Below are 48,325 nucleotides of genomic sequence, written 5' to 3' on the forward strand. Positions count from 1 at the left end.
AGGAATCATCCTTTTTACATAGATTATACCCTAGATTTTAGACAGGTTCTAAGAAGACTTATAATATTGGGTGTTATTTTGCAAATTTCGATGTTAGGTTGGATTAAGTTAATTCGTGAATGGTGAGATAGTTCCTTTCTGTGCATAGTTTCGTTTGTACTATATTGATCACACTAAAAAATTACAAATATAGAAAGGATGAGATGAATGACGAGATTGAAGCAAGTTTTTGGTATTATTATTAGTTTTTTTGTTTTTTGGTTCAGTATGCTCGGTGTACAAATGTTTGCTGAGTTTTTAGATATTGAGTCATTGAAGTTTGTTGCAGGAAAATCGGAGGCGGCGCGTACTTTTTATTCTCCGTATCCGTTTTTAATTGTTTTCCTTATTACGTTACTTTCCTTATATTTCTTTGTAATAAAGCTTGGTAGATCTAAAAAAGAGAAATTCCCGGCATTAGAGGAGAAGAACGAAGAATTACGATAAAAAATCCCCCGCTTTCAGCGGGGGGTTATGTTTAGGTGATGGAAGTGAACGGGCCCCTTGCGCTTTTAGGGGATATATCCAGTTCCAGTGGCCAGCTTCACCTCCTAGGCCCTTGAGTCTAAGAACCTTCCCCACGAGAAGATAAAAAGCATCTTCTGTGAGGAAGAACCTTAGCCACCGGGCCTGGGCAGTCGGTTCCGCCTTTAAATGGGCCTCACTAATTCAAATTGTTCTCCTAGTTTTGCGTAGTTGTGTCCTGCTAGGCGGCTTATTGGTTTTAGTTCTTCGGCGTGAATTCGACCGTTTTCGTATAAGTGTTCAGCGACGTGAAAGCGAACGACGCGGCCGATTAGTAGGTCACAAGCTGGCGAGTCTTCGGTTCCGCCGAGTGGGATAGCGCGTTCTAATATGCACTCCATTCGAATGTTTGCTTCTTTAACCCCTGGTACTGAAATGACATCACTGTCAATCGGTGTTAGTTTTACTAATTCGATTTCACTTTCATTAGGAGGTAGGTTCGCTGCTGTTTCGTTGATCGCTTCTACGTAAGATTCATCAGAAATATGTACGACAAATTCCCCTTTTTCTATTGCGTTTCTGGAAGTGTCTTTCGGTTTTCCTTCTTTGCGTTGTACTGAAACTGAGATAAGTGGTGGATTGGCAGCGACGATATTGAAATAACTATATGGCGCACCGTTCAATACGCCATCTTTAGTTACAGAAGTAACGAATGCAACAGGACGTGGAATGATACTTCCTGTTAGTAATTTGTAATTATCTTTTTCGGTTTGTTCGTTTGGATTAATGGATAACATGTTGTAATCCCCTTTCTAAATATGAATACTTATTGTTCCTTTACAAGATATCAATGGGAATCTCCTGCTGAAAATAATATTTTTTTGATGATGTAAAAAAAAGAGATTACCTCGATTGTACTGAAGTAATCTCTTTTTTGGTAAATATCTTGAAATAGAGATAAATATTAAAGTAAAACGTAAGCGCCAGGTCCAATTAAAGCTACACCGATAGCGACAGCCATTAACATTAAATTATATTCGAATCCGTTTTGTGTTACCCAGTAACCATTTTTTCCGTGAACTGTGAAAATTGCTACTAACATTGTTCCTACGATAAATAAAGAACCAACTACAGTGAAAATACCTGCTGCGAATAAGAAACCACCTAATAGTTCAGTTGCGCCAGCCATAAATGCCATAAATACACCAGGACGTAAGCCGATTGACTCCATCCAGCCGCCAGTTCCCTTTAAGCCGTAACCGCCGAACCAACCAAATAATTTTTGAGCACCATGACCCATGAATGTAATTCCTATAATAAGACGAATAATAAGAAGACCGATATCCATCATTTTAAAAAACCTCCTAAAAGTTATTAACTTATCTTATGTAAGTAATAATAAAATAGTTACTTACTTTAGTCAAGTGGATTTCAACAAAAATTTGAAAGGAATTTTACAAATTAACAACAAAAAATAAAATGTAGTAAAGACCTCTAGACAAGTAAGTGAAAAAAAGAGAAAATATAAGTAGAAGTTAACTTCTCATTGTTATTCAGACAATCAGAATTGACTGGAATTTTGTGAAGCGCTACAATAAGAGTCTAGTAGTAATGACATGATTTATTTCGAAAGAGTTTTTACAGTATAACATTCGAAGTATGAAGTCTTACGTGTATTTCGATCTTGAATAGAGATTGCCCTATAAACTTTTAGGTAAATTATAAGGAGGACTATCCTATGTTTAAAAAATTATTCGGTTTTGGTTCAAAAACAAATGAAGAAACAATCGTAGCTCCATTAACTGGAGCAGTGAAAAATATTGAAGAAGTACCGGATCCAGTATTCGCTGGTCGTATGATGGGTGACGGTGTTGCGATCGATCCTACTGAAGGTGTAGTTGTATCTCCAGTTGATGGTGAAATCGTACAATTATTCCACACGAAACATGCTATTGGAATTAAAGCGAAAAACGGTACAGAAATTTTAATCCACGTTGGATTAGAAACTGTAAAAATGGAAGGTGAAGGTTTCGAAGCTCACGTTTCTGAAGGACAAGCTGTAAAAGCTGGAGATAAATTAATCTCATTCGACTTAGAATTGATTCGTGAAAAAGCGAAAAGCACAATTACTCCAATCGTTATTACAAACACAGATGCAGCTGAGTCTATTAAGACAACTGTAGGTGTAACAGCTACAAAAGGTTCAACAGAAGTAATGAAAGTTACAATGAAATAATTATTTGATAGAAGGAATCCGTTTCATATGAAATGGATTCCTTATTTTGTTTCGTAGTGTGTTCATTATGTATGGTAAAATACTTTGGGCACTTGGAAATAGGGTTTCATATATGTGGATAAGGCGCATTTTTCTTAGAAAAAATATAAGAGAAATGCGCCTTTCGTATATTCACATTCCTTTTGTTCTATTCTAATGTACGCTATGATAAAGTGAAACTTTAATGAGTGGAGGGTGTTCATCCCCCGCTGATTATTAGCCTTCACCAATCGGGATAAATGTAGGAAACAGAAAAAAAGGGGTGGGTTTAGATGAAACGGGTGTTATTTGTTTGCACTGGAAATACATGCCGTAGTCCGATGGCTGAGGCTTTGCTTCGTCATTATGGAGAAGGTAAATTTGAAGTGCAATCTGCTGGTGTCTTCGCCTATCCTGGAAGCGATGTGTCGATACATGCAAAGGAAGCTTTAGCTGAAAAAGGAATTGTAATCGATCATGCCGCGCAGCAGGTAAACGATACTTTGGTTGATTGGGCGGATATTGTAGTAACAATGACGGAAAACCATAAGCAAATTGTACTTGGGTATTATCCGAGCGTGGAAAAGAAATTGGATACATTATATGGATTAACTGAGGGTGTAAGTAAGGATATTTCAGATCCATTTGGCGGATCGCTTTCTATTTATAAAGAAACGTTAGAAGAGATGGAAAAACTTGTACAAACTTTACTGAAAAAACATTCAGAAGGTTGATGTTTCGTGTATAATACGATATTGGAGATCACTTTGTTCCATTAAGGTAGCGAGTGTGAAATGAAGATAATTGATTGAAACTTCGGAGGGGTAAAAATGAAAGTAGTAGTAGCATCTGATCACGGCGGTATGAATATCCGTAAAGAACTTGTAAGTTTATTAGAAGAGTTAAATATTGAATATATTGATTTAGGTTGTGAATGTGAAGCTGGTTCTGTTGATTACCCTGATTTTGCGTTTCCAGCAGCAGAAATGGTCGCGAATGGTGAAGTGGATCGTGGTATTTTAGTTTGCGGGACAGGCATTGGCATGTCAATCGCAGCAAACAAAGTAAATGGTATTCGTTGTGCATTAGTTCATGATACTTTCAGTGCGAAAGCGACGAGAGAGCATAATGACACTAACATGTTAGCGATGGGCGAGCGTGTAATTGGAGCTGGTCTAGCGCGTGATATCGCGAAAATTTGGCTAACAACTGACTATGAAGGTGGCCGTCACGAAAACCGCGTAGGAAAAATTAAAACGTACGAAACAAAGTAATAGATTCTAACTATAAGTAGTATGAAATATAATTTGGTGAACCAACCTGTGAAAGGAAGAGGCGTAATGACAGAAATCGTAAAGGTAAGAGAACAGCTACAAATGTCGCTTTCTGATTTCCAAGAACAAGCCACGCTGCAAAGTGGTCAAATTTTTGTAGTGGGGTGTAGCACGAGCGAAGTGCTAGGTGAAAGAATTGGAACATCAGGAACGATGGAAGTGGCAGAGGCGATTTTTTCTGAATTAAAACAATTTCAAGAGAGAACAGGTATTGAATTGGCGTTTCAATGTTGTGAGCATTTAAATCGTGCTTTAGTAGTTGAGAGAGATGTAGCGATGAAATATCAATTTGAAATTGTAACAGTTACGCCTGTTAGATCAGCAGGTGGTGCATTAGCGACGTATGCGTATCACAATTTTAAAGATCCGGTAGTAATTGAGTTTATTAAAGCAGATGCAGGAATGGATATCGGCGATACATTTATCGGTATGCATTTAAAGCATGTAGCTGTACCGGTTCGTACAAGTGTGAAGGAAATAGGAAGTGCGCATGTAACGATGGCGAAAACACGTGGGAAACTAATAGGTGGAGCGCGTGCTGTTTATGCGGCAAATGAAGAAGCTATTCCTTGCCGTTAAACATGAAAAATTATAAAGTCTTATAACAGCTGTATATCGAAAGGTAAAAGGTATGTAGTCTGACCTTATAATAGAAGAAAGAAAAGACCAATTTTGGTCTTTTTTTTTCTTTTATGATATAGAAAGTCATGTTAGAATGTAGTTGAAAACATGAAGGTTCGAAAGAATTACAACCTGAATTTTCGTTTTTTCTGAATAAATGAGAAAAAACTATTGGGAATTGATGTAATTCGTTCAGAAAAGGGGGATTTTGGTGAATCATTTAAAACGTCAAGATGAAAAGGTATTTGCTGCAATTGAGGCAGAACTAGGAAGACAGCGTTCAAAGATCGAGTTAATTGCTTCGGAAAACTTCGTAAGTGAAGCAGTAATGGAGGCGCAAGGTTCTGTTCTAACGAATAAGTATGCTGAAGGATATCCTGGAAAACGTTACTATGGTGGTTGTGAACACGTAGACGTAGTAGAAGATATCGCACGTGATCGCGCGAAAGAAATTTTTGGCGCAGAGCATGTAAATGTTCAACCACATTCTGGTGCACAAGCGAACATGGCAGTATACTTTACGATTTTAGAGCAAGGCGATACAGTACTTGGTATGAATTTATCTCATGGTGGTCACTTAACACACGGAAGCCCTGTTAACTTCAGTGGAGTACAATATAATTTCGTAGAATATGGCGTGGATGCTGAATCTCACCGTATTAATTACGATGATGTATTAGCAAAAGCGAAAGAACATAAACCAAAATTAATCGTTGCAGGTGCAAGTGCATATCCTCGTGTTATCGATTTCAAACGATTCCGTGAGATTGCAGATGAAGTGGGTGCATACTTTATGGTTGATATGGCACATATCGCTGGTTTAGTAGCTGCTGGTTTACATCCAAACCCAGTACCACATGCACATTTCGTTACAACGACAACACATAAAACATTACGTGGTCCACGTGGCGGTATGATTTTATGTGAAGAGCAATTTGCAAAACAAATTGATAAATCAATCTTCCCTGGTATTCAAGGTGGCCCACTTATGCACGTAATTGCTGCAAAAGCTGTTGCATTTGGTGAGACACTACAAGATGAGTTTAAAACATATGCACAACATATCATTAATAATGCGAACCGCTTAGCTGAAGGTCTTCAAAAAGAAGGACTTACACTTGTTTCTGGTGGAACAGACAATCATTTAATCTTGATTGATGTTCGTAACTTAGAAATTACAGGTAAAGTAGCAGAGCACGTATTAGATGAAGTTGGTATTACAGTGAACAAAAATACAATTCCATTTGAAACAGCAAGCCCATTTGTAACAAGCGGCGTACGTATCGGTACAGCAGCTGTAACATCTCGTGGTTTCGGTTTAGAAGAAATGGATGAAATTGCGGCACTTATTGCTTATACATTAAAAAATCATGAGAATGAAGTTGCATTAGAAGAAGCAAGTAAGCGTGTAGAAGCGTTAACGAGCAAATTCCCAATGTATACAGATCTATAATAGATTGAAAAAGACTGCTGAAACGTAATTGTTTTGGCAGTCTTTTTTGTGGACATATATTATTTTTAAAGTATGTATACAAATGATGAATAAATTTTGGCGATATAATGAAGGATACAGCTCCCATAATTGGTAAAGATACTAGATAGATTCATCGCAAAATCATGATTTTGCCAAATTTGCCCTTGAATATTAGTAGCGTTTTCTTTACAATCGTAAATAGTGTAAAGAAGCGTGTAAATGCATGAATATCATCTAAAGGAGAGATTCACATGGGAAAACTGTATGTATTTGATCACCCGTTAATTCAACATAAGATTACATATATTCGCGATAAGAATACAGGTACGAAAGATTTTCGTGAATTAGTGGACGAAGTAGCAAGCTTAATGGCTTTCGAGATTACTCGTGACCTTCCACTTGAAGACATTGAAATTGAAACGCCTGTAAGCAAAGCGACAACAAAAGTGATCGCTGGTAAAAAACTTGGTTTAATTCCGATTTTACGTGCAGGTTTAGGAATGGTTGATGGAATTCTGAAATTAATTCCAGCAGCAAAAGTAGGACACGTTGGTTTATACCGTGACCCTGAAACATTGCAACCGGTAGAATACTATGTGAAACTTCCAACGGATGTAGAAGAGCGTGACTTTATCGTACTAGATCCGATGCTAGCAACAGGTGGTTCTGCGGCTGAAGCAATTAATTCTCTGAAAAAGCGCGGTGCAAAGCAAATTAAATTAATGTGTATCGTAGCTGCTCCAGAAGGAGTAAAAGTAGTGCAGGAAGAGCATCCTGATGTTGATATTTATGTAGCGGCATTAGATGAGAAGTTAAATGACCATGGTTATGTAGTTCCAGGTCTTGGTGATGCTGGTGACCGTTTATTCGGAACGAAGTAAGACAACAGACGAGAGGGGGATTCCCCGCTCGTTTTTTTTTCGCCCTCAGCGCACGGGGGAGGGGGAGATAAATATACAGGGTATATACAACATAAGTTATATACACATCACATATAATATAGAAGTCTTACGTCTCGGGGACACTATATTATGGAAGAAAAGCGCTATATCTTAAAAATATAATAGTGACAAACTTGTGAACATTTTCTTCTATTATAAAGAGAAAACTGTTAGAAATTGCATATCTCTAACCAGTATTTAGAAGGGGAACGTTTTCATTTTTGGGAGGAAATGCCTAATACTCAAATTTTTTGATTTTTTACGATTTCTCGTTGACACTGTTAATACCCTATTGTATGCTAACAACGGGGATAGATGGTAGGGCTTTCAGTGACAAAAATGCATCTATTCAGTGACGAAAATGTAAACTTTTTATTTTGTATAGAATTTATGCAGAAAAATGAGTTATTATTAACACATCGTGAATGAGGGTTACATATTGGAGGGATGAATCCTTGCAAAAAAACGATCGCAGCCATATAAAAGCGTATGCTTTAATGTCAGGAATACTTGCTCAGTTAGTTGGTTCTATTCTTATTGGAATCTTTGGTGGGCAATGGATTGATAATAAGGTTGGAACGTTTCCGTTGTTTCTTATTATAGGGTTATTACTCGGGTTAGGAACAGGGGTATACGCAATGATTCGACTCATTCAACATTACTATTCGGGAGAGCAATGATGATAGACGTACATGGACTTGTCCAAAGACAAAAGAAATATATGTACTACTTGCTTGCGCTTCTAGTGCTAGGATGGGGAATTACCTCTTACAAGGATGTATTTCTTGGGCTGATTATCGGAACGATTTTCAGTTTTCTTAGTTTGCGCATCATTGCACGTAGAACAGACAAGCTATTAGATCGCGTAACAAATGGAGAAAACGTGAAGTTTAAGGCGACAGCGGTAAGTACATATTCAAGATTCGCCACGATTGGGTTATTAATTTTATTTGCAGCCAAATATCAAGAGTTAATTGCGATGTGGGGCTTAGGTGTAGGATTGCTGACAGGATACCTTGTCATGATCATAGATTTTCTTTATTTAGAGTATACGAGCAGGGAAGAGAGGTGAATTACTAGTGGAACACGGTAAATTAGTTGAATTTCTAGGTTTAACGTTCGATTTGTCATCAGTTATGATGGTTACTGTAGCAGCAGTTATTGTTTTCTTAATCGCTGTTATCGGAACTCGCAGCTTAGCGCTTTGCCCAACCGGGATGCAAAACTTCATGGAATGGGTGTTTGACTTCGTGAAAGGGATTATCAATAGTACGATGGATTGGAAAACAGGTGGACGTTTCTTAACGCTTGGCGTTACGCTTATCATGTTTATCATCGTATCGAACTTCCTTGGTTTACCATTCATGTATTCAACAGTTGAGGCTGGCGAACATATTGCATGGTGGAGATCACCAACGTCTGATCCAGCAGTTGCATTAACATTAGCCGTGATGGTAGTTACCCTCACCCATTATTATGGAATTAAGATGAAGGGTACGAAAGAATATGTTAAAGGTTATTTCCAACCTATGAAATTCTTATTCCCATTAAAGGTTATTGAGGAGTTTGCTAACACATTAACGTTAGGTCTTCGTTTATTTGGTAACATTTACGCAGGTGAAATCTTATTAGGATTACTTGCTAAGTTAGGCGGGGCATCATTCTTAGGAGCATTAGGTGCACTTGTACCGATGTTAGCATGGATGGGATTCAGCGTATTCGTTGGTTCAATCCAGTCATTTATTTTCGTAATGTTAACGATGGTTTATATGGCTCATAAAGTAAGCCATGACCATTAATATAATTTAAGTAAGAAAAAATTTATTTTTTTATAATACAAAGGAGGACAAATTAAATGAGTTTAGGTGTAATCGCAGCTGCAATTGCAATTGGTTTATCAGCATTAGGTGCAGGTATTGGTAATGGTCTTATCGTATCACGTACAATCGAAGGTGTTGCTCGTCAACCAGAATTAAAAGGCGCACTTCAAACAATTATGTTCATCGGGGTTGCATTAGTTGAGGCACTTCCAATTATCGGTGTAGTTATTGCTTTCATCGTAATGAACAAATAAGGGAGACTCCCCTTACATAGATGGCGAAGAGTGTTTTTCCGAACTTTCTTCGCCATTGCTTTATGAACGAAACGTATGTCTTTTTTTTTCATATGATCAATTTAGATATTTTGAAGGGAGTGAATCCTTGTGCCAACTTTATTATTAGGGGCTTCCATTCCATTTGGAACGATTGCTTATACATTGTTCATTTTCTTACTTCTATTAGTAATGCTACGCAAATTCGCGTGGGGTCCTTTAATGGGAATTATGAAAGAACGTGAAGAGCATGTTACTAATGAAATCGACGCTGCAGAAAGAAGTAATGCTGAAGCGAAGAAATTAGTAGAAGAACAACGTGAAATGTTAAAACAATCGCGTGTTGAAGCACAAGAGTTAATCGAAAGAGCGAAGAAACAAGCTGTAGATCAAAAGGATGTTATTGTTGCTGCTGCGAAAGAAGAAGCAGAATCAATTAAAACATCTGCTGTACAAGAAATTCAACGCGAAAAAGAGCAAGCGATTGCTGCTTTACAAGAACAAGTTGCTTCTTTATCTGTTCATATTGCTTCTAAAGTAATTGAAAAAGAATTAAAAGAAGAAGATCAAGTGAAGTTAATTCGCGATTATATTAAAGAAGTAGGAGAAGCGCGATGAGCAATGGGATTGTAGCAAAACGTTATGCTGTCGCTCTTTTCAAAATTGCAAAAGAAAAACACGTATTAGAAATGTTTGAAGAGGAATTACGCCTTGTACAAAACGTTTTTACAAAGAACGGAGAACTACATAGCTTTTTAACGCAACCGAACATTTCAAAAGAGCAGAAGAAAACGTTTCTTGCAAACGTATTCGCATCTGTTTCTGAATCTATTTTAAATACGTTATATATTTTAATTGATAACAAGCGTATTGATATCCTACCTGAAATTGCAAATGAATATGTTGTTCTTGCTAATGAAGAACGTAACGTAGCGGATGCAACTGTATATTCTATTCGTCTTCTATCGGAAGAAGAAAAACTTAACATTGCAGAAGCATTTGCAAAAAAAACAGGAAAAGATGCAATTCGCGTGAAAAATGTTGTGGATGAAGATTTACTAGGCGGCATTAAAGTACGTATTGGAAATCGCATTTACGACGGAAGCTTACAAGGAAAATTAGCACGTATTCAGCGTGAATTAATGAAGAATAGATAGGGGTGAAGCACATGAGCATCAGAGCTGAAGAAATTAGCGCACTGATAAAGCAACAAATCGAGAACTATCAGTCTGAAATCGAAGTTAGTGATGTTGGTACAGTTATCCAAGTTGGTGACGGTATTGCGCGTGCTCATGGTCTTGATAACGTTATGGCTGGTGAACTTGTAGAGTTCTCTAATGGCGTTATGGGACTAGCACAAAACTTAGAGGAAAACAACGTAGGTATCATTATTTTAGGACCTTACACAGAAATCCGTGAAGGTGACGAAGTTCGTCGTACTGGTCGCATCATGCAAGTACCAGTAGGAAAAGAACTAATCGGTCGTGTTGTAAACCCATTAGGTCAACCAGTTGATGGTTTAGGCCCAATCAATACAACAAACACTCGTCCAATCGAAAGTCCAGCACCAGGTGTAATGGATCGTAAATCTGTTCATGAACCACTTCAAACAGGTATTAAAGCGATCGATGCTCTTGTACCAATTGGCCGTGGTCAACGTGAGTTAATCATCGGTGACCGCCAAACAGGTAAAACAGCAGTTGCACTTGATACGATCATTAACCAAAAAGATGAAGATATGATTTGTATCTATGTAGCTATCGGACAAAAAGAATCAACAGTACGTAACGTAGTAGAAACACTACGTAAGCACGGTGCATTAGATTACACAATCGTTGTAACTGCATCGGCTTCTCAACCAGCTCCATTATTATACCTAGCTCCTTACGCTGGTGTAACAATGGGTGAAGAGTTCATGTACAATGGTAAACACGTATTAGTAGTATATGATGACTTATCAAAACAAGCAGCGGCTTACCGTGAGCTTTCATTACTATTACGTCGTCCTCCAGGTCGTGAAGCATATCCAGGGGATGTATTCTACTTACATTCTCGCTTATTAGAGCGTGCAGCAAAATTAAGTGATGCAAGAGGCGGCGGTTCTTTAACTGCACTACCTTTCATCGAAACACAAGCAGGGGACGTATCAGCTTACATCCCAACAAACGTAATTTCTATTACGGATGGACAAATCTTCTTACAATCTGACCTATTCTTCTCTGGCGTACGTCCAGCAATCGATGCGGGTACTTCTGTATCTCGTGTAGGTGGATCAGCTCAGATTAAAGCGATGAGTAAAGTATCAGGTACACTTCGTCTTGACCTTGCATCTTATCGTGAGTTAGAAGCGTTCGCTCAGTTCGGTTCTGACCTTGATAAAGCAACACAAGCGAAATTAAACCGTGGTGCTCGTACAGTTGAGGTATTAAAACAAGGATTACACAAACCGTTACGTGTAGAGAAACAAGTTATCATTCTTTACGCTTTAACACGTGGATTCCTAGATGATATCCCAGTAGTAGATATCACTCGTTTCGAAGAAGAATTCCATGCTTGGTTAGATTCAAATGCAACTGACTTATTAAGCGAAATTCGCACAACTAAGAAACTTGCGGATGACGACAAATTTGCAGCAGCTATTAATGGATTTAAAAAAGTATTCGTAGCTTCTGAGTAATAAATAAAAGCGGAAGCGGCTCGTTCAGGCTGCTGAAGCTAGATAATATATAAAGGCATCTCAGCTTTTGAGATTGCTGACGGTTATGTAAAGGAAAAGAGTAGGTGCACCTATTCTTTTCCTTCAATCATGAGCAAGAATATCTTGCAACGTAGATTAGGAAGAGGATTCTTACTAATCGTGCCAACTTCCGGAAAAAAGGTGGTGAAAACCTGTGGCATCTTTACGCGATATAAAAGCGAAGATTAACTCGACAAAGAAAACGAGTCAAATTACGAAAGCGATGGAGATGGTATCTGCATCTAAGTTAAACCGTGCAGAACAAAATGCTAAATCTTTCGTTCCGTATATGGAAAAGATTCAAGAAGTAGTAGCGAGCATTGCGCAAGGAAGTAAAGGGATTAATCATCCAATGCTAAATGCGCGTCCTGTAAAGCGTACAGGGTACATCGTTATTACATCTGATCGCGGACTAGCAGGTGGTTATAACAGTAACGTATTACGTACAGTAAGTAACGTAATTCGTGAACGTCATAATATGGATTCAAACCAATATTCAATTATTGTGCTTGGACGACTAGGACGTGATTATTTAAAACGTCGCGGCTTTAACATCATTGATGAAGTAGTTGGATTATCTGACCACCCATCATTTACTGATATTAAAGATATTGCTTCTCGAGCAATTGCGATGTTCGCAGATGGTGCTTATGATGAGCTGTATATTTACTACAATCATTATGTAAGTAAAATTTCACAAGAAGTAACGGAAAATAAAATTTTACCGCTTACGGATGTGGCGTCTGATAAACCGACGACAGCTTATGAATTCGAACCTTCTGAAGAAGAAATTTTAAAAGTATTATTGCCACAATACGCAGAAAGCTTAGTGTACGGTGCATTACTAGACGGTAAAGCAAGTGAGCACGCGGCGCGTATGACAGCAATGAAGAGTGCTACAGACAACGCAATGGAAGTTATCGATTCACTTACACTTTCATTCAACCGTGCGCGTCAAGCAGCGATTACGCAAGAAATTACGGAAATCGTTGGTGGAGTAGCAGCGTTAGAATAGTATTAAAAAGCGTAGGTGGCTTGCTCAGAAGGGGTGAAATGACCGACCCTTCTAGCCACCGGAACTAGATTCAATAAAAAGCGGAAGCGGTTCGTCCAGAACAGGAGAGTCGCGTAAGCTATAAACTAATAAAAATTAAAAGCCGACTTCTCTTAGAAAGCTGGCTAATTAAAAGAAAGCTAGGAGGGAACCCGATGAATAAAGGGCGCGTTACGCAAATCATGGGTCCGGTTGTAGACGTTAAGTTTGATGGCGGAAAGCTACCAGAAATCTACAACGCCCTTACGGTAAAACAAAGCAACGAAAACGGAGCAAGCATTAACTTAACATTTGAAGTTGCACTTCATTTAGGTGATGACACAGTTCGTACAGTTGCAATGTCTTCCACAGATGGACTTGTTCGTGGCACAGAAGTAGAAGATACTGGTAAAGCAATCTCTGTACCAGTTGGTGATGCAACACTTGGTCGTGTATTTAACGTATTAGGTGATGCAATTGACTTAGATGGTGATGTTCCTGCGGATGTACGTCGTGATCCAATTCACCGTCAAGCGCCTGCATTCGAAGAGTTATCTACTAAAGTAGAAATTCTTGAAACTGGTATTAAAGTAGTAGACTTACTTGCTCCTTACATTAAGGGTGGTAAGATCGGTCTATTCGGTGGTGCCGGTGTAGGTAAAACAGTATTAATTCAGGAATTAATTAACAACATCGCACAAGAGCACGGTGGTATCTCTGTATTCGCTGGTGTAGGTGAGCGTACTCGTGAAGGTAACGACTTATACCACGAAATGAGTGATTCCGGCGTAATTAAGAAAACTGCGATGGTATTCGGACAAATGAACGAGCCACCTGGAGCACGTCAACGTGTTGCATTAACAGGTTTAACAATGGCTGAACATTTCCGTGATGAGCAAGGACAAGACGTACTATTGTTCATCGATAACATCTTCCGTTTCACGCAAGCGGGTTCTGAAGTATCTGCCCTTCTTGGTCGTATGCCATCTGCGGTAGGTTACCAGCCAACACTTGCAACAGAAATGGGTCAATTACAAGAGCGTATTACATCTACAAATAAAGGATCTATCACGTCTATCCAAGCGGTATACGTACCAGCCGATGACTATACGGATCCAGCACCAGCTACAACGTTCGCTCACTTAGATGCAACAACAAACTTAGAGCGTCGTTTAACACAAATGGGTATTTACCCAGCCGTAGATCCATTAGCATCTACATCTCGTGCGCTTTCTCCAGAAATCGTAGGAGAAGAGCATTATGGAGTAGCTCGTCAAGTACAGCAAACTTTACAGCGTTATAAAGAGCTTCAAGATATCATCGCTATCTTAGGTATGGATGAGTTATCTGAAGAAGATAAGTTAGTTGTACATCGTGCTCGTCGTATTCAATTCTTCTTATCACAAAACTTCCACGTAGCTGAACAGTTTACAGGTCAAAAAGGTTCTTACGTACCTGTAAAAAATACAGTTAGTGGTTTCAAAGAAATTCTAGAAGGAAAATATGATGACCTTCCAGAAGATGCGTTCCGTCTTGTTGGTAGCATTGAAGAAGTTATTGAAAACGCGAAGAAAATGATGGCGTAAGGCCTTAGGAGGGACGAATTATGAAGACATTTCCAGTCAGTATTGTAACTCCTGATGGACCGGTTTACGAAAAAGAAGTAGAAATGGTAAGCGTAAAAGCAGAGAGTGGGGAAATGGGGATCTTACCAGGTCACATTCCAACTGTTGCACCTTTAAAAATTAGTGCGGTTCGTCTGAAAAATGGTGGGCACACTGATTATGTAGCAGTAAGCGGTGGCTTTATCGAAGTTCGTCCAGATAAAGTAACTGTATTATCATCATCTGCTGAAGAAGCAAACCATATCGATATCCATCGTGCAAATGAATCGAAACGTCGCGCTGAGCAACGTATGCAAGATAAACAAGCGCATGTTGACTTTAGACGTGCAGAAATGGCCTTGCAGCGTGCTGTGAACCGTTTAAACGTTTCTGATATGAAGTAAAAAAATCCGTAAGGGCTCTTGCCTTTACGGATTTTTTGTTATGGATATAAATAATAAGAGGAAAAAAAGCCTCTCTTTAGGTAGGAGAGAGCATCTAGCCGTGCATAGAAGCGGTCAGAGCCTTTTTTTGCCCCATGCCAAGTGAAAATCAAGAAATAAAAAGAACTGCAGGTTCGTTTTTTGTTATGCATAGATGTGTTTTATTTAAATGTCGAAACTGAAACTCAATTTAATAGATAGAATAAACTGACAAAATTGGTATAATTATATTGTTGTTTGTATAAGTAGAAAATATATAACAATTTATATTTCATAAAGGAGATGAACAAATGATCGGTGAAATGAAACGAGAAGCATTGTACTCTTTAAAGGGAAAATGGGGACTAGGTGTTGGATCAACGATTTTACATATTATTTTAAGTTATGTTGTTTCAATGGCTGCAATGCTTATACTTTTAATTCCAGGAATTATTATATTTTTCTTAGTTGTTGGTTTAGCGGGTTCAATTGAAGAGGAAGCGATATCAGTCGGGGCAGGTATTACATTTGGAATTTTTTATTGCATAATGATCATTTTGAGTAATGCATCTTATGGTATTACATCATACGGTTATACGAATGTGTTGCTACAAATTAGTAAACGAGAAGATGCTAGAGTAGATTATTTATTTGAAGGATTTCGTGCCTTTAAAAGAGTGATGAAAACAATGTGGGCTATGCTTGCGATTTTGTTATATACAGGTACGTGGATTCCGATGTTGTTACTAGGTGTATTCGCGTTTTTTGGTGAGGAAGGGAATGTATCGTTAACAATTGCTTTCTTTGTACTATTAGCTATTTCGATTGTTGTAATGATTGTGATGTATTTTTCTTATGCGATGACGTATTATGTTATGGTTGAAAATCCAGATTATAGCGTTTCACAGGCGATGAAAGAAAGTAAGAACTTTATGAAGGGGCATAAACTAGATTTATTTCTTTTATGGCTTAGCTTCATAGGATGGGCTATTTTAGCAATTCTTACTCTTGGAATAGGATTTCTTTGGCTTAGTCCATATGTAGGTACAACGACAGCACATTTTTATCGCTATATTGCAAAAGGTGAATTGCAGTAGGAACATGCTATACTAATAGAATTATTACGTATTGGAGGCTAATTATGATTAGTGATTTAAAAGGAGAAGCACTAGATTCACTAGAAGGAAAATGGGGCTTAGCTGTTGGGGCAACATTACTTATTTCGATTCTTATTTCAGCTTTTAGTTTTAGTGTTGATTTCATTTTCTCGCAGGTTTGGGATTGGAAAGAAGTAGATAACTCACTTTCAGTAGATGTTATTACAATATTGATGGTAGGTCCATTAACGCTAGGTGGTTATTGTTTAGCACTATATATAATTCGTGAAAAAGAAGCGCGTATTGGGCATATATTCAGATGGTTTACGGAAGGAAGTAAGTTTATAAAGTCATTTTTATTATATATAGTAGTAAACATTTATATTTTCTTATGGTGCTTACTATTTATTATTCCGGGCATTATTAAATCATTTTCTTATGCGATGACGTATTTTATTATAAATGATCATCCTGAGTATTCAATAAATCAAGCTATTACAGAAAGTCGTCGTATGATGGCTGGACATAAGATGGAGTATTTCATTTTATGTTTAAGTTTTATTGGTTGGTTTATATTAAGTTGTATTACATTAGGGATTGGATTTTTATGGTTGATTCCATATTTTTATACAACGACAGCAGCTTTTTACGAAGAGATTGCAGAAGAATATTACGAAAAAAGAATTCCGGCACTTTAAAAAACACCCAGTGTGAACTATTGGTTCATACTGGGTGTTTTTTGTAGGAATTTTATAAACTGTTTACTTGTTAGAGGTTTACTGAAATAGTAACCTTGCATGTATTTACAGTTGTTTTTTTGCAGAAACTTAAGCTGTTTTTCTGTTTCAATTCCTTCAGCAACGACAGAGAGATTTAAAGTATTTGCAAGGGAAAGGATAGTGGAAACGATGGCTCTTTCTTCAGGCCGATGATCGGCTAGTTGTGTAAATTCTTTTGGTACTTTTAATGTATCGATAGGGAAAATTGATAAATAAGCAAGAGAAGAGTAGCCGGTACCGAAGTCATCAATGGACGTTTGAATACCATATTCTTTTAATTGCTTTAGTCTCGATAATGTTTCTTTTTCATCAATCATCGCAATTCGTTCTGTTAGTTCAAGTGTTACATCTTTCGGGTCAATTTTAACGTCCTTTAGTATTTGTGAAATATTTTCGATTAATTGATTTTGTTGAAATTCTTTCGCTGATAAATTGACACTCATTTTTAAGTTTGTGTATCCAAAACTTTGCCATATTTTTAGTTGACGACAAGACTCTCGTAGCACCCAATGCCCAAGTGGGATGACCTGCGGAGTCTCTTCCACAATTGGAATGAACTCACATGGTGAAATGTCACCTAATAGTGGATGTTTCCAACGGATTAAAGCTTCGGCACCGATGATTTTATTCGTTGTAATGTCAACTTGTGGTTGATAGACGAGAAAGAATTCTTTATTTACTAAAGCAAGTGGTAAATCTTTTTCAATTCGAGCTTTTCGCTCCATTTTTTTATATAACTCTTTCGTATAAAGTGAGCTACCATTCTTTCCTTTATTTTTGGTTTCGTACATGGCCATATCAGCATGTTGTAAAATAGATAACGGATCTTCGCCTGCTTCTGGGTATATTGCAATCCCGATACTTGGCGAGATTTGTAAATGCTGATTTTCAATTTCGAATGGCTCATTCATAGATAGTACAATCATATCAGCTATTTTTTGTACATCTCTATCTTCTTTATAATCTTCTATAAGAATTGTGAATTCATCCCCAGCTAACCGAGCAAGTTTCATATTTGACGTCGATATTCGTTCTAGTCTTTTTGCTACAGCAATTAAAAGAAGATCTCCTACCCGGTGACCGAGAGTATCGTTAATAACTTTAAAACGGTCTAAATCGAGAAACATAACAGCAAAAGGTCTTTTTGATATTTTTGCTCGTGCAATTGCCTTTTCTAACTGTTGATGAAATGAACGGCGATTCGCAAGTTCTGTTAAAGTATCGTGATATGCTAGGAAATTAATTTGCTCTTGTTGCTGCTTGCTTTCTGTAATATCTTTAATCATTAAATAGGCCCCAGAAATATGTTCCTTTAAAAAGATGGGAACAGCTGTAACATGTAAGTAGTAAATATCTCTATTTTTATGATATGCCCGTATTTCTAAAGAAATAGATTTCCCTTTTTTCACGTGATGAAAGGCATTAATGATTTCTTCCAAATCTTGTTCATACATAAGTGAATAGTATGGTTGGTTTAATAATTCATTCGTTTGATAACCGAGTAAAGTAGTTCCAGCGTTGTTCACATTGAGAAAATTACCGTACAAATCTAATGTGAAAATTGGATCTGGATGATGCTCGTATAAAGATTTAAACATTTGTTGGTTATGATATAACTCATTTTTTTGTTCTACTAAATCTTCTGTACGTAGTTCGATTTGTTTCTCGAGTTCTAAGCTGAATTGCATTTGTGCTAGCAATAATATTTTATTTTGTCTTCGAACTAACGTATGGCGTATGAGAACGAAGGCGAAAGTTACCATAAGTCCAATTACTACGATAGGTGCAAAAACATTTTCGACCAATATAAAAACAATAAGCATCACGACAGAAATATACGGTAATGATAATCGGATTGATTCACCAAATTGAGGCGTTAGTAATATTTGTTCTTGTTTTTCGGGCTCTTTTGTGTGAAGTATACAAGCGATTGCTACCAATAATAAGGTTACTTGATATAATGGAGCAACTGTGAACATAGAGTGCTCAGGCTGGAAGTATTTTATATAAGCATAAATAGAATCCGTAGTAGCATACAAAATTAAAGCACTGCCAAGAAGAGCACCAACTTGCTTTGGTAGTAAGGATAATGGTCTGAATAAAAGGTTGATTCCTATTAAAAGAAAGAGTAGATCAGCCATTGGATACGTGAGTTGAACAAACATGTCGATATATGATGTTGTAAAAATATGAATGGTTCTTTCAATAAGTAAATAGTAGCTTAAAGTAAATTGAGCAGTAACAATAATACAAATATCACATATCGTAAAAAGCTGTTCCAATAAATCTCGGCCATAAATAATTTCATATAGAAAGGCAAATGCAAAGCTAATTAAAAATAATAAGTAAAAAAAGTCTGATGGATCAACGAATGTATAGTAGTCATGCAGAATTAAGCGTTGATAAGCAACTACTATATCGCCGATGAAATAAGAGAAGGATCCGATAGTTAATGTTATCCAAAACAAACGAGATAACCCTTGTTTTATATTTGAAAAATAAAATATATAACTGCAAATTGTAATATCAATTAATATGGTACTTATTCCAGTTAATATTTGAAATGGGAGTGCGTACTCATATAAAACGGACATTGATACGTAATGAATAGCTATATACAACAATGAAATGCTTATAAGAATACTTACATGTGTTTGTTTTTTCATTTATATCACCCACTGTATATACATAAGAACCACCTTTTTGTAGTTTATGTTTTTTATGATTGCTTGAAAACATATAGAATTTCTATATTTATTTTACACATTTATAATGAGTTGTAAAAATAGATTTGCTCAGCAAGTATTAATTGTTGTTTCTGTTCCCAATATATCGACATAGGAATTTGAAGTTTGCTATAATGAATTAAATAGTTGCATTATTTAGAAAAATTTAAAAATAATAAATAATGCAAGTAAGACATATTGTTTACTATGTGAACTTGTTCTTAATTCAGGGGGGAGGGTTTCACAATGGCAAGTGTATATGAAAATAGTTATATGATCGTTTTGATTTTCTTGCTATTAGGTATATTGCTGCCGGTAGTGGCTCTTACATTAGGGAAAATGCTGCGTCCAAACAAACCGAGTGCAGCGAAAGCGACGACGTATGAGAGTGGAATTGAGCCTTTTCATGATGCAAATATTCGGTTTCATGCTCGTTATTACATTTTCGCTTTATTGTTCGTCATCTTTGATGTAGAAACTTTATTTTTATACCCATGGGCTGTTGCATATGACAAGCTTGGTTTATTTGCACTGATTGAAATGCTCATTTTTGTTGTGATGTTGCTAGTTGGATTAGCGTATGCTTGGAAAAAGAAGGTGTTACAATGGTTATAAATTTTGAGGAATTACACCCACAGGAGCGAGCGGAATTAGAAAGGAATATCTTTTTTTCTACATTGGAACAGTTGAAGGGATGGGCGCGGAGCAACTCTTTATGGCCGATGACATTTGGACTGGCATGCTGTGCGATTGAAATGATGGGAGTAGGCTCATCACATTACGATTTAGATCGATTTGGGTCATTTTTTCGGACTTCACCAAGACAATCGGACGTCATGATTGTGTCAGGAACGGTAACGAAGAAAATGGCACCTATTGTTCGGCGCCTATATGATCAAATGCCTGAACCGAAGTGGGTAATTGCGATGGGATCTTGTGCAACGGCCGGTGGTCCGTATGTGAATTCGTATGCTGTTGTGAAAGGTGTAGATCAAATTGTACCAGTTGATGTGTATATTCCTGGATGCCCTCCAAATCCTGCTGCTTTAATTTATGGAATTAATAAATTAAAAGAAAAAATTCGTTACGAGGCGAGGACCGGGAAGCAGGTGACGAATAAATGAGTGATCCAAATAAAGACTTAGAAAGTATGAAAAGAGAAGCAGCCCGTCATGCGAAAGAGGAAGCGCGAAAACGTCTTGCTGCGAAACATGGGGCGGAAATGTCTAAACTTGAAGGAGAACATCGAGAAAAAGAGAAAGCGCTACCAAAAGATAAGGGGATTAATGTAGAAGAAGCGAAGGTGGAGGCCGCAGCAGCTGCAAAAGCAAAAGCAAAAGCAGCGGTATTAGCGAAGCAAAAGCGAGAAGGATCAGAAGAAGTAACGGACGAAGAAAAAGCGAAAGCGAAGGAAAAGGCCGCAGCAGCCGCAAAAGCAAAAGCAGCGGTATTAGCGAAGCAAAAGCGGGAAGGATCAGAAGAAGTAACGGACGAAGAAAAAGCGAAAGCGAAGGCGAAAGCTGCAGCAGCTGCCAAAGCAAAAGCAGCGGCATTAGCGAAGCAAAAGCGAGAAGGATCAGAAGAAGTAACGGACGAAGAAAAAGCGAAAGCGAAGGAAAAGGCCGCAGCAGCCGCAAAAGCAAAAGCAGCGGTATTAGCGAAGCAGAAGCGAGAAGGATCAGAAGAAGTAACGGACGAAGAAAAAGCTAAAGCGAAGGCCGTAGCAGCTGCCAAAGCAAAAGCAGCAGCGTTAGCGAAGCAGAAAGCCTCACAAGGTGAGTTGGATTCTGGAGATGAGAAAGCAAAGGCAATTGCAGCCGCGAAAGCGAAAGCCGCTGCTGCGGCAAGGGCAAAGGGATCTGTAAATAAGATAGAAGACGAACTGCAGCAGGAAGAACCATCAGTTAACCAACCATATTTAAATCGCTATGTGGAGGTTGTTAAGGAGAGGGTAGGAGAATATGCATTAGTAGATTCCTATATTAATAAGCTTTCAAAAGATGTTCCAACGCTTGTGGCGGAGCCTTCGAAATATTATGAAGTGATGGAGTTAATGCGATTGCATGAGGGACTTGCTTTTGATTATATGTCAGAGCTACATGCGACGGATTTTGTGACACATATGGAAGTATACGTTCATTTATTTTCATATGGAAAGAAACAGTCAGTAGCAGTGAAGGTAAAGCTGGATAGGGAAGCGCCGCAAGTACAATCGGTGACGCCGCTTTGGAAAGGGGCAGATTGGCCGGAGCGTGAAGCGTATGATTTGCTCGGTATTGTATTTGAAGGTCATCCTAATTTATCTCGCATTTTAATGCCGGATGATTGGGTGGGGTATCCGCTTAGGAAGGATTATGAACCGTATGATGTGGAGGTGTAGCTTGTGATCCGTACGGAAGAGATGCTCTTAAATGTAGGGCCGCAGCATCCGAGTACACATGGTGTGTTTCGGCTTGTGATTAAGATTGACGGGGAAATTATTAAAGAGGCTACACCGGTTATCGGATATTTGCATCGCGGAACAGAAAAGATCGCTGAGAGCTTGCAATATACACAAATTATCCCGTATACAGATCGAATGGACTATTTATCAGCAATGACGAATAATTACGTCCTTTGCCACGCTGTAGAGACGATGATGGATCTTGAGATTCCAGAGCGTGCTGAATATTTACGGGTGCTTGCGATGGAGCTTGGGAGAGTTGCGAGCCATCTCGTCTGGTGGGGAACGAACCTGCTTGATATAGGAGCGGTTAGTCCATTTTTATATGCCTTTCGTGAACGAGAGATGATTATAAATTTATTAAGTGAATTGTGCGGTGCAAGGCTTACTTTCAACTATATGAGAGTCGGCGGTGTGAAGTGGGATGCGCCAGACGGCTGGATTGAAAAGGTGAAAGAGTTTGTTCCGTATATGAGAGAGCAATTGGCAGGTTACCACGACCTCGTTAGCGGAAATGAAATTTTCTTAAATCGTGTGAGGGGCGTTGGCGTATATAGCGCGGAAGAGGCGATCTCGTATTCTTTAAGCGGCGCAAATTTGCGGTGCACGGGAGTCCGCTTTGATCTTCGCAAAGATGAGCCGTATTCTATTTATGATCGTTTTGACTTTGATGTTCCTGTTGGGATCTCGGGAGATGCTTGGGATCGCTACGTTTGCCGGATGGAGGAAATTGAGGAGTCATTGAAAATTATTGAGCAAGCAGCCGAGCAGTTCCCGAAAGACGGCGCTGTGCTGGCGAAAGTGCCGAAAATTATTAAAGCACCTAAGGGAGAAGCGTTCGTCCGTATAGAGTCACCGCGGGGAGAGATTGGCTGTTATATTGCTAGTGATGGAAAGAAAGAGCCGTACCGCTTGAAATTTCGCAGACCGTCTTTTTATAATTTGCAAATCTTACCGAAGTTATTGAAAGGTGAAAACATCGCCAATTTAATTACGATTTTAGGTGGGGTTGATATTGTACTTGGGGAGGTTGACGGCTAATGATTGAGACGCTCTTACAATCACCTTCAAGCTGGACGAATTTCTTCATTTTTTTCGGATTAGCAGTGCTTCTATTATTTGCAGTCCTTGGCTTCGTTACATACGGTATTTTGGCAGAACGGAAAGTGATGGGATTTATGCAAGGGCGGATTGGACCAAACCAAGTTGGGGGCCGGTTCGGTTTACTCCAAACGGTAGCTGATGTTTTGAAACTATTATTAAAAGAAGATAGCATTCCGAAAGCTGCTGATAAACCGTTGTTTATATTAGCACCTGTTATTGCATTCGCACCAGCATTTATGGTACTTGCGGTTATCCCATTTACTGATAAATTTCAGTTCGCGGATATTGGCGTAGGGTTACTGTATTACATTGCTGTTTCTGGGATTACGACGATCGGCGTCGTAACTGGGGGATGGGCATCAAATAATAAATATTCCCTTTTAGGAGGGATGCGTGCGGCAGCGCAAATGATTTCTTATGAGATTCCACTTGTGATGAGTGTAATTGGCGTCGTTTTGTTAGCTGGTAGTCTTAACTTGAATGAAATTGTAGCGGCGCAGGAAAAGGTATGGTACATTTTCGCACAGCCAATCGGTTTCGTCATTTTCTTAATCGCTGCAGTTGCAGAGTTAAATAGGACACCGTTTGATTTACCCGAAGCGGAGTCAGAACTTGTTTCAGGATACCATACGGAATACTCAGGTTTTCGCTGGGCGTTTTTCATGCTTTCAGAGTATGTGTATTTCTTCGGGATGTCATCTTTAATTACAGTACTCTTTTTAGGAGGCTGGAATCCAGTTATGTTCCTTGGGTTTATTCCAGGAGCCGTATGGTTTGCTTTGAAATTCAGCAGTGTGGTCTTTCTATTGATTTGGTTCCGCGTTACGTTCCCGCGCATAAGAGGTGACCAGTTAATGGAGTTTGGTTGGAAAGTATTATTACCAATCGCACTTGCAAATATTTTCTTAACGGCATTGATTAAGGAGCTATTCTTCTAATCTATAAAGGGGGTGCCAGTAAGAGATGAAAGGACTATTTAAAGGGTTAAAATATACGCTTAGTAATTTGAGTAAGAAAAAGGTGACGTATGATTATCCAAATCAACCGTTGCCATTACCAGACCGATTTCGAGGTATTCAAAAGTTTTATCCAGAGAAATGTATTGTTTGTAATCAGTGTTCCAACATTTGTCCGACAGATTGCATTCAATTAACAGGAAAAAAACATCCTGATCCTACGAAAAAAGGGAAAATTATCGACACGTATGATATTAATTTTGAAATTTGTATTCTTTGCGATTTATGTACAGAAGTTTGCCCGACAGAGGCGATTGTAATGACAAATAACTTTGAACTTGCAGAGTATTCACGTGATGATTTATTTAAAAATTTGCAGTGGCTTGAGGAGAACGACGAGAACATCAGGAAGGAGAATAAAGCATGAACGGCGAGTTTGTAGCTTTCTTTATATTATCCTTGTCTGCGATTATCGGTGGCGTTCTTATGCTGAATTTAACGAAAGTAATGCATATGATGCTGGCCCTTGTGCTTACGTTCCTTAGCATTGCGGGTTTGTACTTTCTCTTATCAGCCGAATTTATCGGAGTGGCACAAATTTTACTTTACTCTGGTGCAATCACTATTATTATGATTTTTGGCATTATGTTAACGAAACATAACGCGGAAAATGAATCGCGCCTTACTCTTCGAAAATGGATTATCTTCTTTGCGGTTGTAGCATTTGGAGCAGTTATGTATTTCGCTGTTAATAGTATCGATTTTTCAAATCAAAGCACACAAGGAAGTTTACCTCTCCATGAAAATAACACACTTCAAATCGGTACACTTCTCTATTCAAAATATATTATTCCATTCGAATTAACCTCAGTTATTTTACTTGTAGCACTTGTAGGAGCGATTATCCTTGCGAAGAAGGATGAGGGAGAGGAGGATTCCCATGAGTAGCGTTCCGGCTTCTGCATATTTAACACTTGCGATTATTTTGTTTTGCATCGGCTTATTTGGAGCTTTAACAAAGCGAAATACAGTAATTGTACTAGTTTGTATCGAATTGATGTTAAACGCCGCCAATTTAAATCTAGTAGCGTTTAGTAAATTAGGCTTGTTTCCGAATTTAACAGGACAAATTTTTTCGCTGTTTACGATGTCTGTAGCGGCAGCGGAGGCAGCGGTAGGTCTTGCAATTTTGATTGCTTTGTACCGTAATCGCCCGACAGTTCATGTAGATGAGATGGATACGCTCAAAGGATAGCATTGTGACCGAAAAGGGGGAAGGAAACAATGATCGATTATGCATGGCTCATACCGCTTTTCCCGCTTGTTTCGTTTTTGTTACTTATTGTGTTCGGGAAGAAAATTAGAGAGGGAAGTAGTGTACTAGGTATTTTCTTTACCTTTCTCTCCTTTATATCCGCGGTAGTGGTACTAATAGAACGATTTTCATCCGAGGCAGTGAAGCATAAGTGGGTATGGCTTAGGGTAGGAGATATAGATATATCATTTGGTTTTGAAGTTACCGCATTAGGGGCTTTAATGTTGTTTATCGTTACACTTGTGAGTTTTCTTGTACATGTGTACTCAAAAGGTTATATGAAAGGTGACACTAGATTACCAACCTTTTATGCATATTTAGGGCTCTTTACTTTTGCGATGCTTGGGCTAGTTATATCGACGAATTTATTACAGCTTTATATATTTTGGGAGTTAGTCGGCCTTGGTTCGTTTTTACTTATCGGTTTTTATTTCTTTAAAGAAGAAGCGAAGGCTGCTGCGAAAAAGGCTTTTATTATGACACGCATTGGGGATGTTGGGCTATTTATTGGGATGATATTAATTTTTTGGCACGCAGGTAGTTTTGAATATGACGCGATTTTTAAAGCGATTCATACGGGTGACCTCTCTCCTTCTATGATTACAATAACGGCGATATTAATTTTTATCGGTGCGATGGGGAAATCGGGTCAGTTCCCGCTTCATACATGGTTGCCAGATGCAATGGAAGGACCGACGCCTGTTTCGGCGCTTATTCACGCGGCAACGATGGTTGCAGCCGGCGTATATTTAGTAGCGACGATGTTCCCGCTATTTTCAGCAAGTGCGGTAGCGATGCAAACTGTGGCAATCGTTGGGGCTTTCACCGCAATCTTTGCGGCCTCTATCGGTCTAGTGCAAACTGATATTAAGAGGGTTCTTGCTTACTCTACAGTTAGTCAGCTCGGTTATATGATGCTTGCGCTAGGCTCGGCTGGTTATGTAGCTGGTATCTTTCACTTAACGACACACGCCTTTTTTAAAGCATTATTGTTCCTGGCAGCAGGAAGTGTAATTCATGCAGTCCATACGCAAAACATTAATAAAATGGGCGGTTTACAGAAAAAGATGAAAGTAACCGGTGCACTATTTTTAATAGGCACACTTGCAATTAGTGGTGTTCCTCTGCTTTCCGGATTTTTTAGTAAAGATGAAATTTTAGCGGCGGCTTGGATGAATGGCAATTACTTTCTATTCGTTTTAGCAGTAATTGCGGCATTTCTAACAGCATTTTATATGTTCCGTCTATATTTTCTTGTCTTTACGGGGGAAACGAAGACGAAGGAAGAGGTGCATGAATCACCTCGCACCATGACGTATCCGATGATTGTCCTTGGTGTTCTTGCGGTAGTGGCAGGTTATATAAATACACCGTGGTTCGGAACGTTTCTTGGGGATTGGCTTACGAAAGATGTGGGCTTCAAAGTGAAAGACGTGCATGGACCAGCTTGGATTATGGTTGTTGCGACGCTCGTTTCATTTGCGGGAATTGCCCTCGCATATTTCATATATGGCAAGAAATCTATCTCTAGAGATTGGGCCGGCGGAGAAGGGACGTCTCTTTATAACCTTTTGAAAGAAAAATATTATGTGGATGAACTATACAATGCGACGGTGCTTCCTATTACGAAAGGAATCGCTCATGTGCTTCGCTTATTTGAAGTATACGTTGTAGAAGGAATCGCGGTTTTAATTGCTGGACTCGTTAAAGGTATGAGTGGCCTAGGATCGCGGCTTCAAAACGGGAATGTACAAGTGTATGGAACTGTAACAGCAGTTTCGCTTGCAGTGCTCCTAATTATTTTGTTATATACGGGAGGGGATTTACGGTGAATGGATTGCTATTAACGTTCTTCATTTTTTCCCCGCTTTTAGGAATTCTCTTGCTTTTATTAACGCCGAAACGAGAATCGCGTACAGTGCAGGCGCTTGGTTTATTCGGAACGGCGCTTCCATTTGGAATTGCTATCGTCCTTGCTTGTACATACGCTTCAGGAAAGAGCTTATCGATATTTGATGAAAAAGTGAAATGGATTAAATTTGGGGATTTCATAGCAGTGGACAAAAGGTGGTTTTCAATTTATTACGAGCTCGGCATTGATGGTTTATCGCTTGTAATGATGGTGCTCACAGCCCTTCTAGCGATGCTTGCAGCTATTGCGGCATTTTCTATTAAAAGAAATTTGAAAGCATTCTACATGCTGTTACTCATGTTAGAAATAGGTATGCTCGGTGTCTTCGCTGCTCAAAATTTAATGTTGTTCTTCATGTTCTTTGAGATTACGTTGCCACCAATGTTTTTATTAATTGGCAAGTGGGGGAAATTGTCGAGTGAAAAGGCTGCATATAGTTATTTAATATATAACGGTATTGGATCAGCTATTTTACTTATCGTTTTCTCGGTTTTATTTGCGAAAACAGGTACAACAAATATTGCGGAGCTTAAAGAAATATTAACGAGTGTAGGTGCTGGGGGAGGAATGGCCGTCTCAAGTAGCGTACAGTTCGGCTTGTTTCTTGCCATAATGATTGCTTTTGCGATTAAACTCCCTGTTTTCCCTTTGCATCGCTGGATGGTCAATGTACACATAGAAGCGCATCCTGCTGTAGTTATGCTTCACGCGGGGGTTTTGCTGAAGATTGGCGCGTACGGTATGGTTCGCTTCGGGAAAGGATTATTCCCAGAATATTTTCGTGATTTTGCAACGCTAATTGCGATTTTAGGGGTAATTAATTTATTGTATGGGGCCTTTCTAGCCCTCATCCAAACGGACTTTAGAAAGGTACTTGCTTACTCTAGTATTTCGCATATGGGCATTGTATTAATGGGGCTTGCGGCGTTAAATGCACCAGGTATACAAGGGGCATTGTTCCAAGTTGTGTCTCACGGTTTAATTGCGGCCTTACTCTTCTTCTTGCTTGGCATTATTGAAGAGCGTTTCGGGACTTCGGATATTACAGCACTTGGTGGACTTGCAAAAAGTGTTCCGGTGCTTAGCGGTTTCTTCCTAGCGGGCGGTATGGCATCGCTTGGGATGCCAGGGATGTCCGGATTTATTAGCGAATTCCTTGCCTTTCTCGGTTTATTCCAAGGGAAACCTGTTATCGCCGCCGTCGGTGTAATTGGAATTATTTTAACCGCTGTATACGTATTAAGAGCGACACTTCAAGTGATATTTGGTAAGAAAGAATGGGAAGCGAAATTTGATATACACGGATGGGAGTACGTTCCTGTTATAGTGCTTATCGTTTGTATTATTGCAATTGGGGTAATGCCAGAACTACTAGGGGATCCACTTCAAACTACATTGAAAACATTGGGGGTGAAGTAGGATGGATATGAACACGTTACTCAGCTTATCATGGCATCTCATGGTACCAGAATTCATTATTCTCGGGGCAGCCATCCTTCTTTCCATATGTGATTTGTTTTTTAAGCTGAACCATAGGTACGTTGCGATTGGTGCAATTGCCGCTGCCTTGTTAGCGATAGTGTCATTAATGACGCTATATAGCGAACCGGCAGGAGATATTTTAAATGGATCGTTTGTACTAGATGGATTTTCAAAAGGATTTAAAACGTTGTTATTAGGCGGAGCAGCTCTCGTTTTATGTATGGCAATAAGCGATGACAAGAAGGAGCCTATTCAAGATAAAGGAGAATATTATTATTTGTTTTTAATGGCGCTTCTTGGAGCGATGTTCATGGCTTCTAGCGTTGATTTCATTACATTGTTCGTTGGTTTAGAGTTGCTTTCGCTTTCTTCCTATATTTTGGTAGGAATCCGAAAAAGAAACCGCGCATCGAATGAGGCTGCAATGAAATATGTCATTAACGGAGGAATTGGAACAGCAATTACACTCTTTGGAATGAGTTATTTATACGGTATTACAGGGTCGACCAACATAGTGGAAATGCAAAAGGTATTTACGCAAGAATTGGCTGGGGGCATTCAGTTATTGTTAGCCCTCGCATTTCTACTTTTGCTCGTTGGACTCTCATTCAAAATTGCAACAGTGCCATTTCATATGTGGGCACCAGATGTGTATGAGGGAGCGGCTACACCTGTCACGGCTTTTCTCGGAACGATTTCTAAAATTGCTGGTTTTCTACTCATTACGCGTTTGTTTCTTATGGTGTTTGCAGGTGTGGCAATCCAAGGAGACGCACAATCTTTGTACGGGCGTATGAGTATATACATTGCGGTACTAGCTAGTATTACGATGATTGTTGGGAACGTAGTAGCATTAAAGCAATACAACGTAAAACGTCTATTTGCCTATTCGGGTATCGCGCATGCTGGGTATTTGCTAGTCCCTCTTGTAGCGCTATCGCAGTTTACGATGGATAGTATGTGGTTTTATATGCTTGCATATATGCTTATGAATATAGGCGCATTTGCAATCATCCACGGATTAATCTTACAAAATGATAAGGAAAATATGACGATTTTTACAGGGTTATATAAGCGATCCCCCTTTACAGCTATAATGATGACGGTCTTTATTTTATCGTTAGCTGGAATACCGGGTACAGCAGGTTTCATCGGAAAAATTAACATTTTTTTAGGGGCACTTCATGTTGAACCTGCTCATTACGTATTAGCTTCTATTATGATGGGGACGACGGTTATTTCATTCATATATTACTTCCAAATATTACAGCAAATGTTTTTCCGCAAGGGAGAGACAGAAGAAAAGCTCCGGTTACCGTTAAATATAAAGATTGTCATGAGTCTTTGCGCAATTTCAATTGTAATACTAGGGATTATGCCGATGATTGGTTACAATTTCTTTTATGAACATTTTCCATTAATGAAGGATTTCTTCTTCTTGGGGAACGTGGTACAATAGTGGAAATAAAAGGTGTAGAGTCCGTACTCTACGCTTTTTATTTTGGAGTAACAGCAAATGAAAACGTCTATAGGTATATGTTTTCCAAGAGAAAATTACGATGTAAGATGCTTATTTGCGTTTGAAAAAGTGTGGCTCCTACTTATTTATGGTATCGTTTTTTACATTTTGCGTAAGTAGTAGCCAAGCAAAAAAGGGGTCGATTTTTTGGCACATCTTTTAGGGCAACAAGCACTGATTGCCATTGTTTCGCATTTATTGTTTATTACCATTACGTGGTGGGCCTTACAAGGTATTCACATTGAGCGCTTAATGAAGTCTGGAAAAGTGATGCAGACGAGAGTATTACTTATCCTAATTACAGTTGCAATTGGGACATCTGTAAGTAACTTTTCCCTTGATTATTTAGGCTATTCAAAGAGTTTAACGTATTTAGTAAAGTAAGTGTATAGAACCTCATATCTCCGTTAACAATGGGGATAGGAGGGGATGAAATTGAAGTTTAAAGCCATTCTTATCGTTATCGTAAGTGTTGTTTTATTTTTGGTTGGATATAAAGAGATGAAACCTATAAGCGATGAACAGAAAATGGAGAGCATGATTGCAGCTTTAGAGAAGAACGATGCAAAAGTAGAGCGGTGGTCATGGTTAGCGCGAGAAACGAAAACAATTTCTAATATACATACGTTTCAAAAATTGTTAAACGATGTGAAGGAAGAGGCAAACATCGAAAGTTGGGAATTAGAACAATCTCCAGATGGATATAAGGCTACATCCTATAAAAAATCTTCTTCACATGAAGAACGAATAGTAGTAACTTGGAGTAAGGAAAATACTAAAGAAAACACTTTTATTATTTTTGAAGTGAGCGGGGCGAAATGGGACCCGAAGTACGTTCAGAACATGGATAAAATTTTTAGTGAAAAACCTATAATTTACACTTGTGTTCAAGGTGTACTGAATGATAAGATTGAAGGTGTTTTGCAAAATAAAACCAATCAGGTTTTGAAAGATCTTTCAGCAAGAGCGATCGAACAGATAGAAGAAAGAGCATTTGTATCAGTCTCCGCATATAATAAAAAGTGGAATGACGCTCTTTCAACAAATAGAGAGAAAATAAATGTGCAAATAGCAATACGTTCGACAAACAACAAAGATACAATTGTGGTTGGCACACCGATCATAACTTCTGAGTATTGAATGAATAGATACTGAAAAAAGGACACGGAGGGGAATAATTTGGAAAAGATCATCGTCCGTGGCGGAAAGCGGTTAAGCGGCACAGTGCGTGTTGAGGGCGCAAAAAATGCTGTATTACCTATAATCGCTGCAGCCCTATTAGCGAGTGACGGAAAGAATGTACTATCTGAAGTACCAGTATTATCTGATGTATACACAATTAACGAGGTATTACGTCATTTAAATGCTGAAGTCGTATTTGAAAATAACCAAGTAACAATCGATTCTTCTAAAGAATTAAACATTGAAGCACCATTTGAGTATGTACGTAAGATGCGTGCATCTGTTCAAGTAATGGGACCATTATTAGCACGTAACGGTCGTGCTCGTATTGCACTTCCTGGTGGATGTGCAATTGGTTCACGTCCAATTGACCAACATTTAAAAGGCTTCGAAGCAATGGGAGCGAAAGTAAAAGTTGGTAACGGATTTGTTGAGGCACACGTAGAGGGCGAACTAAAAGGAGCTAAAATTTATTTAGACTTCCCAAGCGTAGGCGCGACAGAAAACATTATGTCTGCAGCTACATTAGCAAAAGGGACAACAGTCCTTGAAAACGCAGCGAAAGAGCCAGAAATCGTTGACTTAGCTAACTTCTTAAATGCAATGGGAGCTAAAGTACGCGGAGCTGGAACTGGAACGATTCGTATTGAAGGCGTTGAAAAATTATATGGTGCAAACCACCCTATTATTCCTGACCGTATTGAAGCAGGAACATTCATGGTTGCAGCGGCAATTACAGGTGGAGACATCTTAATTGAAAATGCTGTGCCTGAACATTTACGCTCAATTACAGCGAAAATGGAAGAAATGGGTGTTAAAATTATTGAGGAAAATGAAGGTGTACGTGTTATCGGCCCAGATAAGTTAAAAGCGGTTGATATTAAAACTATGCCTCATCCAGGTTTCCCAACAGACATGCAATCACAAATGATGGCATTATTACTACATGCTGATGGAACAAGTATGATTACAGAAACGGTATTCGAAAACCGCTTTATGCACGTTGAAGAATTCCGTCGTATGAATGCTGATATTAAAATCGAAGGTCGTTCTGTAATTATGAACGGTCCAAGTAGCTTGCAAGGAGCTGAAGTTGGCGCAACTGATTTACGTGCTGCAGCAGCATTAATCTTAGCTGGTTTAGTATCAGAAGGTTATACTCGTGTAACAGAGTTAAAACATCTTGACCGCGGTTATGTAGACTTCCATAAGAAATTAGCTGCATTAGGTGCAACTATTGAACGTGTAAACGAAAAAGTAGAAGAAGTGAAAGAACAAGAAGTTTCTGATCTTCACGCTTAATTGAAGTAGTCTCTATGTCTTTTGACATAGGGGCTATTTTTTTTTGGGTTATTACTGTTATAGTCAATAAATTCCATACTTATGCACGTCTCAGTGAAAATATTTAGAAAATTTTTGTTTTATTCCACTATTTGCGGTCAGTAAAACCCCACTGATTATAGTTTCACTTTATATCGATACCCCCAAGTATGTTCTAAAAGATCCCGTATTTCCATAAGAATGAAAGGAATCCAACTTTATATTGGGGGAATAGGATGAAATTTTCAAAGCCACTTTTCATTACAGTAGCGCTCTTAATAGCGCTCGTTATCATTGTACCTGCTGCTCTTGTTATTCCGTTTGCGAAAGCAAAAGTAGGGGAAGAAGCAGCTTCTAAAACTCCTCCAGCGATAGAAAGTATACCAGCTCCAGGGAAAGTGGATACAGCGGTTCAAGTTGCTGTATATCGTGATCAGCAGAAGAAGGTAGAGACATTACCTATGGAGGAGTATGTGGCCGGTGTAGTAGCTTCTGAGATGAATGCCAGCTTTGAAATAGAGGCGCTAAAGGCGCAGGCATTAGCAGCAAGAACATTTGTAGTGCAGCGTATGCTAAGCGGAGGTAAGAAAAACAACGCGGATGTGATAGATACAGTGAAAGATCAAGTGTACAAAAGCAAAGAGGAATTGAAGAAACAATGGGGTAATAACTACGAAAATAATTTAAAGAAAATTGAGGAAGCCGTTTCGCAAACCGCAGGACAAGTTTTAACGTATGATGGAAAACCAATTTCAGCATCCTTCTTCTCAACGAGTAACGGACGAACAGAAAATGCAGCTGATTATTGGGGAAATGATTATCCGTACTTGAAAAGCGTAGATAGTCCGTGGGATCAAGCCTCTCCAAAATTTACGAGTGAGCAAAAATTCACAGTAGCTGATTTTCAAAAGCGTCTCGGTGTGAAAGTACTAGCAAACGGAAAGGTTGGTAATATTAAAGACCTTACGGAAGGAAAGCGAGTAAAGGATGTAGAGTTCCAAGGGAAAACATTAACAGGAAAACAAGTTCGTGAAAAGTTAGATTTACGCTCCTCAGACTTTACGTGGAAACAAGAAGGGGATAACATCACCGTTACGACGAAAGGGTTCGGTCACGGCGTCGGTATGAGCCAGTACGGTGCGAATGGTATGGCAGCGGAAGGTAAGAAATATACAGAGATAGTCGCTCATTACTATAAAGGCATTGAAATAAAGACGATGAATGATTATGAAGGAAAATTGATGGTGAATAAGTAGGTGTCAGGGGTTTCCTGATACCTACTTATTTTTTGTTTAAAATATCATAATTTTCCATTAATTGTTTGGTATAATAGGATAAAAACATTTGGGGGAGACGAAATGGCGCTACTGGAGTTGAAACAGTTAGGGAAGACGAACCAGTTACCGGCAATTGAGCTAGAGGTTGAGAAGGGACAATGTGTTGTTTTGCAGTGTAATAACCATACAGCTAAAGTGTTGCACCGCATCATTATCGGTGAAGAAGCAGCTTCAACTGGCAATGTACTATTTGAAGGCACAGCGATTGGAAAGAAGAATTATTCCCGCATTGGTTTTTGTTTTTTGAAAGATGAAGCATATGATCGTTTGAAGGTGAAGGAGTACTTCAAGTTTATATTAGGGCTTTATGAATCTAACATGAGTATGGAAGAAGTAGTACAATATGTCGGTCTCCTAGATAAGTTGAACGTTAAAATAGAAAAATTGTCATTTTCAGAGAAACGCCGTCTTCATCTTGGGCGAGTTATGATTCATAATCCGGATTTAGTTATTCTAGAAGAGCCAGAGCAAAATGTCGATACAGAGAGTACGATCATTATTCGAAAAGCGATTATGAAAATGAAAGAGCAAGGAAAGGCGATTTTTATTACGTCATCTTTTTTATCAGATGCGCTCTCGCTAACAGAAGATGTATACATATTAAATAACAATGGTGTGAAAAAGGTAGAAATTGAGCAAGAAGAAGTGAAAGAAGTTGACGAAGAAAAGGTCATTCAAATGATTCCGCAAATGAAATTAGAAAGGATCCCAGCGAAAGTGAATGATAAAATCATTTTACTGGATCCGATGGAGATCCATTTCATTGAAACGCAAAGTGGAGTGACACATATTCATGTGCGTGAAGGGGATTTCGTATGTGCATTAACATTAAGTGAATTAGAAACGAGATTAACAGGATTCGGATTTTTTAGATGTCATCGCTCGTACCTCGTTAATTTACAAAGAGTACGAGAAGTCATTACGTGGACACGTAATAGTTTTAGTTTAATTTTGGATGACGAAAGAAAAAGTTCAATCCCGCTTTCAAAAGGACGAATGGATGAATTAAAAGGTGTAATTGGGCTATGAAAATGCTCCAATAAGCTTAAAATAGGATTCATTCACCGGTAAAAATACCCCTTTTACCGGTATTTTACTGCGCCTACCCTTTGTTTTTCATATGATTGAGTCAAGAAAAGCGAAACAAACAAACGAAAAGCGCTAAAGCGACTTTCATCTATAAAAAGAAAAACAAAGGGGATGACGAAATGACATTGGCAATTGAAATGAAAGATGTAATGAAAAGTTTCGATGGAAAAACGGCCCTTCGAAATGTAAATATTGAGGTGAAGAAAGGAGAAATCTTTGGATTCCTCGGACCGAGTGGGTCTGGGAAAACGACAACCGTAAAAATATTAACATCTCAATTGCTTCATAGTATTGGAACGGTACGAGTGTTGGGGAAAGACATTACAGGACCAAGCAGCATCGATTACAAACGAATCGGTATTTTAACAGACAATAGCGGCTTATACGAAAGGCTTAGCATTTATGATAACTTACTATTATTTTGTGACTTATACGATTGCAAAAAAGAACGAATTGATGAAGTGTTAGCACAAGTGAACTTATTGGATGATAAAAAAATACAAGTGAAAAAATTATCAAAAGGAATGAAGCAGCGTGTCACACTAGCGAGAGCGATTCTTCATAAACCAGATATCCTCTTCTTAGATGAACCAACATCTGCACTTGATCCAGTAAATGTGCAAAACATTCATAAAATCTTAAAAGACTTAAATAAAGAAGGAACAACGATTTTTTTAACAACGCACAACATGGACGAAGCAGAGACGCTTTGTAACCGTATTGCCTTTCTGTGCGGCGGAGAAATTGTAGCGCTTGATACACCAGAAAACTTGCGATTAAAGTACGCGAAAGATCAAATACAAGTTGTGTTAAAAGATAAACAAAAAGAAACAGTGAAAAAAGACGAATTAGGTGCAAAACGTATTTCAGAATGGATGAACAAAGGAGAATTACTATCCATTCATTCACACGAACCAACTTTAGGTGATATCTTTATTGAAGTTACTGGGAGGGGATTATAATGACATTTTCAATGAGACGTGTATCAGCTATTTTTAGAAAAGAAGTACAAGATTTTAAGACGAATTCACAAGTGTTGTTAATGGCATTTTTACCAATTATATTTTCATTTTTATTTAGCAGATTTGGAGCGGGAAAGGAAATGTTAGGCACTACTACTATAACGGCCTTCCTATTTGTCGCAGGCTTTGTTCAATCTATGGTAATTGCAGAAGAAAAAGAAAAACATACACTACGTGTGTTAATGTTATCCCCAGCATCTTCTGTTGAAGTTCTTCTTGGAAAGAGTTTATTAACAGCGGGTCTGACGATGGTCATTTGTATTGCAAATTTATTCATTTTAGATCAGTTAAATATCAATCTTCCATTGGTAGGATTGATATTCCTATGTGGAACTATTTTATTTATCGTGCTTGGAACAATGATCGGATTACTTGCATCTTCTGTACCACAAACATCATTAATTGGAATGCCTATTTTAATGACGATGTATTTAGCTGTACAATTTGAGTCGCTAGTTGAAAATAAAACAATTAAGACGATGATTGAATATCTTCCAACATCTCATATTGTAAAAGCAATTAACAGCTTAGTAGGTGGGGCAGGATTTAGTAGTATTGGTGGGCATGTATTAAATATTGCAGTTTGGCTTATCATTTCGCTTATTGCATGTTTGATCGTATATAAAAAGAAACAAATGGACTAAAAACTGAGCTGAAACGCTCAGTTTTTTCCTTTTTCTATCATTTCCTCGGAAATTTTGCAATTCCTATACATATTTTTACAGATTTTGTCGAAAAGTAATTAGTTATAGGTTGTATAGGATGAGTGAATATTGTTCAAAATGATTGCTGAGGTGATGATGGAATGCGAGGAAGAAATAGTAAAAAGTCGCAAAAAGTAGTACATTTATTTCAAAAAAGATGGGTGTTTCCGGCACTATACATTGCTTGTGCAGCGGTAATCTTAATGGTTGCGCTATGGTTCCAGGGAGCTAATCCAAAGAAAGCTCCGAACCAAGATCAAGCAACACCGTATACACAAACGGAAGATCCGGCAGTACCAGTAACAAAATCTTCAGAAGTAGTGAAAATGCCAACTGCAGCAAATGCAGAAGTAGTAGTACAGAAGAAATTCTATGAAGATGCAGCATCAGAGGCGGAACAAGAAAAAGCACTTGTCTTTTATAACAACACATATTCCCCGAATAAAGGAATTGACATTGCTGCGAAAAACGGAAAAGAATTTGATGTTACAGCTGCTTTAAGTGGTACAGTAATGAAAGCTGAAAAAGATTCACTTCTTGGTTATGTTGTAACAGTAGATAGTGGAAATGGTGTAGCAGCATCTTATCAAAGCTTAGGCAGTGTGAAAGTAGAAAAAGGTGCAAGAGTCGCGCAAGGTGAAGTGTTAGGAAAATCAGGTCTAAATGCAATGAATAAAGATGCAGGTTCTTACGTTCACTTTGAAGTACGTAAAGACAATGTGGCTGTGAACCCTGAGCGTTATTTAAATAAATCAGTAGCAGAAATTAAAGCTGATGCAGATGCTGCAAAGGCGACGAATGCTTCTGGTAAAAAAGCTGATGACAAATCTCAAAAAGAAGAAAAGTCAACAAGCACGAAACCAGAAAGTAAAACAGAAGATAAGTCTCAAAAAGAAGAGAAATCGACAAGCGGTTCGACTAGTGATAAAGAGACGAACGGCAAACAAGATGAGAAATCTCAAAAAGAAGAGAAATCGACAAGCGGTTCGACTAGTGATAAAGAGACGAACAGCAAACAAGATGACAAATCTCAAAAAGAAGAAAAATCAACGAATGGTTCTGCAGAATCATCTAACGGTTCTTCTTCACAAGAATAATAAAGTGAAAAAATCAGTTCTCATTAGGAGAGTTGATTTTTTTATTTTCATATAAAAATAATCAATTTCGAGAAAAAAGTTGCAATAACAAGGAAAAATGACGAGATTCTCGAATATATATTACAAAAGGGAGGGGATACTGTGTCATTTTTATCTGTTCTGTCGATTGCTATCATTTTATTGTTTGTTTTATTCGCTTTATATTATTATATTGCCGGTAAGAAAGAAGTCCCCCACCATCAGTTGTTAGAAGAAGAATATGAAAGAGAAGAGTGACACCTTTTATAAAGAGGTGTCACTTTTTTTCGCCATAATTGTCATCGTTAACGTATTTCTCACAAAAAAACGTAATTTTTCTTAACTTAGTCCGCAAAAATAGTGAACATGTAGCATATATCAGTAGTGCGGGCAATACAATGGTATAAACCAATGCAAAGAGAGTGTTTGAGGTGAGAAATCGTGAATCATTTCATTATAAATCCAAGAATGTTTAACGCTTACAAACAGCACTCACATTTACTTCATAGTCGTATGCAGCGAGTCTCATTTCACACTTCTCACATCCAATTTAGGGAGGCGAGTGGTGTGCACGATTACATCAAAGAGAGAACTATCAAGATTGGCAAGTATATCGTGGAGACAAGAAAGACAGTGCGTGTAATCGCAAAGGAGTTTGGGGTATCAAAGAGTACAGTCCATAAAGATCTAACAGAACGTTTGCCAGAAATTAATCCAGAGCTCGCAAATGAAGTGAAAGAAATTCTTGATTATCATAAGTCTATTCGTCATCTAAGAGGTGGAGAAGCAACAAAGCAAAAGTACCGAAAAGAAGATACAGAAAACCCTGTGCGCCAATAAATCTAAAATAGCAAACATTCCTTGTGAATTCGGTAATATTTTTCAGAAGAATTCTTTTTGCGAATATTACGTTTCTGTTAAATTTATGATAAAATCAGAAATTAGGTGTAAAAGAATTCGGGTGTAACCTGATTTTGAATATCGAGGAGGAAATGACGGGAATGTTTGCGCGAGATATCGGAATTGACCTAGGTACGGCTAACGTATTAATTCATGTTAAAGGTAAGGGTATTGTATTAAATGAGCCATCTGTTGTGGCAATTGATCGTAATAGTGGAAAAGTATTAGCAGTAGGTGAAGAAGCAAGAAGTATGGTGGGACGTACACCTGGTAATATTGTAGCAATTCGTCCGCTTAAAGATGGTGTAATCGCAGATTTCGAAATTACAGAAGCAATGTTAAAGTATTTCATTAACAAATTGGACGTGAAGAGCTTCTTTTCAAAACCTCGCATTTTAATTTGCTGTCCAACAAATATCACATCTGTAGAACAAAAAGCAATTCGTGAGGCTGCTGAACGTTCAGGTGGTAAAACAGTATTTTTAGAAGAAGAACCAAAAGTAGCCGCAGTTGGTGCGGGTATGGAAATCTTCCAGCCAAGCGGAAACATGGTTGTTGATATTGGTGGAGGTACAACAGATATTGCCGTACTTTCTATGGGTGATATTGTTACCTCTTCCTCTATCAAAATGGCTGGCGATAAGTTTGATATGGAAATCTTAAACTACGTTAAACGTAAGTATAAGCTATTAATTGGAGAACGTACTTCAGAAAATATTAAAATTAAAGTTGGTACAGTATTCCCAGGTGCACGTAGTGAAGAGCTTGAAATTCGCGGACGTGACATGGTAACAGGTTTACCACGTACAATTACAGTATGCTCTGAAGAGATTACAGAAGCACTAAAAGAAGACGCAGCTATCATTGTACAAGCTGCAAAAGGCGTACTAGAGCGCACACCACCAGAACTATCTGCGGACATTATCGACCGCGGTGTTATTCTAACAGGCGGTGGAGCTTTATTACACGGTATCGACATGCTTCTAGCGGAAGAATTAAAGGTACCAGTATTAATCGCTGAAAACCCAATGCAATGTGTTGCTATTGGTACAGGTATTATGTTAGAGAATATCGATAAATTACCACGTCGTGCTTTAAAATAAAATGAGAAGGACTAAGGTATCAAATCTTAGTCCTTTTTTATTTTTTTATATCTTAATATTTTTTTAATTTATTGAGAAAATGGAAGAAAAATAAAGAAAAATAGAGAAAACAGATAAAATATTCATATATATGGTTAAATTTAATATTTTCATATTTGAAAACGTTTGTAATATAATGAGTCGAATACGACATTAAGGCAAAAAATGTTCGAATACATATTGCCTTTCCCTAATTTGGGCATACACTCTTTTCTACCTCCGTGTCAGTTGCCGGGAAGTGCAACTATTTTAATGGAATAGAGTGTGTGCATTTTTTTATACATAAGAAGTAAAGTTTCACTTTATAATGACAAATAATAAATAAAATGGGATAATAACAATATGTCCAAGTGGTAAGACCAATATTGCAAAAGGGGCGATTGTTACATGCTAAATATAGAACAAATTAAAGAAATCATTCCACACCGTTATCCATTTTTACTTGTTGATAAAATATTAGAAGTGGATGAGGGGAAAAGAGCGGTTGGAATTAAAAATGTATCTGCAAACGAGGAGTTCTTTAATGGACACTTCCCAGATTATGCAGTTATGCCTGGTGTACTTATTGTAGAAGCATTAGCACAAGTTGGGGCAGTTGCTGTATTAAAGAAAGAAGAAAACCGCGGGAGACTTGCTTTCTTCGCAGGCATCGACAACTGCCGCTTCAAAAAACAAGTACGCCCAGGTGATCAACTTCGTTTAGAAGTAGAAATGACACGCGTACGTGGACCAATCGGAAAAGGAAAAGCAATCGCAACAGTGGATGGTGAAGTTGCGTGTGAAGCTGAAATTACATTTGCAATTGGTGATAAAAAAGAATAGATAGAATAAAAAAATCTTCTTGTAAAAATACAAGAAGATTTTTTATTTACTATATATATCAATATAAAAAATATGCAAACTAGTCAGAATATTAGCTGTAAAATAATTGAGATTACCATATAATTACTTTATCATTTATCTCGTTTTCGAGATAAATGATAAAGGTATAAAAGAAATGAAGCTATTGTCATATTGTGGCGGTCTTTATATAGGACAAAATAGAATGGCATGGAGTATGGTGGGATATGGGAGAGAATGGACGGATTTACCAATTGAAATAAGTGGGGAATAAGCGTAATATATCGATCATGAATGAAATGGGCGTGTATATCGAGCATATAGAAATAGAGGGAAAAGGTCGCACTTAAAAAAAGGAGACTAGAACATGTTCGGGAGAAAGAAAAGAAAGCCATTAAAACAATTAATTACACATAAAGAGCCTAAATCGCGTATTACAGAACAATACCGCAACATTCGTACAAATATTGAATTTACATCTGTAGATACTCATATGCGTTCTCTTATTGTCACCTCAGCAGATCCAGGTGACGGAAAGACGACGACAATTGCAAACTTAGCAGTTGTTTTCGGTCAACAAGGAAAGAAAGTTTTAGTAATCGGAGCTGACTTACGCAAGCCGACGATACAAAACTTATTTGCAATTCATCATTCAAATGGATTAACGAACGTATTATTAGGACAAGCAAAATTAATGCAATGTATTCAAAAAACAGATATAGAGAATGTATACTTAATGGCGTCAGGTCCAATACCACCAAACCCAGCAGAACTGTTAGGAAATCGAGTAATGGACGAGGTATTACTAGAAGCATATAACACGTTTGATATTATTTTAATAGACACACCGCCAGTTCTTGCGGTTACCGATGTACAAATACTTGCGAACAAATGTGATGGAATCATACTTGTCGTGCGCAGTGAAAAAACAGAAAAAGATAAAATAGTAAAAGCGAAACAAATTTTAGACAAAGCCTCTGGTAAACTACTTGGTGTCATACTAAATGATAAGAGAGAAGAAAAGGAACAATATGGATATTGTTAGAAAATAATGTCTAATATAATAATATTTAGAGCCAATAAGTATTTTTATTGGCTTTTTTGAATTACATAACAACTTTTTATTGCTTTATATAAAATAAATGATATAATGGAAATTTTGGAAATTTGATGGAATGTGTTGTCATAATTAAGATTATTTTGTAAGATTATATATGTTTTCAAATAACAATCGTACATCGATATTACTAAAAAAAAATGTAAGATTATATGTTATAATTTTTCTTGTGTGCAAATTTTAGAAAGTTGGAGGAACTTATGGAAGAAACAATTAGTTTGAAAGAGTTATTTCATATTTTAAAAAAACGTTTAGCAATGATCCTCGTAATCGCCTTTGGTGCAGCTATAGTAAGTGCTATCATTAGCTTCTTCTTCATGACACCAATCTATCAATCTTCAACGCAAATTCTTGTGAATCAGAAGAAGCAAGAGGGTACAATGATTCAAGCCGGTGAAATACAAACAAATATTCAATTAACGAATACATATAAGGTTATTATTAAAAGTCCAGTAATCTTAGATCAAGTGAATGAAAAATTAAATTTAAATATGACAGCGCAAGCTTTAATAGGAAAGATTAATGTTGCGAATGAAAAAGATTCACAGGTCATTTCTGTAACAGTTGAGGATAAAGATCCAAAAGTAGCTCGTGATATTGCAAATGCAACTGCAGATGTATTTAAAGGTGAAGTTGCTAAAATTATGAATGTCGATAATGTAACGGTATTATCGAAAGCAGAAGTCGGAGAAAATCAATCTCCAATTAAACCACGCCCGATGTTAAATGTAGCAATTGCTTTCGTTGTCGGCTTAATGGCTGCAGTTGGTCTTGCATTCTTACTAGAATACTTAGACAACACAGTCAAAAAAGAAGAAGACGTAGAAAACTTACTTGGATTACCAGTGTTAGGTATTGTTGCGCGTATGGATGAAGAAACAACGAATGTGAAATCACATGCTTCATCATCAAGAAAAGTGAGGGGGCAAACAATTGGCTCTTAATAGTTTATTTAAAAAGAAAAAAAATCATCGTCAACGTCGTCAACTAATTGCTCATCAACAACCGAAATCACCAATTTCAGAACAATATCGTAATATTCGAACGAATATTGAATTTGCGTCTGTTGATACAAACTTGCATTCACTAATGGTAACGTCTGCGAATCCAAGTGAAGGGAAAACGACAACGACAGCGAATATGGCAGTTGTTTTTGCTCAACAAGGAAAGAAAGTATTATTAGTTGATGCAGATATGCGTAAACCAGCGATGCATCAAATGTTCCAAGCAGATAATATTTTCGGATTAACGAACGTATTAACACATAGTGAGCGTTTGGAGAAGTGTATACAAACGACAACTGTAGATAATTTACATTTTTTAGCATGTGGTCCAATCCCGCCTAATCCGGCAGAATTATTAGGTTCGAAATCAATGCAGGAACTTCTTGCTCAAGCGTATAGTATGTATGACTTAGTCATTTTTGATTTACCGCCAATTTTAGCTGTAACAGACGCGCAAATTATGGCGAATGTATGTGATGCATCCATTCTTGTCGTTCGTAGTGAATCGACAGAAAAGGAAACAGCGGTAAAAGCAAAAGGATTATTAGAATCTGCAAAAGGTAAATTGTTAGGCGTTGTTCTGAACGATCGTGAACGTGAACAAGGCTTATATTATTACTACGGTGCGAACTAATTAAAAAAGTGAGATATGGCAAGAACATATCTCCTTTTTTCCTTTGAATATGAGATATATCTCATATTCAAAGGAAAAAAGATTTCTATACGAGAGGAAGGGTGAGAAGAATGATTGATTTACATTGTCACATTTTATCTGGCATCGATGACGGAGCACAAAGCGTAACGGATAGTTTAGCGATGGCACAAAAAGCTGTGCAAGAAGGAATTCATACAATTGTCGCTACACCACACCATCAAAATGGAAAATATGTAAATGAACGTACTTCTATTATTCATCAAGTGAAACAATTAAATGATGAACTACAACAAAATGAAATTCCACTCAAAATTTTACCGGGGCAAGAGGTCAGATTATATGGTGACTTACTTGAAGACTATGAGGCTGGTAAAATCGTTACTTTAAACGAAACGAATAAATACATATTAATTGAGTTTCCATCTAATCATGTACCTCGCTATGCAGAACAACTATTATATGAACTACGCGTTAAAGGGATGATCCCAATTATCGTTCATCCAGAACGCAATGCCGAGTTAATCGAGCGGCCAGATAAGTTATACAGCCTCGTAAGTAAGGGTGCATTAACACAAGTAACGGCAGGTAGCTTGCTAGGAAATTTCGGCAAAAAGATAAAAAAATTCTCACTACAACTCGTTGAACATAATTTAACGCATATGATCGCATCGGATGCACATAACACAACATCAAGAGGATTTCATTTAGCGGAAAGCTACGAATTAATCGGAAAAGAATTCGGAATGAACGTGATGAGTGATTTAAAAGAAAATCCGTATTTATTAATTAGTGGGAGAGCGATTTATAAAGAAGATCCAGAACTAATTCGTCGTAAAAAATTGTTTGGTATTTTTTAATTGAAGAGATTTGGTGATGTCTCCTAACCGTTATCAACGGGGGCACTCGGTCGTGCTGTGGGTAGAAATTTTTATTTCTTGCCTACCTTAGACGCTTGTCGTCGGGAGTATGATGTGAGGATGGGTTAGATGCCCATACTTTTATTTCTATTAGGAACTCTACCTATGGAGTTATAAAAATGACTCTATAGGTAGGGTTTTTGTTATTGTTACATATAAATCAATGGATGCAGGGGGACTAGATTTGAAAAAAGTAAGAAAAGCGATTATTCCAGCTGCTGGTCTTGGGACAAGATTTTTACCAGCAACGAAGGCAATGCCGAAAGAAATGTTACCAATTGTTGATAAGCCGACGATTCAATACATAGTAGAAGAAGCGATAGAATCAGGAATTGAAGATATTATTATTGTTACTGGTAAAGGAAAACGTGCAATTGAAGATCATTTCGATCATTCTTTTGAGTTAGAACAAAGCCTTTTAGAAAAAAGAAAATATGAAATGCTTGAAAAAGTACAAGCTTCTTCAAAAATTAACATTCATTACATAAGACAAAAAGAGCCAAAAGGTTTAGGCCATGCAGTATGGTGCGCACGTAAATTTATTGGAAATGAGCCATTTGCGGTATTGCTTGGTGATGATATTGTCCAAGCGGATACACCATGTTTACGTCAATTGATGGATCAATATGAAGGAACGCAATCATCTGTTATTGGTGTGCAAACAGTGCCGGAAAATGAAACACATCGCTACGGTATTATTGATCCAGTTGAACAAAATGACCGTCGTTATCAAGTGCGTCAATTTGTAGAGAAACCTGTTCAAGGAACGGCACCATCAAATTTAGCAATTATGGGTCGTTACATATTAACACCGGAGATTTTTACGTTTCTTGAGAACCAACAAACAGGTGCTGGTGGAGAGATTCAATTAACAGATGCGATTCAACGATTAAATGAAATTCAACGAGTATTTGCTTATGACTTTGAAGGAACTCGATACGATGTTGGAGAGAAGTTTGGGTTTATTAAGACGACAATTGAGATGGCACTTCAAAATGATGAATTGAAAGTTGAGTTAATAAAATATATGAAGGAACTCGTAAAAAAAGAAAAAGAAGAGGTACATTCATAAGAGAATGTCCTTTTCTATTATTAATAAGATGCGAATTATATAAAGAAGGGAATAGATATATTGAGTTATCGAAAACGACTCTCATTATTAATTTTATTAGATTCATTTATAGTATTAACTGCTGTGTACTTAAGTTACTGGTTTATACATCCAAACGTGTTAAGCAAAATTCCTATGACAGTAGTTATTAGTTCTATTACATTATTATGTAGTCATCATGTTTTTGCGGCTATTTATAAGCTTTATAACAAGGCTTGGGAGTATGCAAGTATTGGAGAATTAAAACAAATATTTAAAGCAATTACGCTATCTATCTTAGTAACAGCAATTGTTCAACAAATTATAAATCATGATATTTATGTTCGAATTTTAGCTATCGCATGGATGTTACATTTACTATTAATTGGTGGTTCTCGCTTTGTATGGCGTATGTTCCGTGATACATATATTACAAAAGCTAATGATAAAAAAAGAACATTGATTATTGGTGCCGGTTCAGCAGGGACAATGGTAGTACGTCAGTTACAACATAATAAAGAAGCAGATTTATATCCAATTGCGTTTGTCGATGATGATAGAAATAAACAAAAATTGGAGATTTATAACGTACCAGTTGTTGGGACAACAAATCATATTCAAGAAATCGTAGACGACAATGATATAGAACATATTATTATCGCAATTCCTTCTCTAAATAGAAATCAAATAAACGAGATTTTTGAGAAGTGCAGAAAAACGAAGGCGAAAACTCAAATTGTACCGATGCTTGAAGATCTTTTAGATGGTAAAGTCTCTGTTAATGAATTCCGGGATGTACAAGTGGAAGATTTATTAGGAAGAGAGCCAATCCAATTAGATGATGCAGGAATTGGAGAAAAGATTACAGGTAAAACAATTTTAGTAACAGGCGCTGGTGGATCAATTGGATCAGAAATTTGTCGTCAGGTGATGAAATATAGACCTGCTAAAATTGTTCTTTTAGGACATGGTGAAAATAGTATATATACTATTGAAATGGAGTTAAGAAATATCTACAGAGATAAAGTGGAGATTATTACAGAAATTGCAGATATTCAAGATCGGGATAAGATTTTCGAGGTAATTAAGCAACGTCAACCATATATTGTATATCATGCAGCTGCCCATAAACACGTTCCTCTTATGGAGCGTAACCCAAAAGAAGCTATAAAAAATAATATAATTGGAACAAAAAATGTTGCCGAAGCAGCAGATACATTTAAGGTAAATACGTTTGTTATGGTTTCTACAGATAAGGCAGTCAATCCCACTAGTGTAATGGGATCGACAAAGCGTATGGCTGAAATGATTGTTCAACATATGGATACCGTGAGTAAAACAAGATTTGTGGCAGTTCGATTTGGTAATGTCCTTGGGAGTAGGGGAAGTGTTATTCCTCTATTTAAAAAGCAAATCCAAAAAGGTGGCCCAGTTACAGTTACTCATCCTGATATGGTTCGGTATTTTATGACAATTCCAGAGGCATCAAGACTAGTAATACAAGCTGGGGCGTTAGCTAAGGGTGGAGAAATATTTGTACTAGATATGGGTGAACCGGTTAAAATTGTAGATTTAGCAAAAAATCTTATTACACTTTCTGGGTATTCAATTGAGGAAATTGGTATTGAATTTACGGGGATGAGACCGGGGGAAAAATTATTTGAAGAACTGTTGAAGGATGATGAAGTACAGGATAAACAAATTTATCCTAAAATTTATGTGGGTAAGAAGAAACAGTTTGATGTTAATATTGTTAGGGAACTAATTCAAGAGTATCCTTACATGGAAGAGCTGGAACTGAAATCTTGTGTGTTAAGTATAGCAAATGAGTCATTAATAACAGAAATAAATATTAAAAAACAAGGAGTTAATAAGTGAAGGCTTTGAAAAGTTTAATTCCAGATTTCTTAAAACATCATATCAGATTATCTAGATTAAGGAAAAGGTATAATACATCCAAAATCTATTCTTACATGATTAATGAGAATGCCAAAATAGGGAAAAAGTGTGAAATTCTTGCAAATGTTGAAGTATCTGCAAATGTTGAAATAGGGGATTATTCATATATAAATATGGGTTCTGTTGTGAATTCAGGGAAAATAGGTAAATTTTGTTCAATAGGATATTATACACAAATAGGTGGTTATAATCATCCTATTGCTTATATGTCAACATCTCCATACACATATTCTAGCGATAATATTTTTAATAAGCCGCCTTATTATCAGGATGTAACTAAGGATACAATTATTGGGAACGATGTTTGGATTGGAAGTCATAGCGTCATTATGCAAGGAGTTAAAATAGGTGATGGTGCAGTAGTAGCAGCAGGTTCAATTGTCACAAAAAATGTACCAGATTATAGCGTTGTAGCCGGTTGTCCCGCAAAGGTTATTCGCAGAAGGTTTGATGATAAACAAATAAATGTGTTGAAGGAACTTAAATGGTGGGATCTACCGTTAAGTGAAATTCAGAAATTAGATAATGTATTTTTAGCAAAAGAAAGATGGTTTGAAAAATATACTAAGTGAATGATGTTATG

At 37.6% G+C, this 48,325-nt stretch carries 53 protein-coding genes; 50 read left to right on the forward strand and 3 right to left on the reverse strand.

Features of this window, described 5'->3' with window-relative positions:
• Positions 1–207: 207 nt before the first annotated feature.
• The gene (locus tag AB3X49_RS01480; RefSeq protein WP_002034899.1) at positions 208–486 is read left to right on the forward strand and encodes a DUF3935 domain-containing protein; all 279 of its coding nucleotides are present in this window, start codon (positions 208–210) and stop codon (positions 484–486) included.
• A gap of 203 nt (positions 487–689) precedes the next feature.
• Here AB3X49_RS01480 and AB3X49_RS01485 read toward each other — a convergent pair whose 3' ends face one another.
• Together AB3X49_RS01485 and AB3X49_RS01490 are read right to left on the reverse strand one after the other, a co-directional pair.
• A complete protein-coding gene (locus AB3X49_RS01485) occupies positions 690–1,301 on the reverse strand; it encodes a flavin reductase family protein (RefSeq protein WP_367960206.1) in 612 nt (203 codons plus the stop codon).
• A gap of 167 nt (positions 1,302–1,468) precedes the next feature.
• Positions 1,469–1,855, reverse strand: a complete 387-nt coding sequence (locus AB3X49_RS01490; RefSeq protein WP_367960207.1) for a DoxX family protein — start codon at positions 1,853–1,855, stop codon at positions 1,469–1,471.
• Positions 1,856–2,242: 387 nt separating this feature from the next.
• Here AB3X49_RS01490 and AB3X49_RS01495 point away from each other — a divergent pair, with 387 nt between their 5' ends.
• The 19 genes from AB3X49_RS01495 (at position 2,243) to AB3X49_RS01585 (ending at position 16,811) form a co-directional block, all read left to right on the forward strand.
• Entirely contained in the window at positions 2,243–2,740 is a 498-nt protein-coding gene (locus tag AB3X49_RS01495) for a PTS sugar transporter subunit IIA (RefSeq protein ID WP_002016294.1), read from the forward strand.
• A gap of 311 nt (positions 2,741–3,051) precedes the next feature.
• The gene (locus tag AB3X49_RS01500; protein WP_002130066.1) at positions 3,052–3,492 is read left to right on the forward strand and encodes a low molecular weight protein arginine phosphatase; all 441 of its coding nucleotides are present in this window, start codon (positions 3,052–3,054) and stop codon (positions 3,490–3,492) included.
• Between the two features lie 96 nt (positions 3,493–3,588).
• Positions 3,589–4,032 carry a ribose 5-phosphate isomerase B gene (gene rpiB, locus AB3X49_RS01505; protein ID WP_000869917.1) on the forward strand — a complete coding sequence of 148 codons (444 nt, stop codon included), beginning with the start codon at positions 3,589–3,591 and terminating at the stop codon, positions 4,030–4,032.
• A 66-nt stretch (positions 4,033–4,098) separates the two neighbouring features.
• Positions 4,099–4,671 carry a TIGR01440 family protein gene (locus AB3X49_RS01510; protein ID WP_002130064.1) on the forward strand — a complete coding sequence of 191 codons (573 nt, stop codon included), beginning with the start codon at positions 4,099–4,101 and terminating at the stop codon, positions 4,669–4,671.
• Between the two features lie 253 nt (positions 4,672–4,924).
• Complete coding sequence (gene glyA / locus AB3X49_RS01515) at positions 4,925–6,166, forward strand: serine hydroxymethyltransferase (protein ID WP_002016291.1); 1,242 nt, start codon at positions 4,925–4,927, stop codon at positions 6,164–6,166.
• A 272-nt stretch (positions 6,167–6,438) separates the two neighbouring features.
• Complete coding sequence (upp, locus tag AB3X49_RS01520; protein ID WP_002034907.1) at positions 6,439–7,068, forward strand: uracil phosphoribosyltransferase; 630 nt, start codon at positions 6,439–6,441, stop codon at positions 7,066–7,068.
• 375 nt (positions 7,069–7,443) lie between these two features.
• The gene (locus AB3X49_RS01525) at positions 7,444–7,557 is read left to right on the forward strand and encodes a DUF4024 domain-containing protein (RefSeq protein ID WP_033707905.1); all 114 of its coding nucleotides are present in this window, start codon (positions 7,444–7,446) and stop codon (positions 7,555–7,557) included.
• Positions 7,558–7,583: 26 nt separating this feature from the next.
• Positions 7,584–7,808: an AtpZ/AtpI family protein gene (locus tag AB3X49_RS01530; RefSeq protein ID WP_002089742.1), complete on the forward strand. Its 225-nt coding sequence runs from the start codon at positions 7,584–7,586 to the stop codon at positions 7,806–7,808.
• The gene (locus AB3X49_RS01535; protein ID WP_002016288.1) at positions 7,808–8,200 is read left to right on the forward strand and encodes an ATP synthase subunit I; all 393 of its coding nucleotides are present in this window, start codon (positions 7,808–7,810) and stop codon (positions 8,198–8,200) included. Before AB3X49_RS01530 ends, AB3X49_RS01535 begins: the two co-directional genes overlap by 1 nt.
• A 7-nt stretch (positions 8,201–8,207) precedes the next feature.
• Positions 8,208–8,927 carry a F0F1 ATP synthase subunit A gene (gene atpB / locus AB3X49_RS01540; protein ID WP_367960208.1) on the forward strand — a complete coding sequence of 240 codons (720 nt, stop codon included), beginning with the start codon at positions 8,208–8,210 and terminating at the stop codon, positions 8,925–8,927.
• Between the two features lie 56 nt (positions 8,928–8,983).
• Positions 8,984–9,202 carry a F0F1 ATP synthase subunit C gene (gene atpE / locus AB3X49_RS01545; protein WP_000052064.1) on the forward strand — a complete coding sequence of 73 codons (219 nt, stop codon included), beginning with the start codon at positions 8,984–8,986 and terminating at the stop codon, positions 9,200–9,202.
• Positions 9,203–9,331: 129 nt separating this feature from the next.
• Positions 9,332–9,838 carry a F0F1 ATP synthase subunit B gene (gene atpF, locus AB3X49_RS01550; protein ID WP_002016287.1) on the forward strand — a complete coding sequence of 169 codons (507 nt, stop codon included), beginning with the start codon at positions 9,332–9,334 and terminating at the stop codon, positions 9,836–9,838.
• Positions 9,835–10,377: a F0F1 ATP synthase subunit delta gene (atpH, locus tag AB3X49_RS01555; protein ID WP_002130060.1), complete on the forward strand. Its 543-nt coding sequence runs from the start codon at positions 9,835–9,837 to the stop codon at positions 10,375–10,377. Before atpF ends, atpH begins: the two co-directional genes overlap by 4 nt.
• Positions 10,378–10,388: 11 nt before the next feature.
• On the forward strand, positions 10,389–11,897 hold the full coding sequence (atpA, locus tag AB3X49_RS01560; protein WP_002016284.1) for a F0F1 ATP synthase subunit alpha: 1,509 nt from the start codon (positions 10,389–10,391) through the stop codon (positions 11,895–11,897).
• A 214-nt stretch (positions 11,898–12,111) separates the two neighbouring features.
• The gene (gene atpG, locus AB3X49_RS01565) at positions 12,112–12,972 is read left to right on the forward strand and encodes a F0F1 ATP synthase subunit gamma (RefSeq protein WP_002016283.1); all 861 of its coding nucleotides are present in this window, start codon (positions 12,112–12,114) and stop codon (positions 12,970–12,972) included.
• A gap of 194 nt (positions 12,973–13,166) precedes the next feature.
• Complete coding sequence (atpD, locus tag AB3X49_RS01570; RefSeq protein WP_002139020.1) at positions 13,167–14,576, forward strand: F0F1 ATP synthase subunit beta; 1,410 nt, start codon at positions 13,167–13,169, stop codon at positions 14,574–14,576.
• A 20-nt stretch (positions 14,577–14,596) separates the two neighbouring features.
• The gene (gene atpC / locus AB3X49_RS01575; RefSeq protein ID WP_002016279.1) at positions 14,597–14,998 is read left to right on the forward strand and encodes a F0F1 ATP synthase subunit epsilon; all 402 of its coding nucleotides are present in this window, start codon (positions 14,597–14,599) and stop codon (positions 14,996–14,998) included.
• A gap of 329 nt (positions 14,999–15,327) precedes the next feature.
• Complete coding sequence (locus AB3X49_RS01580; RefSeq protein ID WP_367960210.1) at positions 15,328–16,113, forward strand: DUF975 family protein; 786 nt, start codon at positions 15,328–15,330, stop codon at positions 16,111–16,113.
• Positions 16,114–16,157: 44 nt separating this feature from the next.
• Positions 16,158–16,811, forward strand: a complete 654-nt coding sequence (locus AB3X49_RS01585; protein WP_367960211.1) for a DUF975 family protein — start codon at positions 16,158–16,160, stop codon at positions 16,809–16,811.
• A 17-nt stretch (positions 16,812–16,828) separates the two neighbouring features.
• Here AB3X49_RS01585 and AB3X49_RS01590 read toward each other — a convergent pair whose 3' ends face one another.
• Positions 16,829–19,558, reverse strand: a complete 2,730-nt coding sequence (locus AB3X49_RS01590) for an EAL domain-containing protein (RefSeq protein WP_002167329.1) — start codon at positions 19,556–19,558, stop codon at positions 16,829–16,831.
• A gap of 306 nt (positions 19,559–19,864) precedes the next feature.
• Between AB3X49_RS01590 and nuoA the strand changes: the two genes are divergently transcribed.
• The 30 genes from nuoA (at position 19,865) to AB3X49_RS01740 (ending at position 48,314) form a co-directional block, all read left to right on the forward strand.
• Entirely contained in the window at positions 19,865–20,233 is a 369-nt protein-coding gene (gene nuoA / locus AB3X49_RS01595; RefSeq protein WP_000179270.1) for an NADH-quinone oxidoreductase subunit NuoA, read from the forward strand.
• Complete coding sequence (gene nuoB, locus AB3X49_RS01600) at positions 20,224–20,742, forward strand: NADH-quinone oxidoreductase subunit NuoB (RefSeq protein ID WP_002089729.1); 519 nt, start codon at positions 20,224–20,226, stop codon at positions 20,740–20,742. Before nuoA ends, nuoB begins: the two co-directional genes overlap by 10 nt.
• Positions 20,739–21,998 (forward strand): NADH-quinone oxidoreductase subunit C, encoded by a 1,260-nt coding sequence (locus tag AB3X49_RS01605; RefSeq protein WP_367960212.1) that lies wholly within the window; start codon positions 20,739–20,741, stop codon positions 21,996–21,998. Before nuoB ends, AB3X49_RS01605 begins: the two co-directional genes overlap by 4 nt.
• Before the next feature lie 3 nt (positions 21,999–22,001).
• The gene (nuoD, locus tag AB3X49_RS01610; RefSeq protein WP_063219445.1) at positions 22,002–23,102 is read left to right on the forward strand and encodes an NADH-quinone oxidoreductase subunit NuoD; all 1,101 of its coding nucleotides are present in this window, start codon (positions 22,002–22,004) and stop codon (positions 23,100–23,102) included.
• A complete protein-coding gene (nuoH, locus tag AB3X49_RS01615) occupies positions 23,102–24,103 on the forward strand; it encodes an NADH-quinone oxidoreductase subunit NuoH (RefSeq protein ID WP_002068471.1) in 1,002 nt (333 codons plus the stop codon). Before nuoD ends, nuoH begins: the two co-directional genes overlap by 1 nt.
• Before the next feature lie 25 nt (positions 24,104–24,128).
• The gene (gene nuoI / locus AB3X49_RS01620; RefSeq protein ID WP_367960213.1) at positions 24,129–24,548 is read left to right on the forward strand and encodes an NADH-quinone oxidoreductase subunit NuoI; all 420 of its coding nucleotides are present in this window, start codon (positions 24,129–24,131) and stop codon (positions 24,546–24,548) included.
• Positions 24,545–25,069 (forward strand): NADH-quinone oxidoreductase subunit J, encoded by a 525-nt coding sequence (locus tag AB3X49_RS01625; protein WP_001012819.1) that lies wholly within the window; start codon positions 24,545–24,547, stop codon positions 25,067–25,069. Before nuoI ends, AB3X49_RS01625 begins: the two co-directional genes overlap by 4 nt.
• The gene (gene nuoK, locus AB3X49_RS01630; RefSeq protein WP_000100081.1) at positions 25,062–25,376 is read left to right on the forward strand and encodes an NADH-quinone oxidoreductase subunit NuoK; all 315 of its coding nucleotides are present in this window, start codon (positions 25,062–25,064) and stop codon (positions 25,374–25,376) included. The genes AB3X49_RS01625 and nuoK overlap by 8 nt, the downstream gene beginning before the upstream one ends.
• A gap of 29 nt (positions 25,377–25,405) precedes the next feature.
• Positions 25,406–27,268: an NADH-quinone oxidoreductase subunit L gene (gene nuoL, locus AB3X49_RS01635; protein WP_219375280.1), complete on the forward strand. Its 1,863-nt coding sequence runs from the start codon at positions 25,406–25,408 to the stop codon at positions 27,266–27,268.
• Positions 27,265–28,767 (forward strand): NADH-quinone oxidoreductase subunit M, encoded by a 1,503-nt coding sequence (locus AB3X49_RS01640; RefSeq protein WP_367960214.1) that lies wholly within the window; start codon positions 27,265–27,267, stop codon positions 28,765–28,767. Before nuoL ends, AB3X49_RS01640 begins: the two co-directional genes overlap by 4 nt.
• A gap of 7 nt (positions 28,768–28,774) precedes the next feature.
• Positions 28,775–30,289: an NADH-quinone oxidoreductase subunit NuoN gene (nuoN, locus tag AB3X49_RS01645; protein ID WP_367960226.1), complete on the forward strand. Its 1,515-nt coding sequence runs from the start codon at positions 28,775–28,777 to the stop codon at positions 30,287–30,289.
• 207 nt (positions 30,290–30,496) lie between these two features.
• Entirely contained in the window at positions 30,497–30,733 is a 237-nt protein-coding gene (locus AB3X49_RS01650) for a DUF1146 family protein (RefSeq protein WP_367960215.1), read from the forward strand.
• A gap of 51 nt (positions 30,734–30,784) precedes the next feature.
• Positions 30,785–31,489, forward strand: coding sequence for a YwmB family TATA-box binding protein (locus tag AB3X49_RS01655; protein ID WP_002139032.1), 705 nt, complete (start codon positions 30,785–30,787; stop codon positions 31,487–31,489).
• 39 nt (positions 31,490–31,528) lie between these two features.
• Positions 31,529–32,833 carry a UDP-N-acetylglucosamine 1-carboxyvinyltransferase gene (gene murA, locus AB3X49_RS01660; protein ID WP_002068497.1) on the forward strand — a complete coding sequence of 435 codons (1,305 nt, stop codon included), beginning with the start codon at positions 31,529–31,531 and terminating at the stop codon, positions 32,831–32,833.
• Positions 32,834–33,087: 254 nt separating this feature from the next.
• Positions 33,088–34,107 carry a stage II sporulation protein D gene (gene spoIID, locus AB3X49_RS01665; protein WP_367960216.1) on the forward strand — a complete coding sequence of 340 codons (1,020 nt, stop codon included), beginning with the start codon at positions 33,088–33,090 and terminating at the stop codon, positions 34,105–34,107.
• 102 nt (positions 34,108–34,209) lie between these two features.
• Entirely contained in the window at positions 34,210–35,217 is a 1,008-nt protein-coding gene (locus AB3X49_RS01670) for a LytTR family transcriptional regulator DNA-binding domain-containing protein (RefSeq protein WP_367960217.1), read from the forward strand.
• A gap of 179 nt (positions 35,218–35,396) precedes the next feature.
• Positions 35,397–36,239, forward strand: a complete 843-nt coding sequence (locus tag AB3X49_RS01675; protein ID WP_367960218.1) for an ABC transporter ATP-binding protein — start codon at positions 35,397–35,399, stop codon at positions 36,237–36,239.
• On the forward strand, positions 36,239–36,943 hold the full coding sequence (locus tag AB3X49_RS01680) for an ABC transporter permease (protein ID WP_002167337.1): 705 nt from the start codon (positions 36,239–36,241) through the stop codon (positions 36,941–36,943). Before AB3X49_RS01675 ends, AB3X49_RS01680 begins: the two co-directional genes overlap by 1 nt.
• A 161-nt stretch (positions 36,944–37,104) precedes the next feature.
• Positions 37,105–38,100: a stage II sporulation protein SpoIIQ gene (gene spoIIQ / locus AB3X49_RS01685; RefSeq protein ID WP_367960219.1), complete on the forward strand. Its 996-nt coding sequence runs from the start codon at positions 37,105–37,107 to the stop codon at positions 38,098–38,100.
• A 141-nt stretch (positions 38,101–38,241) separates the two neighbouring features.
• Positions 38,242–38,376, forward strand: coding sequence for a hypothetical protein (locus AB3X49_RS01690; protein ID WP_002016211.1), 135 nt, complete (start codon positions 38,242–38,244; stop codon positions 38,374–38,376).
• 309 nt (positions 38,377–38,685) lie between these two features.
• Positions 38,686–38,958, forward strand: a complete 273-nt coding sequence (gene spoIIID, locus AB3X49_RS01695; RefSeq protein ID WP_002089714.1) for a sporulation transcriptional regulator SpoIIID — start codon at positions 38,686–38,688, stop codon at positions 38,956–38,958.
• A gap of 161 nt (positions 38,959–39,119) precedes the next feature.
• Positions 39,120–40,121: a rod shape-determining protein gene (locus AB3X49_RS01700; protein WP_002130035.1), complete on the forward strand. Its 1,002-nt coding sequence runs from the start codon at positions 39,120–39,122 to the stop codon at positions 40,119–40,121.
• Positions 40,122–40,547: 426 nt separating this feature from the next.
• Positions 40,548–40,982: a 3-hydroxyacyl-ACP dehydratase FabZ gene (fabZ, locus tag AB3X49_RS01705; RefSeq protein WP_000931959.1), complete on the forward strand. Its 435-nt coding sequence runs from the start codon at positions 40,548–40,550 to the stop codon at positions 40,980–40,982.
• Positions 40,983–41,367: 385 nt separating this feature from the next.
• Positions 41,368–42,045, forward strand: a complete 678-nt coding sequence (locus AB3X49_RS01710) for a CpsD/CapB family tyrosine-protein kinase (protein ID WP_367960220.1) — start codon at positions 41,368–41,370, stop codon at positions 42,043–42,045.
• A gap of 272 nt (positions 42,046–42,317) precedes the next feature.
• Complete coding sequence (locus tag AB3X49_RS01715) at positions 42,318–43,061, forward strand: YveK family protein (protein ID WP_367960221.1); 744 nt, start codon at positions 42,318–42,320, stop codon at positions 43,059–43,061.
• Positions 43,051–43,755: a CpsD/CapB family tyrosine-protein kinase gene (locus AB3X49_RS01720; protein ID WP_256491014.1), complete on the forward strand. Its 705-nt coding sequence runs from the start codon at positions 43,051–43,053 to the stop codon at positions 43,753–43,755. Before AB3X49_RS01715 ends, AB3X49_RS01720 begins: the two co-directional genes overlap by 11 nt.
• 110 nt (positions 43,756–43,865) lie before the next feature.
• Positions 43,866–44,633: a tyrosine-protein phosphatase gene (locus AB3X49_RS01725; protein WP_367960222.1), complete on the forward strand. Its 768-nt coding sequence runs from the start codon at positions 43,866–43,868 to the stop codon at positions 44,631–44,633.
• Positions 44,634–44,877: 244 nt separating this feature from the next.
• Positions 44,878–45,765, forward strand: coding sequence for a UTP--glucose-1-phosphate uridylyltransferase GalU (galU, locus tag AB3X49_RS01730; RefSeq protein WP_367960223.1), 888 nt, complete (start codon positions 44,878–44,880; stop codon positions 45,763–45,765).
• A 60-nt stretch (positions 45,766–45,825) separates the two neighbouring features.
• The gene (locus AB3X49_RS01735; RefSeq protein WP_367960224.1) at positions 45,826–47,661 is read left to right on the forward strand and encodes a polysaccharide biosynthesis protein; all 1,836 of its coding nucleotides are present in this window, start codon (positions 45,826–45,828) and stop codon (positions 47,659–47,661) included.
• Positions 47,658–48,314: a DapH/DapD/GlmU-related protein gene (locus AB3X49_RS01740; RefSeq protein ID WP_367960225.1), complete on the forward strand. Its 657-nt coding sequence runs from the start codon at positions 47,658–47,660 to the stop codon at positions 48,312–48,314. Before AB3X49_RS01735 ends, AB3X49_RS01740 begins: the two co-directional genes overlap by 4 nt.
• Positions 48,315–48,325 lie beyond the last annotated feature (11 nt).

It is taken from the genome of Bacillus sp. C30, from assembly GCF_040838255.1.
Classification (GTDB): domain Bacteria; phylum Bacillota; class Bacilli; order Bacillales; family Bacillaceae_G; genus Bacillus_A; species Bacillus_A mycoides.

Excerpts from the sequence above, each read along its gene's own strand:
- fabZ (WP_000931959.1), top strand. The coding sequence starts at position 40,548 with ATGCTAAATATAGAACAAATTAAAGAAATCATTCCACACCGTTATCCA.
- atpE (WP_000052064.1), top strand. The coding sequence starts at position 8,984 with ATGAGTTTAGGTGTAATCGCAGCTGCAATTGCAATTGGTTTATCAGCA.
- AB3X49_RS01625 (WP_001012819.1), top strand. The coding sequence starts at position 24,545 with ATGAACGGCGAGTTTGTAGCTTTCTTTATATTATCCTTGTCTGCGATT.
- atpC (WP_002016279.1), top strand. The coding sequence starts at position 14,597 with ATGAAGACATTTCCAGTCAGTATTGTAACTCCTGATGGACCGGTTTAC.
- AB3X49_RS01680 (WP_002167337.1), top strand. The coding sequence starts at position 36,239 with ATGACATTTTCAATGAGACGTGTATCAGCTATTTTTAGAAAAGAAGTA.
- AB3X49_RS01605 (WP_367960212.1), top strand. The coding sequence starts at position 20,739 with ATGAGTGATCCAAATAAAGACTTAGAAAGTATGAAAAGAGAAGCAGCC.
- atpA (WP_002016284.1), top strand. The coding sequence starts at position 10,389 with ATGAGCATCAGAGCTGAAGAAATTAGCGCACTGATAAAGCAACAAATC.
- atpH (WP_002130060.1), top strand. The coding sequence starts at position 9,835 with ATGAGCAATGGGATTGTAGCAAAACGTTATGCTGTCGCTCTTTTCAAA.
- upp (WP_002034907.1), top strand. The coding sequence starts at position 6,439 with ATGGGAAAACTGTATGTATTTGATCACCCGTTAATTCAACATAAGATT.
- nuoK (WP_000100081.1), top strand. The coding sequence starts at position 25,062 with ATGAGTAGCGTTCCGGCTTCTGCATATTTAACACTTGCGATTATTTTG.
- AB3X49_RS01580 (WP_367960210.1), top strand. The coding sequence starts at position 15,328 with ATGATCGGTGAAATGAAACGAGAAGCATTGTACTCTTTAAAGGGAAAA.
- atpD (WP_002139020.1), top strand. The coding sequence starts at position 13,167 with ATGAATAAAGGGCGCGTTACGCAAATCATGGGTCCGGTTGTAGACGTT.
- AB3X49_RS01485 (WP_367960206.1), bottom strand. The coding sequence starts at position 1,301 with ATGTTATCCATTAATCCAAACGAACAAACCGAAAAAGATAATTACAAA.
- AB3X49_RS01700 (WP_002130035.1), top strand. The coding sequence starts at position 39,120 with ATGTTTGCGCGAGATATCGGAATTGACCTAGGTACGGCTAACGTATTA.
- AB3X49_RS01535 (WP_002016288.1), top strand. The coding sequence starts at position 7,808 with ATGATAGACGTACATGGACTTGTCCAAAGACAAAAGAAATATATGTAC.
- AB3X49_RS01500 (WP_002130066.1), top strand. The coding sequence starts at position 3,052 with ATGAAACGGGTGTTATTTGTTTGCACTGGAAATACATGCCGTAGTCCG.
- AB3X49_RS01495 (WP_002016294.1), top strand. The coding sequence starts at position 2,243 with ATGTTTAAAAAATTATTCGGTTTTGGTTCAAAAACAAATGAAGAAACA.
- AB3X49_RS01525 (WP_033707905.1), top strand. The coding sequence starts at position 7,444 with ATGGTAGGGCTTTCAGTGACAAAAATGCATCTATTCAGTGACGAAAAT.
- spoIID (WP_367960216.1), top strand. The coding sequence starts at position 33,088 with ATGAAATTTTCAAAGCCACTTTTCATTACAGTAGCGCTCTTAATAGCG.
- nuoN (WP_367960226.1), top strand. The coding sequence starts at position 28,775 with ATGAACACGTTACTCAGCTTATCATGGCATCTCATGGTACCAGAATTC.
- nuoB (WP_002089729.1), top strand. The coding sequence starts at position 20,224 with ATGGTTATAAATTTTGAGGAATTACACCCACAGGAGCGAGCGGAATTA.
- nuoA (WP_000179270.1), top strand. The coding sequence starts at position 19,865 with ATGGCAAGTGTATATGAAAATAGTTATATGATCGTTTTGATTTTCTTG.
- rpiB (WP_000869917.1), top strand. The coding sequence starts at position 3,589 with ATGAAAGTAGTAGTAGCATCTGATCACGGCGGTATGAATATCCGTAAA.
- AB3X49_RS01725 (WP_367960222.1), top strand. The coding sequence starts at position 43,866 with ATGATTGATTTACATTGTCACATTTTATCTGGCATCGATGACGGAGCA.
- AB3X49_RS01585 (WP_367960211.1), top strand. The coding sequence starts at position 16,158 with ATGATTAGTGATTTAAAAGGAGAAGCACTAGATTCACTAGAAGGAAAA.
- spoIIQ (WP_367960219.1), top strand. The coding sequence starts at position 37,105 with ATGCGAGGAAGAAATAGTAAAAAGTCGCAAAAAGTAGTACATTTATTT.
- AB3X49_RS01715 (WP_367960221.1), top strand. The coding sequence starts at position 42,318 with ATGGAAGAAACAATTAGTTTGAAAGAGTTATTTCATATTTTAAAAAAA.
- AB3X49_RS01670 (WP_367960217.1), top strand. The coding sequence starts at position 34,210 with ATGGCGCTACTGGAGTTGAAACAGTTAGGGAAGACGAACCAGTTACCG.
- AB3X49_RS01590 (WP_002167329.1), bottom strand. The coding sequence starts at position 19,558 with ATGAAAAAACAAACACATGTAAGTATTCTTATAAGCATTTCATTGTTG.
- AB3X49_RS01510 (WP_002130064.1), top strand. The coding sequence starts at position 4,099 with ATGACAGAAATCGTAAAGGTAAGAGAACAGCTACAAATGTCGCTTTCT.
- nuoI (WP_367960213.1), top strand. The coding sequence starts at position 24,129 with ATGAAAGGACTATTTAAAGGGTTAAAATATACGCTTAGTAATTTGAGT.
- AB3X49_RS01480 (WP_002034899.1), top strand. The coding sequence starts at position 208 with ATGACGAGATTGAAGCAAGTTTTTGGTATTATTATTAGTTTTTTTGTT.
- AB3X49_RS01490 (WP_367960207.1), bottom strand. The coding sequence starts at position 1,855 with ATGATGGATATCGGTCTTCTTATTATTCGTCTTATTATAGGAATTACA.
- nuoL (WP_219375280.1), top strand. The coding sequence starts at position 25,406 with ATGATCGATTATGCATGGCTCATACCGCTTTTCCCGCTTGTTTCGTTT.
- nuoH (WP_002068471.1), top strand. The coding sequence starts at position 23,102 with ATGATTGAGACGCTCTTACAATCACCTTCAAGCTGGACGAATTTCTTC.
- AB3X49_RS01710 (WP_367960220.1), top strand. The coding sequence starts at position 41,368 with ATGTTCGGGAGAAAGAAAAGAAAGCCATTAAAACAATTAATTACACAT.
- AB3X49_RS01675 (WP_367960218.1), top strand. The coding sequence starts at position 35,397 with ATGACATTGGCAATTGAAATGAAAGATGTAATGAAAAGTTTCGATGGA.